43 protein-coding genes, 2 tRNA genes and 3 rRNA genes (2 of these 48 only partly in view) are annotated in these 57,671 nt (G+C 58.8%); 23 read left to right on the top strand and 25 right to left on the bottom strand.

Going from position 1 to position 57,671, the window contains the following annotated elements:
• The 13 genes from recB to ACA064_RS03860 form a co-directional block, all read right to left on the bottom strand.
• A protein-coding gene (gene recB / locus ACA064_RS03920; RefSeq protein WP_497672205.1) for an exodeoxyribonuclease V subunit beta crosses the window boundary here: on the bottom strand, nt 1-3,687 show its 5' portion. The gene continues 6 nt to the left of window position 1, outside the view; the window shows 3,687 of its 3,693 coding nt (coding positions 1-3,687); its start codon is at nt 3,685-3,687; the stop codon falls past the left edge of the window.
• Nucleotides 3,684-7,136, bottom strand: a complete 3,453-nt coding sequence (gene recC, locus ACA064_RS03915; protein WP_497672204.1) for an exodeoxyribonuclease V subunit gamma — start codon at nt 7,134-7,136, stop codon at nt 3,684-3,686. The genes recB and recC overlap by 4 nt, the downstream gene beginning before the upstream one ends.
• Nucleotides 7,137-7,317: 181 nt before the next feature.
• Nucleotides 7,318-7,433: ribosomal RNA gene (gene rrf / locus ACA064_RS03910) — 5S ribosomal RNA — on the bottom strand.
• Between the two features lie 160 nt (nt 7,434-7,593).
• Nucleotides 7,594-10,485 (bottom strand): 23S ribosomal RNA (locus tag ACA064_RS03905).
• A 227-nt stretch (nt 10,486-10,712) separates the two neighbouring features.
• Nucleotides 10,713-10,788, bottom strand: a tRNA-Ala gene (locus ACA064_RS03900).
• Between the two features lie 30 nt (nt 10,789-10,818).
• A tRNA-Ile gene (locus ACA064_RS03895) sits at nt 10,819-10,895 on the bottom strand.
• A 206-nt stretch (nt 10,896-11,101) separates the two neighbouring features.
• Nucleotides 11,102-12,640: ribosomal RNA gene (locus tag ACA064_RS03890) — 16S ribosomal RNA — on the bottom strand.
• The 16S, 23S and 5S rRNA genes sit together here with 2 tRNA genes alongside, the layout of an rRNA operon.
• A gap of 545 nt (nt 12,641-13,185) precedes the next feature.
• Nucleotides 13,186-13,806 (bottom strand): protein-methionine-sulfoxide reductase heme-binding subunit MsrQ, encoded by a 621-nt coding sequence (gene msrQ / locus ACA064_RS03885; protein ID WP_497672203.1) that lies wholly within the window; start codon nt 13,804-13,806, stop codon nt 13,186-13,188.
• Nucleotides 13,806-14,819 (bottom strand): protein-methionine-sulfoxide reductase catalytic subunit MsrP, encoded by a 1,014-nt coding sequence (gene msrP, locus ACA064_RS03880; RefSeq protein WP_497672202.1) that lies wholly within the window; start codon nt 14,817-14,819, stop codon nt 13,806-13,808. The genes msrQ and msrP overlap by 1 nt, the downstream gene beginning before the upstream one ends.
• A 63-nt stretch (nt 14,820-14,882) precedes the next feature.
• On the bottom strand, nt 14,883-15,740 hold the full coding sequence (gene pssA / locus ACA064_RS03875; RefSeq protein WP_150803358.1) for a CDP-diacylglycerol--serine O-phosphatidyltransferase: 858 nt from the start codon (nt 15,738-15,740) through the stop codon (nt 14,883-14,885).
• 145 nt (nt 15,741-15,885) lie between these two features.
• Nucleotides 15,886-16,902 (bottom strand): ketol-acid reductoisomerase, encoded by a 1,017-nt coding sequence (ilvC, locus tag ACA064_RS03870; protein WP_150643297.1) that lies wholly within the window; start codon nt 16,900-16,902, stop codon nt 15,886-15,888.
• A 49-nt stretch (nt 16,903-16,951) separates the two neighbouring features.
• Nucleotides 16,952-17,443: an acetolactate synthase small subunit gene (gene ilvN, locus ACA064_RS03865; RefSeq protein WP_150643298.1), complete on the bottom strand. Its 492-nt coding sequence runs from the start codon at nt 17,441-17,443 to the stop codon at nt 16,952-16,954.
• A gap of 2 nt (nt 17,444-17,445) precedes the next feature.
• On the bottom strand, nt 17,446-19,170 hold the full coding sequence (locus tag ACA064_RS03860) for an acetolactate synthase 3 large subunit (RefSeq protein ID WP_497672201.1): 1,725 nt from the start codon (nt 19,168-19,170) through the stop codon (nt 17,446-17,448).
• A gap of 400 nt (nt 19,171-19,570) precedes the next feature.
• Here ACA064_RS03860 and ACA064_RS03855 point away from each other — a divergent pair, with 400 nt between their 5' ends.
• Nucleotides 19,571-19,990, top strand: a complete 420-nt coding sequence (locus ACA064_RS03855; protein ID WP_497672200.1) for a DUF4124 domain-containing protein — start codon at nt 19,571-19,573, stop codon at nt 19,988-19,990.
• An 18-nt stretch (nt 19,991-20,008) separates the two neighbouring features.
• On the opposite strand, the gene ACA064_RS03850 is transcribed toward ACA064_RS03855, so the two are convergent.
• From ACA064_RS03850 to mrcB, 3 genes are read right to left on the bottom strand one after another with little or no spacing between them, the layout of a single operon-like run.
• Nucleotides 20,009-20,344: a YqcC family protein gene (locus tag ACA064_RS03850; RefSeq protein ID WP_497672199.1), complete on the bottom strand. Its 336-nt coding sequence runs from the start codon at nt 20,342-20,344 to the stop codon at nt 20,009-20,011.
• A complete protein-coding gene (locus tag ACA064_RS03845; RefSeq protein WP_497672198.1) occupies nt 20,344-21,075 on the bottom strand; it encodes a tetratricopeptide repeat protein in 732 nt (243 codons plus the stop codon). The genes ACA064_RS03850 and ACA064_RS03845 overlap by 1 nt, the downstream gene beginning before the upstream one ends.
• Before the next feature lie 16 nt (nt 21,076-21,091).
• On the bottom strand, nt 21,092-23,416 hold the full coding sequence (mrcB, locus tag ACA064_RS03840) for a penicillin-binding protein 1B (protein WP_497672197.1): 2,325 nt from the start codon (nt 23,414-23,416) through the stop codon (nt 21,092-21,094).
• Between the two features lie 116 nt (nt 23,417-23,532).
• Between mrcB and ACA064_RS03835 the strand changes: the two genes are divergently transcribed.
• From ACA064_RS03835 to ACA064_RS03825, 3 genes are all read left to right on the top strand, one after another.
• On the top strand, nt 23,533-25,089 hold the full coding sequence (locus ACA064_RS03835; RefSeq protein WP_497672196.1) for a bifunctional aminoglycoside phosphotransferase/ATP-binding protein: 1,557 nt from the start codon (nt 23,533-23,535) through the stop codon (nt 25,087-25,089).
• A gap of 91 nt (nt 25,090-25,180) precedes the next feature.
• Nucleotides 25,181-25,525, top strand: a complete 345-nt coding sequence (locus ACA064_RS03830; RefSeq protein WP_497672195.1) for a pentapeptide repeat-containing protein — start codon at nt 25,181-25,183, stop codon at nt 25,523-25,525.
• A 247-nt stretch (nt 25,526-25,772) separates the two neighbouring features.
• Nucleotides 25,773-26,054 carry a TfoX/Sxy family protein gene (locus ACA064_RS03825; RefSeq protein ID WP_497672194.1) on the top strand — a complete coding sequence of 94 codons (282 nt, stop codon included), beginning with the start codon at nt 25,773-25,775 and terminating at the stop codon, nt 26,052-26,054.
• A gap of 289 nt (nt 26,055-26,343) precedes the next feature.
• Here ACA064_RS03825 and deoC read toward each other — a convergent pair whose 3' ends face one another.
• The 5 genes from deoC to ACA064_RS03800 all read right to left on the bottom strand — a co-directional run bounded on the left by deoC (nt 26,344) and on the right by ACA064_RS03800 (nt 30,817).
• The gene (gene deoC, locus ACA064_RS03820) at nt 26,344-27,099 is read right to left on the bottom strand and encodes a deoxyribose-phosphate aldolase (RefSeq protein ID WP_497672193.1); all 756 of its coding nucleotides are present in this window, start codon (nt 27,097-27,099) and stop codon (nt 26,344-26,346) included.
• A 140-nt stretch (nt 27,100-27,239) separates the two neighbouring features.
• A complete protein-coding gene (locus ACA064_RS03815) occupies nt 27,240-28,106 on the bottom strand; it encodes a ChaN family lipoprotein (protein ID WP_497672192.1) in 867 nt (288 codons plus the stop codon).
• A gap of 22 nt (nt 28,107-28,128) precedes the next feature.
• Nucleotides 28,129-28,896 (bottom strand): heme ABC transporter ATP-binding protein, encoded by a 768-nt coding sequence (locus ACA064_RS03810; protein ID WP_497672191.1) that lies wholly within the window; start codon nt 28,894-28,896, stop codon nt 28,129-28,131.
• Complete coding sequence (locus ACA064_RS03805) at nt 28,896-29,879, bottom strand: FecCD family ABC transporter permease (RefSeq protein WP_497674165.1); 984 nt, start codon at nt 29,877-29,879, stop codon at nt 28,896-28,898. Before ACA064_RS03805 ends, ACA064_RS03810 begins: the two co-directional genes overlap by 1 nt.
• 50 nt (nt 29,880-29,929) lie before the next feature.
• Nucleotides 29,930-30,817 (bottom strand): heme/hemin ABC transporter substrate-binding protein, encoded by an 888-nt coding sequence (locus tag ACA064_RS03800; RefSeq protein WP_497672190.1) that lies wholly within the window; start codon nt 30,815-30,817, stop codon nt 29,930-29,932.
• 210 nt (nt 30,818-31,027) lie between these two features.
• Between ACA064_RS03800 and ACA064_RS03795 the strand changes: the two genes are divergently transcribed.
• The gene (locus ACA064_RS03795; RefSeq protein ID WP_497672189.1) at nt 31,028-31,345 is read left to right on the top strand and encodes a Rieske (2Fe-2S) protein; all 318 of its coding nucleotides are present in this window, start codon (nt 31,028-31,030) and stop codon (nt 31,343-31,345) included.
• A 15-nt stretch (nt 31,346-31,360) separates the two neighbouring features.
• Here ACA064_RS03795 and sfsA read toward each other — a convergent pair whose 3' ends face one another.
• Both sfsA and ACA064_RS03785 read right to left on the bottom strand, forming a co-directional pair.
• Nucleotides 31,361-32,074: a DNA/RNA nuclease SfsA gene (sfsA, locus tag ACA064_RS03790; RefSeq protein ID WP_497672188.1), complete on the bottom strand. Its 714-nt coding sequence runs from the start codon at nt 32,072-32,074 to the stop codon at nt 31,361-31,363.
• Nucleotides 32,074-33,246: a pyridoxal phosphate-dependent aminotransferase gene (locus ACA064_RS03785; protein WP_497672187.1), complete on the bottom strand. Its 1,173-nt coding sequence runs from the start codon at nt 33,244-33,246 to the stop codon at nt 32,074-32,076. The genes sfsA and ACA064_RS03785 overlap by 1 nt, the downstream gene beginning before the upstream one ends.
• 325 nt (nt 33,247-33,571) lie before the next feature.
• Between ACA064_RS03785 and dksA the strand changes: the two genes are divergently transcribed.
• The 16 genes from dksA (at nt 33,572) to ACA064_RS03705 (ending at nt 54,269) form a co-directional block, all read left to right on the top strand.
• Nucleotides 33,572-34,015 carry an RNA polymerase-binding protein DksA gene (dksA, locus tag ACA064_RS03780; protein ID WP_150643317.1) on the top strand — a complete coding sequence of 148 codons (444 nt, stop codon included), beginning with the start codon at nt 33,572-33,574 and terminating at the stop codon, nt 34,013-34,015.
• Nucleotides 34,016-34,113: 98 nt separating this feature from the next.
• The gene (gluQRS, locus tag ACA064_RS03775; protein ID WP_497672186.1) at nt 34,114-35,010 is read left to right on the top strand and encodes a tRNA glutamyl-Q(34) synthetase GluQRS; all 897 of its coding nucleotides are present in this window, start codon (nt 34,114-34,116) and stop codon (nt 35,008-35,010) included.
• Nucleotides 35,011-35,087: 77 nt separating this feature from the next.
• Complete coding sequence (locus ACA064_RS03770; protein WP_003176118.1) at nt 35,088-35,264, top strand: hypothetical protein; 177 nt, start codon at nt 35,088-35,090, stop codon at nt 35,262-35,264.
• A complete protein-coding gene (locus tag ACA064_RS03765) occupies nt 35,248-38,202 on the top strand; it encodes a sensor histidine kinase (protein WP_497672185.1) in 2,955 nt (984 codons plus the stop codon). The genes ACA064_RS03770 and ACA064_RS03765 overlap by 17 nt, the downstream gene beginning before the upstream one ends.
• A 22-nt stretch (nt 38,203-38,224) precedes the next feature.
• A complete protein-coding gene (locus ACA064_RS03760) occupies nt 38,225-39,658 on the top strand; it encodes a sigma-54-dependent transcriptional regulator (RefSeq protein ID WP_497672184.1) in 1,434 nt (477 codons plus the stop codon).
• A 731-nt stretch (nt 39,659-40,389) separates the two neighbouring features.
• The gene (locus ACA064_RS03755; RefSeq protein ID WP_497672183.1) at nt 40,390-41,799 is read left to right on the top strand and encodes a polynucleotide adenylyltransferase PcnB; all 1,410 of its coding nucleotides are present in this window, start codon (nt 40,390-40,392) and stop codon (nt 41,797-41,799) included.
• 4 nt (nt 41,800-41,803) lie between these two features.
• Complete coding sequence (folK, locus tag ACA064_RS03750) at nt 41,804-42,289, top strand: 2-amino-4-hydroxy-6-hydroxymethyldihydropteridine diphosphokinase (RefSeq protein WP_497672182.1); 486 nt, start codon at nt 41,804-41,806, stop codon at nt 42,287-42,289.
• Nucleotides 42,290-42,564: 275 nt separating this feature from the next.
• Complete coding sequence (gene panB, locus ACA064_RS03745; protein WP_497672181.1) at nt 42,565-43,365, top strand: 3-methyl-2-oxobutanoate hydroxymethyltransferase; 801 nt, start codon at nt 42,565-42,567, stop codon at nt 43,363-43,365.
• A complete protein-coding gene (gene panC, locus ACA064_RS03740) occupies nt 43,362-44,243 on the top strand; it encodes a pantoate--beta-alanine ligase (protein WP_497672180.1) in 882 nt (293 codons plus the stop codon). Before panB ends, panC begins: the two co-directional genes overlap by 4 nt.
• 107 nt (nt 44,244-44,350) lie before the next feature.
• Nucleotides 44,351-44,731, top strand: a complete 381-nt coding sequence (panD, locus tag ACA064_RS03735; protein ID WP_008153310.1) for an aspartate 1-decarboxylase — start codon at nt 44,351-44,353, stop codon at nt 44,729-44,731.
• A 244-nt stretch (nt 44,732-44,975) separates the two neighbouring features.
• Nucleotides 44,976-46,640, top strand: a complete 1,665-nt coding sequence (gene pgi, locus ACA064_RS03730; RefSeq protein WP_497672179.1) for a glucose-6-phosphate isomerase — start codon at nt 44,976-44,978, stop codon at nt 46,638-46,640.
• Nucleotides 46,641-46,861: 221 nt separating this feature from the next.
• A complete protein-coding gene (gene acs, locus ACA064_RS03725) occupies nt 46,862-48,799 on the top strand; it encodes an acetate--CoA ligase (protein WP_497672178.1) in 1,938 nt (645 codons plus the stop codon).
• A 38-nt stretch (nt 48,800-48,837) separates the two neighbouring features.
• Complete coding sequence (locus tag ACA064_RS03720) at nt 48,838-49,710, top strand: oxygenase MpaB family protein (protein ID WP_497672177.1); 873 nt, start codon at nt 48,838-48,840, stop codon at nt 49,708-49,710.
• Between the two features lie 230 nt (nt 49,711-49,940).
• On the top strand, nt 49,941-50,954 hold the full coding sequence (locus tag ACA064_RS03715) for a class I SAM-dependent rRNA methyltransferase (RefSeq protein WP_497672176.1): 1,014 nt from the start codon (nt 49,941-49,943) through the stop codon (nt 50,952-50,954).
• A gap of 97 nt (nt 50,955-51,051) precedes the next feature.
• Nucleotides 51,052-53,970, top strand: a complete 2,919-nt coding sequence (locus ACA064_RS03710; RefSeq protein WP_497672175.1) for a DUF748 domain-containing protein — start codon at nt 51,052-51,054, stop codon at nt 53,968-53,970.
• 2 nt (nt 53,971-53,972) lie between these two features.
• Nucleotides 53,973-54,269, top strand: a complete 297-nt coding sequence (locus ACA064_RS03705; protein ID WP_497672174.1) for a DUF2845 domain-containing protein — start codon at nt 53,973-53,975, stop codon at nt 54,267-54,269.
• 174 nt (nt 54,270-54,443) lie between these two features.
• Here the strand turns inward: ACA064_RS03705 and ACA064_RS03700 are convergent, their stop codons facing one another.
• Together ACA064_RS03700 and ACA064_RS03695 are read right to left on the bottom strand one after the other, a co-directional pair.
• A complete protein-coding gene (locus tag ACA064_RS03700) occupies nt 54,444-54,791 on the bottom strand; it encodes a BON domain-containing protein (RefSeq protein WP_497672173.1) in 348 nt (115 codons plus the stop codon).
• Nucleotides 54,792-55,096: 305 nt separating this feature from the next.
• Nucleotides 55,097-55,471 carry a pilin gene (locus tag ACA064_RS03695; RefSeq protein WP_497674164.1) on the bottom strand — a complete coding sequence of 125 codons (375 nt, stop codon included), beginning with the start codon at nt 55,469-55,471 and terminating at the stop codon, nt 55,097-55,099.
• A gap of 258 nt (nt 55,472-55,729) precedes the next feature.
• Between ACA064_RS03695 and pilB the strand changes: the two genes are divergently transcribed.
• On the top strand, nt 55,730-57,430 hold the full coding sequence (gene pilB, locus ACA064_RS03690; RefSeq protein WP_497672172.1) for a type IV-A pilus assembly ATPase PilB: 1,701 nt from the start codon (nt 55,730-55,732) through the stop codon (nt 57,428-57,430).
• Between the two features lie 3 nt (nt 57,431-57,433).
• Nucleotides 57,434-57,671 carry the beginning of a type II secretion system F family protein gene (locus ACA064_RS03685; RefSeq protein WP_497672171.1) on the top strand. It continues 980 nt past the right edge of the window, so only the first 238 of its 1,218 coding nucleotides appear in the window; it begins with the start codon at nt 57,434-57,436; its stop codon lies beyond the right edge, outside the window.

Here is a 57,671-nt window from a genome sequence, read left to right as displayed (position 1 = left end):
CAGTACTCCCTGTTCCCAGGCGGGTTCGGCCTTGGGTTGTTCCGGTTTGCCCTGGAATAGTCGGTCCAGACGTTCGATCAACTCCCGAGGCGGACGGCTGAAATACACGCCGCGGCTCGCGGCCTGGGTGCCACGTAAAAACAGATAAAGCGCCCCACCCATGTGCCGTTCGTAGTCGTAATCGGTCAGCCGCGCCTTGAGCTGGCGATGCAAGGCCAGCAGGTACAACACGTATTGCAGGTCGTAGCGGTTGTCGAGAATCGACTGTTCCATCGCCTGCTCGGTGTAGACCGAATCATCGACACCCAGCCAGTTGGATTTGTAATCGGCGACGTAGTAACGCCCCTGATGCTCGAACGTCAGGTCGATAAAGCCTTTGAACATGCCATTGAGCAACACCGGTTCGGCCGCCACCCGGGCCACGCCGTTATGGGTGTATTGGCGCACCAGTTCATCGAGTTTGAGCACGTCGACTTTATGGCTGGCGAACCAGAATTCCATCTCGACCCGGTACTGTGTCAATTGCTCGAACACCACGGGCGGCTGTCCGGCACCGATCGATAATGGCGCTTGCAGCAGGTGCTGCAGCCAGTCGCTCAAGGTGCCGATCCAGCCTTCCCAACCACGGCGGTTGCAGCGCCGGCCGATGGCGTCTTCGATACTTTGTCGATCCGCGGCAAAACCTTCGTCACCCGCCCACTCCAGCAGTCCGTGAAGAAAGGTCCCCGGGTTCGGTCCACGGGGGAAATGGTGGATATCGCCACCGCTGGCAATCACTTCCCGAGGAGCATCCGGATCGAGTCGCTCATCGTCGAAGAGCTTCTGCGCTTGCGGGCTTTCCGGCGCTTCGTCGCTGCCGGCGCTCATGCGCTCGCCAATACGCAGGGCGCTATAGGAGGCGATCCACCAGTTCTCCGCAGCCTTGCGTTTGGGGATCAGCGGCGCGAGCAAACGTGCTTCGTTGCGCGGCGGATGGAAGCATTCATCGGTGGCTAGCGGCATTTCACGGTAGCTCAGTGCCGGGCAGCCTTCCTGCAAGTCTTCCAGCCAGCGGCTCAAGCCAGCCGACTCGGTCAACGGCGCGCCACCACCCAGCAGATAACCCAGCGCCGAGAGGTGCAGGACCGAACTGTTGTTATTGCCGCGCTTGAGGTCTGTGACACCCAACCACAAAGCGTGTTGCGCACGAGTCAATGCCACGTAGAGCAAGCGCAGGTCTTCGGCCAGACGCTCTTCATCCGCCTGGGCAATCAGCTCGGTGGTCGGTTTCAACGACACCTGTGCCTTGCCTGCGGCGTCGTGGTAATGCAGCGGCAGGCGACTGCCATCCACCGGTTTGGCCGAGCAGATAAACGGCAGAAACACCAAGGGGTATTCCAGGCCTTTGGACTTGTGGATGGTTACCACTTTGACCAGTTGCTCGTCACTTTCCAGCCGCAGAATCTGTTCCTCGCCGGCCTGCCCGGACAGCGCCAGATGCTCGGCCAGATGCCGGATCAAGGCTTGTTCGCCATCGAGTTCGGCGGCGGCCTGCTGCAGCAATTCGGACAGGTGCAGCAGATTGGTCAGCACCCGCTCGCCATCGCTGCGAACAATCAAAGCCTGAGGCAACTGGAAGTCATGCAGCAGACGGCGCAGCATCGGCAGCACCCCCTGGCTGCGCCAGATTGCCCGATAACCGCGGAACTGCATGACCCGTGCTTCCCTGGCCAGTTCGTCCTGATTCAAGCGTTCCAGTTCGGCCAGCGGCAGGTTCAGCGTGATACAGGCCAATGCTGCACGTAACGGCCGTTCGACATCCGGCTCGGCGCAGGCCTTGAGCCATGCCAGTACGTCATGAGCTTCCTGGGCAGCGAACACTGAATCCTTGTCCGACAGGTAAACGCTGCGTACACCTCGGGCGGACAGCTCGGCGCGTACCGCCTGGGCTTCTTTGCCATCGCGCACCAGAATCGCGATATCGGCCGGAAGCAGCCCCCGCAATTCATCACCGTCTCGAACAAACCCCGCTCGCCCCTGCTGACCGCCATTGAGCAGCGCGACGATTTCGCTGGCACAGGCGGCGGCCAGTTGCTGCCGGTAAACCACACCGGACACTGGCTGTTCAGCGGACAATTGCCAGATGTTCAACGCAGGCGGCTGCTGGCCATCGATCTGCAAGACTTCTTTGCGTCCCTGAGAGGCCACGGGCAGAAAGGGTACCGGGTTGTCGCCGCTGGTTTCCCTGAATAGAAACGCTCCACGCCCGAGTGAACGGGACTCGGCGCGCTCGAACACGTGGTTCACCGCGGTGACCATTCCATGGCTGGAGCGGAAGTTGGTGCCCAAGGTATGCAAGCGGCCAGTGGTGGCCTGGCGCGCGCGCAGGTAGGTGTAGATATCGGCGCCGCGGAAGGCGTAGATCGCCTGCTTCGGGTCACCGATCAAGAACAGTCCGCATTCGGGATTGTTATCTTCGATGCGGTAAATGCTCTCGAAAATCCGGTACTGCACCGGGTCGGTGTCCTGGAACTCATCGATCAACGCGACCGGGAATTGCTCGCGAATCAAGGTCGCCAGGCGCTCGCCGCCGTCGGCTTGCAGTGCCGCGTCGAGGCGCAGCAGCATGTCGTCGAAGCCCATCTCGGCGCGCCGGCGCTTCTCTTCTTCAAAGCGTGCACCGACCCACTGCGCAGCATGTTGCAGGACCGCGGCATCCGGGGTCGGCAAGGCATCCAGGCTGGCTTTGAGCCCGGGCATCGCGTCCAGTCCTGGATGGCTCGGTGCCTGGCCTTTCCAGGCCTCGGCCATGCCGTCCGGCGTCAATCGACTAAAACCGGTACCGATATCCAGTTGCTCCTGGGATTCATCCGCGGCCCAGGCGCTGATTTTTTCGAACCAGGGCTCGAAGTAGCGGGCCTGCATCTTTCGTCCATCGACGACCTTGTTGGCGACCGCTTGCAGGCAGATCTCGCGCAGCTCGGCCGCCCATTGCAGCCAGGGCGTCTTGAGTTGCACCAATGCTTCGCGTCGCTCTTGCAGGCATTCGGCAATCAGCTCGGCGGGGGCTTTCCCATGTGAGTTGTCGCGCTCGCTGGCAAACAAGGCGCGGACTCGAGGTAACAAAGCGGCAGGACCGCCCCAGTTGGCACGCACCCAGTTCAGTGCATCACCCTGCATCGGGTAGCAAAACAGCCGCCAGTAATCGCGCAGCACTTCACCGAGCAAGTCGCTGTGGTCGGTTTCCAGGGTCTGGGTAAACAGGCTGCCACTGTCGAAGGCATGTTCGCGCAACATGCGCTGACACCAACTGTGGATCGTCGAGACGGCCGCCTCGTCCATCCATTGCGCCGCGATGTCCAGGCGATTGGCACAGCCTGGCCATTGCTCCGGGCGGTATTCCTCGCGCAACTGGTTGATCAGGTCATCCGGTGCCGGCGTTTCATCGCGGAAAAACCGCGCCGCTTCGGCCAGACGAGTGCGGATACGCTCACGCAGCTCCTTGGTCGCGGCATCGGTGAAGGTCACCACCAGAATCTGCGGCGGCAGCAACTCGCGGCCGAAGCCGGCGGGCTCGCCCCCGTGGCCGAGCACCAGGCGTAGATAGAGTGCAGAAATGGTGAAGGTCTTGCCGGTCCCGGCGCTGGCTTCGATCAGCTGGCTGCCACGCAGGGGGAACGCCAATGCCAGAGGTGTCTTGGTGGTCATGCGCGAGCCTCCTCAGTAGCCAATGATCGCCACGGAGCTTCAAGCAGCGGGCGATAAAGCGCGTCGCACCAGTTGGCGAAGGCTTCGTCAGCGACCAGAGCGCTGTAATCGGCGAATTGCCGGGCCAGGGCCGGGCTTTCGCGACGCTCGCCATCGGTGGTTTGACCGTCGCCCTCATAGGCTTTGCGCGCGGCCGCTTCGGCTTTGAGTGGATCAGTCTGCCCCAGCCAGGCGAAGGCGGTTTTTACCGCAACCGGTATTGGCTGACGCATGCCGAATTGCCAGGCCTGCAACAGATCGCCCAAGATTTTCAGTGCTGCGTTCTTCTCCAGCGCAGGCAACAACAAGGTGTCGTCACTGGCCACCAGCGCCGTGGTCATCGACAACCCGCTGGCACAGGCCGCCAGATGATTAACCCAGGGGCGGGTCAGTCGATGCCATTTGCGGGTCTTGATCGAACCAATACTGTTGGGGATGGTGGTGACAGCCAATAGTCCGCCATCGCTGCGTTGATGCAGCCCACTGAGCCAGCCTTCAAGACCGATCCCGTGCAGTTCGAGACTCACTGGCAAGGCACTGTTGAGGGGTGTCGGCCATAACGCCAACAGCTGCTGATAGCGCTGCAGCAAATCTGGCAAAGGCTCGATCAGTTCCTGTTGCAGGCGTTCACCAAACCCGGCCATCGGTAACAGACCGCAACCCTGCAGGCGTTTTGCCTGGGCTGCCAACGCCTGATCCGGCTGATCCCCATGGCCAAGCGCGGCTTCCAGCAAGCTGTCGCTCAGGCTATAGCGTTGCAACGCATCAAGGACAAAGGGTTCCTCATCCGCCAGCGGCACCTCGGCGGCTTCGAAAAACACCTTGAGCCGCTGACTGAAGAAATGTCGCACCGGGTTTCGATGGAAGTCCTGCAGCAAGCCCAGGCTCAGCGGCTCCTCCTGGTGGTAGGCCGCGAGCGCTGGAAGTTCGCTGGTATCTGCCGATGGCTGATGCAGCAACTGCCACTCTCGAGCGTAACTGAACAACTCGTCGCCTTCATGGAAGTAGCGTGCACTGAAGGGTTGCAGTGGATGCTCCTGGGTCATTGCCTCAAGCAGCGATTCATCGCTATTGGACAGCCGCCAGCCGCTGGCCAGATGATCGCGCAATTGGCCGATCAACACCGATGCCGGACGCTCGCTGTTGTCGCGAATGCTGCGCCCGACCCAACTGATATACAGCTGATCCCGCGCCGAGAGCAAAGCCTCGAGCAGCAGGTAGCGATCATCCTCGCGCCGCGAACGGTCGCCGGGACGGTAATCGCTGCCCATCAGATCGAAGTCCAGCGGCGGCTGCGCACGCGGGTAGTCGCCGTCGTTCATGCCAAGCAGGCAGACCAGTTTGAAAGGAATCGCGCGCATCGGCATCAAGGTGCAGAAATTCACCGCACCGGCCAAAAAGCGCTGCGAGAGCCGGCCCTGGTCGAGACCGGCCAGCCAGGCCTCGCGGACCACGGTCAGCGGTAACTCATCTTGCAAACCAACCGACTCGCAGGTATCCAGCCAGCTTTCGCGCAACTCTTCGAGCTGGGCCAGGAGGTAGTCGTCATGTTCATTACTGGCCAGGAAAAATAGCTGCACCAGTGCTTGCAGACGTTCACCCCATTTTTTCGGTGACGCGGGTTGGGTGAGCTCTTGGTGGGCAATATGCAGCGCATCGAGTAAAGCCACCAGCGGGCCGATCAACGCGGCGTCAAGACCGCCGATTTCATCGTAAGGTTCGATGCCGTCACACGCAGCGCCGCTGCCTACCGCATAACCAAGCAGCATCCGGCGCAGGCCGAAACGCCAGCTGTTCTGCTCCAGTTCATCCGGCAGACCAAGCCCGGCGCGTTGTTCGGCGTTCATGCCCCAGCGAATACCGGCGCCTTCAATCCAGCGATGCAAGGTCGGCAGGTCGCGTTCCTCTATGCCGAAACGAGCGCGTAAGGCTGGTACATCCAGCAGGTCGAGAATCTCGCTGACCGGGAAACGACTGTCTGGCAGCTTGAGCAGATGTTCCACGGCGATCAGCAGCGGGTCGCGACCGCGCTGGCCCTGGTCGGCAAGCGTGAAGGGAATGAAGCGTCGGTCATCTCGCTCGAGCTGGCCGAATACCGCACGGATATGCGGCGCATAACTGTCGATATCCGGAACCATCACGATCACATCGCGAGGGTTCAATAGTGGATTGGCGCTGAAGCGCTCGAGGAGTTGGTCGTGAAGGATTTCCACTTCACGCTGGGCGCTGTGGGCAATGTGAAAACGGATCGACTGGTCCTGTGCAGGATCTATCGCGGGCCAGAGCTCACGGGTCTCATTCAGTGGACGTAACTCGAGGATATCGTCCTGCAACTGGTTGAGCATATTCTGCGGCTGGTTTTCGCTGAACAGATCGATTCGCCCATCGCGAAAGGCCGAACTATAGCTGTTGGGGTCGTCATAACTGTCGAGCAAATTGATGTAGTCACGCCCCTGTTTACCCCAGGCAGCCAGCAACGGATGAGCATGTTGATGCAGGGTTTGCGGGTCGAGCACCAAGGGCATGCCGGGCTTGCGCGCCTGGCGCTTGTATTGATGCCGTAACAGGTCTTTATCGGCGACGATGTCCGTCCAATGGTGCCGACATGGGTTATGTACGCACAGCAGAACCTGACTGAAACGCGCCAATCCGGCGAGCGCTTCAAGGGCTTGAGCAGGCAGTGAAGAAATACCGAAAACGATCACTCGGGAGGGCAAACCTTTTGGTGCCGCGTCCAGGCTGTTGATGCGCTCGATGAAGCGTTGATGGACTCCGGCACGGCTTTGCGCCATGCCTTCTGCACCGACATCCAGCAGCAGTGCACGCCACAATTCGGCCTGCCAGCAGTTGGCGGGTGTCAGTGCCGTGGCTTCGCCCCTGACATTACGTAGTTGATGGCGACCGGCTGCCCAGTCTTCCAGCCAGTCGGCTCGATACACCTGGTATTGGTCAAACAGATCCGCCAGGCGCTCGGCCAGTTGGTAGCGCTTGCGCAGGTCGGTGTCGTGAGTGAGGAAGCGTTGCAGGGGCTCGAAGTGCGGCTGATCGATCAGCTCGGGCAACAAACGCATCAGCCGCCAGGTTAGTGGGGCTTTATCCAGCAGGGATTTGGCCGGAATCTCATCACGGCCCAGCACCATACGATAGAGCTGCCACATAAAGCTGCCCGGCAGTTGCACATCAATCGCGGCTGCTATGCCGCAGCCGCCCGTATCCCCCGCTTCCGGGTCTTCAGCCAATGCCAGCTTCAGCCACTGGGCGATACCGTTGCTTTGCACCAGGGCGATTTCATTTTCCAGGGGGGCCAGCGGATAACGCCGCATTACGTTGATCACCAGACTGCGCAGTTCTTCCAGGCTGTTGCTTTGAACCACCATAAAAGCAGCATTGAGTGACGTCGCGTCCGGCATAGCGGCTTCCTTGAAGAATGCAAAAGCGAGGGAGGGACATTGAAGCAGCTTCAAGCTTCAAGCTTCAAGCCGCAAGCGAAGTTCGCGTCGGGTACAAAACCGCTTCTCGCTTGCTGCTGCTTTTCCAGCCACAAAAACAAAACCCCTACCTGCATACGCAGATAGGGGTTTTGGAATTTAATCTTGACGATGACCTACTCTCACATGGGGAAACCCCACACTACCATCGGCGATGCATCGTTTCACTGCTGAGTTCGGGATGGGATCAGGTGGTTCCAATGCTCTATGGTCGTCAAGAAATTCGGTAGCCGGGTCGTGGGCCTTTTCAGGTTCACGCTCCAGCGAATGGGTATGTGATAGCTTGGTGTTTTGTGAGTATCTCGAACTTTCGGTTCGTTTCGTCTTCACACACCGCAATCTGGTGCCCTTTCAGGCCAACAAATTGCTTGGGTGTTATATGGTCAAGCCTCACGGGCAATTAGTATTGGTTAGCTCAACGCCTCACAGCGCTTACACACCCAACCTATCAACGTCGTAGTCTTCGACGGCCCTTCAGGGGACTCAAGGTCCCAGTGAGATCTCATCTTGAGGCTAGTTTCCCGCTTAGATGCTTTCAGCGGTTATCTATTCCGAACATAGCTACCCGGCAATGCCACTGGCGTGACAACCGGAACACCAGAGGTTCGTCCACTCCGGTCCTCTCGTACTAGGAGCAGCCCCTCTCAAATCTCAAACGTCCACGGCAGATAGGGACCGAACTGTCTCACGACGTTCTAAACCCAGCTCGCGTACCACTTTAAATGGCGAACAGCCATACCCTTGGGACCGGCTTCAGCCCCAGGATGTGATGAGCCGACATCGAGGTGCCAAACACCGCCGTCGATATGAACTCTTGGGCGGTATCAGCCTGTTATCCCCGGAGTACCTTTTATCCGTTGAGCGATGGCCCTTCCATACAGAACCACCGGATCACTAAGACCTACTTTCGTACCTGCTCGACGTGTCTGTCTCGCAGTCAAGCGCGCTTTTGCCTTTATACTCTACGACCGATTTCCGACCGGTCTGAGCGCACCTTCGTACTCCTCCGTTACTCTTTAGGAGGAGACCGCCCCAGTCAAACTACCCACCATACACTGTCCTCGATCCGGATAACGGACCTGAGTTAGAACCTCAAAGTTGCCAGGGTGGTATTTCAAGGTTGGCTCCACGCGAACTGGCGTCCACGCTTCAAAGCCTCCCACCTATCCTACACAAGCAAATTCAAAGTCCAGTGCAAAGCTATAGTAAAGGTTCACGGGGTCTTTCCGTCTAGCCGCGGATACACTGCATCTTCACAGCGATTTCAATTTCACTGAGTCTCGGGTGGAGACAGCGCCGCCATCGTTACGCCATTCGTGCAGGTCGGAACTTACCCGACAAGGAATTTCGCTACCTTAGGACCGTTATAGTTACGGCCGCCGTTTACCGGGGCTTCGATCAAGAGCTTCGCGTTAGCTAACCCCATCAATTAACCTTCCGGCACCGGGCAGGCGTCACACCCTATACGTCCACTTTCGTGTTTGCAGAGTGCTGTGTTTTTAATAAACAGTCGCAGCGGCCTGGTATCTTCGACCGGCATGGGCTTACGCAGTAAATGCTTCACCCTCACCGGCGCACCTTCTCCCGAAGTTACGGTGCCATTTTGCCTAGTTCCTTCACCCGAGTTCTCTCAAGCGCCTTGGTATTCTCTACCCAACCACCTGTGTCGGTTTGGGGTACGGTTCCTGGTTACCTGAAGCTTAGAAGCTTTTCTTGGAAGCATGGCATCAACCACTTCGTGTTCTAAAAGAACACTCGTCATCAGCTCTCGGCCTTAGACTCCCGGATTTACCTAAGAGTCCAGCCTACCACCTTAAACTTGGACAACCAACGCCAAGCTGGCCTAGCCTTCTCCGTCCCTCCATCGCAATAACCAGAAGTACAGGAATATTAACCTGTTTTCCATCGACTACGCTTTTCAGCCTCGCCTTAGGGACCGACTAACCCTGCGTCGATTAACGTTGCGCAGGAAACCTTGGTCTTTCGGCGTGGGTGTTTTTCACACCCATTATCGTTACTCATGTCAGCATTCGCACTTCTGATACCTCCAGCAAGCTTCTCAACTCACCTTCACAGGCTTACAGAACGCTCCTCTACCGCATCACCTAAGTGATACCCGTAGCTTCGGTGTATGGTTTGAGCCCCGTTAAATCTTCCGCGCAGGCCGACTCGACTAGTGAGCTATTACGCTTTCTTTAAAGGGTGGCTGCTTCTAAGCCAACCTCCTAGCTGTCTAAGCCTTCCCACATCGTTTCCCACTTAACCATAACTTTGGGACCTTAGCTGACGGTCTGGGTTGTTTCCCTTTTCACGACGGACGTTAGCACCCGCCGTGTGTCTCCCATGCTCGGCACTTGTAGGTATTCGGAGTTTGCATCGGTTTGGTAAGTCGGGATGACCCCCTAGCCGAAACAGTGCTCTACCCCCTACAGTGATACATGAGGCGCTACCTAAATAGCTTTCGAGGAGAACCAGCTATCTCCGAGCTTGATTAGCCTTTCACTCCGATCCACAGGTCATCCGCTAACTTTTCAACGGTAGTCGGTTCGGTCCTCCAGTTAGTGTTACCCAACCTTCAACCTGCCCATGGATAGATCGCCCGGTTTCGGGTCTATTCCCAGCGACTAGACGCCCTATTAAGACTCGCTTTCGCTACGCCTCCCCTATTCGGTTAAGCTCGCCACTGAAAATAAGTCGCTGACCCATTATACAAAAGGTACGCAGTCACCCAACAAAGTGGGCTCCCACTGCTTGTACGCATACGGTTTCAGGATCTATTTCACTCCCCTCTCCGGGGTTCTTTTCGCCTTTCCCTCACGGTACTAGTTCACTATCGGTCAGTCAGTAGTATTTAGCCTTGGAGGATGGTCCCCCCATATTCAGACAAGGTTTCTCGTGCCCCGTCCTACTCGATTTCATGACCAGGAGATTTTCGCGTACAGGGCTATCACCCACTATGGCCGCACTTTCCAGAGCGTTCCGCTAATCTCAAAGCCACTTAAGGGCTAGTCCCCGTTCGCTCGCCACTACTAAGGGAATCTCGGTTGATTTCTTTTCCTCAGGGTACTTAGATGTTTCAGTTCCCCTGGTTCGCTTCTTACGCCTATGTATTCAGCGTAAGATACCTAACTTATGTTAGGTGGGTTCCCCCATTCAGACATCTCCGGATCAAAGTCTGTTTGCCGACTCCCCGAAGCTTTTCGCAGGCTACCACGTCTTTCATCGCCTCTGACTGCCAAGGCATCCACCGTATGCGCTTCTTCACTTGACCATATAACCCCAAGCAATCTGGTTATACTGTGAAGACGACATTCGCCGAAAATTCGCAATTTAACTCACAAATTTTACCTTAGCCTGTAACAACACCAGTGAAAGTGTTGTCCAGTCTATCTTTCTATCACATACCCAAATTTTTAAAGAACGATCTAATCAAAGACTAGAAATCAATATTCACATTGGAATATTCATTTCTAAACTCTAACGGTACGAAGCAGTAAGTGGTGGAGCCAAACGGGATCGAACCGTTGACCTCCTGCGTGCAAGGCAGGCGCTCTCCCAGCTGAGCTATGGCCCCGTATTTCTACAGGCGTGTCCCACACAAAATTGGTGGGTCTGGGCAGATTCGAACTGCCGACCTCACCCTTATCAGGGGTGCGCTCTAACCAACTGAGCTACAGACCCAATTTCGAGCTACAAGGCCGACCTCACCCTGCTCTTTACCACAAAGCATGGGGTGCGCTCTAACCAACTAAGCTACAGACCCAATTTTGATGCTTTCGCAATCAAACTTGAAGCTTGTAGCTTAAAGCTTGAAGCTGCTTCTATCGTCTTCTTCAATGAATCAAGCAATTCGTGTGGGAACTTATGGAGCAGCTGATGTCGTCGATTAAGGAGGTGATCCAGCCGCAGGTTCCCCTACGGCTACCTTGTTACGACTTCACCCCAGTCATGAATCACACCGTGGTAACCGTCCTCCCGAAGGTTAGACTAGCTACTTCTGGTGCAACCCACTCCCATGGTGTGACGGGCGGTGTGTACAAGGCCCGGGAACGTATTCACCGCGACATTCTGATTCGCGATTACTAGCGATTCCGACTTCACGCAGTCGAGTTGCAGACTGCGATCCGGACTACGATCGGTTTTCTGGGATTAGCTCCACCTCGCGGCTTGGCAACCCTCTGTACCGACCATTGTAGCACGTGTGTAGCCCAGGCCGTAAGGGCCATGATGACTTGACGTCATCCCCACCTTCCTCCGGTTTGTCACCGGCAGTCTCCTTAGAGTGCCCACCATTACGTGCTGGTAACTAAGGACAAGGGTTGCGCTCGTTACGGGACTTAACCCAACATCTCACGACACGAGCTGACGACAGCCATGCAGCACCTGTCTCAATGTTCCCGAAGGCACTCCGCCATCTCTGGCAGATTCATTGGATGTCAAGGCCTGGTAAGGTTCTTCGCGTTGCTTCGAATTAAACCACATGCTCCACCGCTTGTGCGGGCCCCCGTCAATTCATTTGAGTTTTAACCTTGCGGCCGTACTCCCCAGGCGGTCAACTTAATGCGTTAGCTGCGCCACTAAGAGCTCAAGGCTCCCAACGGCTAGTTGACATCGTTTACGGCGTGGACTACCAGGGTATCTAATCCTGTTTGCTCCCCACGCTTTCGCACCTCAGTGTCAGTATCAGTCCAGGTGGTCGCCTTCGCCACTGGTGTTCCTTCCTATATCTACGCATTTCACCGCTACACAGGAAATTCCACCACCCTCTACCATACTCTAGCTCGACAGTTTTGAATGCAGTTCCCAGGTTGAGCCCGGGGATTTCACATCCAACTTAACGAACCACCTACGCGCGCTTTACGCCCAGTAATTCCGATTAACGCTTGCACCCTCTGTATTACCGCGGCTGCTGGCACAGAGTTAGCCGGTGCTTATTCTGTCGGTAACGTCAAGACCATCACGTATTAGGTAACGGCCCTTCCTCCCAACTTAAAGTGCTTTACAATCCGAAGACCTTCTTCACACACGCGGCATGGCTGGATCAGGCTTTCGCCCATTGTCCAATATTCCCCACTGCTGCCTCCCGTAGGAGTCTGGACCGTGTCTCAGTTCCAGTGTGACTGATCATCCTCTCAGACCAGTTACGGATCGTCGCCTTGGTGAGCCATTACCCCACCAACTAGCTAATCCGACCTAGGCTCATCTGATAGCGCAAGGCCCGAAGGTCCCCTGCTTTCTCCCGTAGGACGTATGCGGTATTAGCGTCCGTTTCCGAACGTTATCCCCCACTACCAGGCAGATTCCTAGGCATTACTCACCCGTCCGCCGCTCGCCACCAGGTACAAGTACCCGTGCTGCCGCTCGACTTGCATGTGTTAGGCCTGCCGCCAGCGTTCAATCTGAGCCATGATCAAACTCTTCAGTTCAAACATCTTTGGGTTTTTAGAAAACCCTAAATTTAGCTCAGCAATCGTTGGTTACATCTTTGATTTCTCGCGGAGTAACTTGTGATGCTGATAATCTTGTTGACTATCAGTCTGACTCCACAAGCACCCACACGAATTGCTTGATTCAGTTGTTAAAGAGCGGTTGGTTAAGATCTTTCGTCTCAACCGAGGCGCGCATTCTACGCTTTCCTCTGCTGCTGTCAAGCGGTTATTTTCAGAAGTTTTCAAAGTTTCCTTTGTAACTTCAACCACTTGGCGCTTCCGATCACTCGTTAGCGGGAGGCGAATTCTACAGCGTTACTCGCTGCTGTCAACACCTGTTTTACACCGCTTTCGACCGAGTGGATCGAACCGTTGATAACGTCAAACCAGCCGACCTTACCAACTCCTTCTGGGCTTCGATGAACTGAAGCAACTCGCTGCCGAAAACTGCGTAACTCTTTGTTTACCAAGGAGTTTTCCGTTTCGACTGCGCCGGAAGTGGGGCGAATTATAGACTTCCAGGATCTGCCGTCAAGGACTAATTACACCTTTGTTGCAGAAGATGTCCTTTTGGCTGTTAAACGGGGGATTCGGCGCATCACAGACGGAATACGCAACACTAATAGCAGCGCTCCTATAGAAGCATAGATCACCCACTCCTTCAGATCCGCTCGAACTATCCACAGCATATGCAGCAGCCCAAGCCCCAGGATCACATAAGCCAGGTGATGCAACTTCTTCCAGCCAGCACCGAGGCGTCGCTGACTGTAACGATTGGAGGTAACCGACAATGCCAGTAAACCAAGGAATCCAAGACTGCCGACGATGATGTAAGGCCGCTTGCGCAACTCGACACCCAGCTGCGACCAATCAAGACCGAGGATAAACACCAGGTAGGCCGCCAGATGCATGACCACATAAGCAAAGCACCACAGACCCAACTGTCGGCGCACGACAATCCACCCCGCCCAACCGGTCAGCCGTTGTAGAGGCGTCATGCTCAGAGTGATCAACAACAGGGTCAGCGTACCCAATCCCAGGCGATCGACCAGCACCTTCCCCGGATCCGGCCCCAGGGCGAAGATCCAGGCTTGATACAACCAGAGCAGCGGCCACACCGCCGCCACTATAAAGACGCCAATGCGCCACAACGGATAACGCATCAATAGTTCTTCCGCAGATCCAGGCCGCTATATAAAGAAGCCACCTCATCGGAGTAGCCGTTGAACATCTGCGTCTCGCGCACATTGGGGCTGAACAGTCCGCTCGGCAGGCGCCGTTCACGTGCCTGAGTCCAGCGCGGGTGATCCACCTCAGGATTGACGTTGGCGTAGAAACCATACTCATCCGCAGCAATGCTCTGCCAGGTGGTTTTCGGCTGTTCGCTGACCAGACTGATGCGCACGATGGATTTGACGCTCTTGAAGCCGTACTTCCACGGCACCACCAGACGCAACGGCGCGCCGTTTTGATTAGGCAGCTCGCGGCCGTACATACCCACGGCGAGAATTGCCAATGGGTTCATCGCCTCATCCAGACGCAACCCTTCTACATAAGGCCAGTCAATCAGGGCAAAACCGGAACGCTGGCCCGGCATGCTCTGAGGATCGAGAAGGGTTTCGAATCGAACGAATCTGGCCTTGGAGGTCGGCTCGACCTGCTTGAGCAACGCCGAGATGGGAAAGCCGATCCAGGGGATCACCATCGACCAGGCCTCGACGCAGCGCAGACGGTAGATCCGCTCCTCCAACTGATAGGGTTTCATGAAGTCTTCGAGGGCATAACGCCCGGGCTTGCCGACCTCACCATCGACCACCACGCTCCATGGCTCGGTTTTCAGCGTACCGGCGTTTTGTGCCGGGTCACCTTTATCCGTTCCGAACTCATAGAAGTTGTTGTAGTGGGTCGCGTCCTTGAATGGGGTGATCGCCTCCCCCTTGACCGTGACAGCCTGCCATTGGGTAGCCGGTAGCTTCTCGGTAAACCAGGCCGGCGCCTTGCCCGGCTCGACATCTGCATAACGTGCGACAGTATCGGCATGTGCCCAGCGCGGCAGACCGCTAACCGCCAGCGCAGTCATGGCGCCGCCCAGCACACTGCGACGAGAGTAGTAGAGGGATTGCGGCGTGACATCCGATTCTTGGCAGTCGGATGGCTTGGGCAACTTGATTAACATGACAACTCCGCAGCATTGGAGGACTGATGCACCAATAGACTGCGGAGTATGAGGGATATTACATCACTCGACTTTTTTGTGACGGCGCAGACGCAACAGGTACTGCACCGGGCCGGAAGCTGCATAGGCGAGGAACACCAGCAGCAGAATGCGCGGCGGATCACTGAAGACCACGGCGAACACCAGCACCACCGCGAGAATCGCGACAAATGGCACCCGCCCTTTCAGGTCCAGCTCCTTGAAGCTGTTGTACTTGATGTTGCTGACCATCAGCATGCCGGCAGCAGCCACCATCAGCGCCACCAGGAAGGACATCTTGGAACCCTGAATGCCGTAGTCGCTGAACGCCCAGACAATCCCGGCCACTACACCTGCCGCGGCCGGACTGGCCAGACCGATGAAATAACGCTTGTCTGCGGTACCCACCTGAGTATTGAAACGCGCCAGACGCAACGCCGCGCCCGCCACATAGATGAAAGCGACCATCCAGCCTACTTTGCCCATATCCCCCAACGCCCAGCCAAATGCCAGTAACGCTGGTGCGACACCAAAAGCGACCATATCGGACAACGAGTCATATTCAGCGCCGAAGGCGCTCTGGGTATTGGTCATCCGGGCAACACGACCATCCAGCCCGTCGAGCACCATGGCAACGAAGATCGCGATCGCAGCAAAAGCGAAATACTTACTCGCGCTTACCGCGTCACCGGCACTCAAGGCACTTTGAGCGCTCATGGAACTGATGATGGAGTAGAACCCCGCAAACAGGTTCGCGGTGGTAAACAGATTCGGCAGAAGATAGATACCACGATGCCGGACTTTACGGCCTTCTGCGTCATGCCCTTCTTCGACATGCTCATCGATCGGTAGCAGGCTTTCGGCGTCAGAGGCCTTGTTTGGCTCTTCGGGACGTTCGCTCATGGACATTACCTTGCAACGGTGTGGAAAATTTCGACAGGTGTCTGCGACGAGGGTTCGCGCGCAAACGATCCAGCTTTATACCAGAACCTGTCTGCCCAAACGAAAAAACGCGGCCTAAGCCGCGTTTTCTCTTCAAGGCCGGAACTTAGTTCTTGGCTTTGTCGACGATTTTGTTGGCACCGATCCACGGCATCATAGAGCGCAGTTGCTCGCCGATGATTTCGATACCGTGAGCGGCGTTGTTGCGACGCTTGGCGGTCATCGATGGGTAGCCGGTAGCACCTTCGCTGATGAACATCTTGGCGTACTCACCGTCCTGAATGCGTTTCAGGGCGTTGCGCATGGCCTGACGGGATTCGGCGTTGATCACTTCCGGGCCGGTCACGTACTCGCCGTATTCAGCGTTGTTGGAGATCGAGTAGTTCATGTTGGCGATACCGCCTTCGTACATGAGGTCAACGATCAGTTTCAGTTCGTGCAGGCACTCGAAGTAAGCCATTTCTGGCGCGTAGCCAGCTTCAACCAGAGTTTCGAAACCGGCTTTGACCAGTTCAACGGTACCGCCACACAGAACAGCCTGCTCGCCGAACAGGTCGGTTTCGGTTTCGTCCTTGAAAGTGGTTTCGATGATGCCGGTACGACCGCCACCAACGCCGGCAGCGTAGGACAGCGCAACGTTTTTGGCGTTGCCGGAAGCATCCTGATAGATAGCGATCAGGTCAGGGATGCCGCCGCCTTTGACGAACTCGGAACGCACGGTGTGGCCTGGAGCTTTCGGCGCGATCATGATCACGTCGAGGTCAGCGCGTGGCACTACCTGGTTGTAGTGGATCGCGAAGCCGTGGGAGAAGGCCAGGGTTGCGCCCTTCTTGATGTTCGGCTCGATTTCGTCTTTGTACAGAGCGGACTGGAACTCGTCCGGGGTCAGGATCATGACCAGGTCGGCAGCGGCAACAGCGCTGGCAACGTCAGTCACTTTCAGGCCGTGAGCTTCGGCTTTGGCAACGGTAGCCGAACCTTTACGCAGACCAACAGTGACGTCAACGCCGGAATCTTTCAGGTTGCAAGCTTGTGCGTGGCCTTGGGAGCCGTAACCGATGATGGCTACTTTTTTGCCCTGGATGATCGACAGGTCGCAGTCTTTTTCGTAATAAACTTTCATGAAATTTCCCCTATATATCCAGGCCGTTCAGGCCATTCGCTAATTTGGTTTAGATGCTCAGCACTTTGTCGCCACGGGCAATCCCGGTGACGCCACTGCGTACGGTTTCCAGTATCGCGGCCGTGCCGATAGACTGAATGAAGCTGTCGAGTTTGTCGCTGGTACCGGTCAGTTGAACGGTATACACGCTGGCGCTGACATCGACGATCTGTCCACGATAAATATCGGTAGTGCGCTTGATCTCGGCGCGCTGGGCGCCGGTGGCCTTGACCTTGACCAGCATCAGTTCGCGCTCGATGTGAGCACTTTCCGACAGGTCGACCAGCTTGACCACTTCGATCAGCTTGTTCAGGTTCTTGGTGATCTGCTCGATTACTTCATCGTGCCCCACGGTGGTCAGCGTCAGACGCGACAAGGTCGGGTCTTCGGTCGGCGCCACGGTCAGGCTTTCGATGTTGTAGTTACGCTGCGAAAACAGGCCAACAACGCGAGACAAGGCGCCCGGTTCGTTTTCCAGAAGCAAGGAAATAATGTGCCGCATGATTAAGTACGCTCCGTCTTGCTCAGCCACATATCGCGCATGGAGCCGTCTTTGATCTGCATCGGGTAGACGTGCTCGCTGGTGTCGACCGAAATATCGAGCACCACCAGGCGATCTTTCATGGCAAACGCTTCCTCCATCTTCGACTTCAAATCTTTCGAGTCGGTGATGCGCACGCCGACGTGACCATAGGCCTCCGCCAACTTGACGAAGTCAGGCAGCGACTCCATGTAGGAATGCGAGTGACGGCTGCCATAGCTCATGTCTTGCCACTGGCGAACCATACCCAGAACACCGTTGTTCAGGATGACGATTTTCACCGGCAAGCCATATTGCAGACAGGTGGACAGTTCCTGAATGTTCATCTGGATACTCCCCTCGCCCGTCACGCAGACGACGTCGGCATCCGGGAAGCTCAACTTGATGCCCATGGCCGCCGGAAAACCGAAGCCCATGGTGCCCAGGCCGCCGGAGTTGATCCAGCGGTTCGGCTTGTCGAACTTGTAGTACTGCGCCGCGAACATCTGGTGCTGACCCACGTCGGACGTGATGTAGGCATCGCCCTTGGTCACTTCGCTGAGGGTTTCGATCACGGTCTGCGGCTTGATGATGCTGCCGTCGCCCTTATCGTAAGGGAACAGGCCACGATCACCGCGCCACTCCTCGACTTGCTTCCACCAGCTGGCAACGGACTCCTTGTTCGGGGTCTCGCCGATTTCCTTGAGGGTCGCGACCATTTCGGTCAGCACACTCTCGACCGGACCGACGATAGGCACGTCAGCCTTGATGGTCTTGGAGATCGAAGCGGGGTCGATGTCGATGTGAATGATCTTGGCATTCGGACAGAACTTGGCCGGGCCGTTGATCACCCGATCATCGAAACGCGCACCGACCGCAAGGATCACGTCGGCATGGTGCATGGCGAGGTTGGCGGTGTAGCTGCCGTGCATGCCGAGCATGCCGATGAACTGCCGATCAGTGCCAGGGTATGAACCCAGGCCCATCAACGTATTGGTCACTGGCAGGTTGAGCATTTGCGCCAGTTCGGTCAGCGCTGCGGAACCGCCACCCAGAACCACCCCTCCGCCTGCATAAAGCACCGGACGCTTGGCCGCCAGCAGCATTTCCGCGGCTTTGCGGATTTGCCCGGAGTGCCCGCGAACAGCCGGGCTGTAGGAACGCAGCTTGGCTTTTTTCGGGAAGATGTATTCGAACTTCTCGGCCGGGTTGGTCATGTCTTTCGGGATATCGACCACGACCGGGCCAGGACGACCGGATTGCGCCAGGTAGAACGCTTTCTTCATGACTTCCGGGATTTCCGACGCATGCTTGATCATGAAGCTGTGTTTCACGATCGGCCGGGAGATACCGATCATGTCGGTTTCCTGGAATGCATCGGTGCCCACCATGGTGCTAGGCACCTGGCCGGAAATGATCACCATCGGAATGGAGTCCATGTAGGCCGTGGCAATACCGGTGATGGCGTTGGTCGCGCCCGGGCCGGAGGTCACCAGTACCACACCGGCTTTACCGGTGGCACGAGCGTAGCCGTCAGCCATATGAGTCGCGGCCTGCTCGTGACGAACCAGGATGTGGGTTACTTCCGGTTCTTTGAACAGCGCATCGTAAACATGAAGAAGAGCACCACCTGGGTACCCGTAGATATATTTGACGCCTTCGTCACGCAAAAAGCGGACGAGCATCTCACCGCCAGATAAAAGCTCCACGTTGTTCACCTCTAAAACGCCAGAATACCGTCCACTCAAAAGGGAACGGGTCTTAATAGGTTTACTGCTTAGCAGAGCATGAGCGACGGTGGTCGCCGACTACGTCAGCACTGACTGAGCAAGTATTGGGAGCTCCCCAAGTGTTGCGGGGGTTTCCCACCCAGCGCGAGGTAACGCGTTGCGGGTGTAACAGGTCGGCGCGGATGTGCACCTCATGATCTACTGAGCGGGTCTGCTTCTGGCAGTCCCTCTACAGCGGACTTTGGATTCTTCTGTTTCGCCCCCTCCAAGTCAAGTCGTCAAATGCTTTATTCGAACTAAGCGCATGAGAAAGCAAGAAAAAACCTCTAAACAGCATCTGTGTTAGCTTCAATTGCGCAACCCATGACAAGGAAATGGCATGCGAACGTTTTTCTTCACAGCGAGCCTGCTGATTGGCCTGAGCCCTTTGTGCATGGCCGCTCAGATCTACAAATGGGTCGACGCTCAAGGCGTTACCCACTTCGATGCACAACCGCCCCAAGGCCAGGAAGCGACCACAGTGACGCCCTCCCCGCCCGCCGGCAAACCGACCGCAACGCCGCGCAGCAGCGCCATCGGCGATCAACAGGCCATCGACAACAAAGTGAAAAAGCAGGTTGCCGAGCAGCAAGACCGGTTAAAGACGTTCTGTGAGCAGGCCCGAACCAATCTGGCTCAACTGCAGAACAATCCGCGACTACGGGAGGAAGTCGACGGTGGGATGCGCCGCCTGACCGACGAACAACGTCAGGATCGCATCATCGAAGCACAGAAACAGATTGCGGATAACTGCCAGTAGGTTCTGGCAGTCTCCGATTCAGCGGGAGGAGGCGATCAGCAGATCGAATTCCTTGAGCAGGATCTGCAGCTGCCGATCCTTGCCCTGGACATTCCGGGCAGCGAAGACCATTTCGGCCATCTCCTGAATACCCGAGACATTGGGCAGCGGTAGATCGTTTTCCAGTATCGCTTTCATCCGCGGCAGAAAGATCCATTGCAGCCATTGCTCGAAGTCCAGGGTATCGATCGAGAATGGTTCGACGCTGTTTAGAGCTTCTGCCGATGGCGAGACTTCATCCCACCAACCCTGCACCCGCAGCTCACGTTCGATCAACAACAGCTGCTCGGCGATCTTCGGAAAGCGTGCATCCATCAGAGACTTACCTTGGCCTTCTGCCTGGCCAGGGCGGCGCCCGCCGAATCACCCTGCTTCTCACGCGCCTGAGCGATCAAGCCCCACAGGCTCGCCTGAAGGGCCGGGCGACCATTGGCGAAGCTCAGCCCGCGACGAGCGAACTGCTCGGCTTGCGCCGCATCACCCTGGGCCATGCGCACCTGCGCCAGACGGTAGAGCACTTGTGGTTCGCGCGGGGCGACACGCTGGGCGCGCTCCAGGCTGGAGGAAGCGCCGTTCAGATCGCCGCTGGCTTGTTGCTGCTGCGCCGTGGTGAGCAAGGCCAGTACCGGACCGTCCAGTTGTTCGTCGGCCGACAGCCCGCCGGAGTTCGCCGAAGGAATCCCGCTCGGCGTCGACGGCATGTTGTAGGTGCCCTGATTGATCGGCGCCGACTGAACCGGCGCAGAATCCATCGGCCCGGGAGTGATCGGCCCCGGGGTAATCGGTGCAGTGCTGATCGGTGCCGAAGCGGCTGCAGCGCCACCCGGAATCATCACCATTACGCCTTCGCCTTGCGGGATGGCTTGAGTCTGGGCTTGCGTCGGACGCTGTGCGGTCGTCTGACGGGAGCCGGCATTGGCCTGGATCCGCTCGCTGTTGGAAACGGCACTGCCGGAGTCCACCACCGGGATCGATCCGCGCTGCACGCTGGCGCAACCATTGAGCAAAGCCAGAGCTGTAATAGCTGGTATCCACCACTTGTTCACTTAAAACCCTCTTCGCTTAATTCATCCAGCCTTTGACCCAATCCATCACCGCATCGGCGGGTGCAGGGCTTTCGCCTGCACACGCGGCACCGGGTGGTGGTTCACTGCCGCGAATATACGGCATCTGCACCGCGCCTGGACAACTCGCTTCGGAACCTTGCCCGGTACGGGAGTCGACCCAGGCCTGAACCACATTATCCGGCTGTGGCATATCCAGCGGCAACGGATCCGCCTTGCGCATGAAGCTGGTCCAGACCTGCAGGGCGCCCGTGGCACCGGTGAACGGTGTCTTGCCGTTGTCATCGCGACCCATCCAGACCACCGCCAGCAGATCCTGGCTGAAACCGGCGAACCAGCTGTCCCGCGAATCGTTACTGGTGCCGGTCTTGCCCGCCAGTGCCAGGGTTTTCGGCAAGGAGTTGTAGACCGAACTACCGGTACCTTCACGCATTACCCGCTGCATCGCGCTCTGGATCAGGAAGATCGAACCTGGATCAAAGCGCTGCTGGATCTGGAAGGGATAACGCTTGAGCGGTTCGCCTTCGGCGGTCAGCACGCTACGAATCCCGCGCATCGGCGTATTGAATCCACCGTTGGCCAGCGTCTGGTACATGGTCGCCACTTCCATCGGGCTCAAGCCGCCAGCCCCCAGCAACATCGACGGGAAGGCCGGGAATTCACGGTCAACGCCCAGCCGCGCGAGCGTCTTGAGGACATTCGGCACGCCGACTGCCAGGCCAAGCCGGGCGGTCGACAGGTTGTAGGAGTGCGCCAGCCCCTGATACAGGAACACTGTGCCGTGGGAGCGACGATCATAGTTCTGTGGCTTCCAGACCTGCCCATCGGCACCTTTCACCGAAAAAGACTCATCGGAGAGCCAGCTGGTCAAGGTGTACTGGCTCGGCTTCTCAAGCGCGGTCAGGTAAACCGCCGGTTTGATCAGGGAGCCGATCGGACGCACTGCATCCAGCGCACGGTTGAAACCGGCAAAACCAGCCTGACGACTGCCGATCATGGCCTGGACTTCCCCGGTTTCCGGATTGGTCACCACCATCGCGGCTTCGACCTCATCCGAGCCCTTGCGCCCGGCCAGACGCTTGAAGGTATCGTTGACCGAAGCCTCGGCCTTCATCTGCAGGATCGGATCGAAACTGGTGAAAATCCGCAGCCCCTCTTCGGTCAAGTCTTCGTCGCGGTAATCTTCGCGCAGTTGGCGTTTGACCAGGTCAATGAAACCCGGGTACGAAGTGTCGGCCAGACTGCCGCGCTTGGTCACGCCCAGTGGCATTTTCTTGGCCGCCGCCACCTGCTCGGCGGTCGCGACACCCTGTTCTTGCAACACATCGAGCACCAGGTTACGCCGTTCAAGCGCGCGCTCCGGGTTACGCCGCGGGTTGTAGGAAGACGGCCCCTTGACCATGCCCACCAACAACGCCACCTGATGCAGCTTGAGTTCAGACAGCGGCTGACTGAAGAAGAACTGGCTGGCCAAACCGAAACCGTGCACCGCACGCTGGCCGTCCTGACCGACGAAGACTTCGTTGAGATAAGCCTCGAGGATTTCGCGCTTGTCGTAATGCAGTTCAAGCAGCAAGGCCATCATCGCCTCGGTCAACTTGCGGGTCAGGCTGCGCTCGTTGGTCAGGTAGAAGTTCTTGACCAACTGCTGGGTCAAGGTACTGCCGCCCTGGCGCATGTGCCCCGACGAGGTGTTGATCCACACAGCCCGGGCGATGGACTTGGGCGAGACGCCGAAGTGATGATAGAAATCCCGGTCCTCCACCGCGACCAGCGTCTCGAGCAGGTATGGCGGCACCTGATCGATCTTGATCAGGATGCGATCCTCGAGGTTTTTCGGGTAAAGACCGCCGATCAACAGTGGTTCAAGGCGCACCACCGCGACTTTCGACCCGTTGGCCCCCGAGAGTCCGGCCACATAGTCGCCGGAGAAACGCACGCGCACCGGCTGAGCCTGCTCCATGCCTTCATAGAACTGGAAGCCGCGGGTATTCAAGTCGACCGTATTGCCACTGACCGCGGCTGCACCCGGACCATTGGCGACACTTTCGCGCCGGTAACCGAGCGCATCGAGCTCGATAAGAAAATCTTCCTTGCTGAGCTTTTGTCCGACGAACAGCTCCAGCGGTCGGGCATAAACCTTGGCCGGAATGGTCCAGCGCTTGCCGGAGAACTTCTCCTGGACCACTGCGTCGAGATAAACCGCAAAGCCTGCGAGCACCACCAAGGCGACCAGACTGAGCTTCAGGGCCCAGCCCAGCCAAGGGCGCAGGCCAGCAGACGGGGGTTTGGAACGGGAACGGGGGGATCGGGTACGAGTCATGGCGGCGGATTATACGCACTTTATTCATACTCAACAGGAGCTCTACGAGGTTTGCACGACAGCCGCATGCGGCCATAATGACGCCCTTGAAATTTCCCGAATCTGAAGGATCGCCTGTGAGCCAGTCCCTGATCGCCGCCCTGCAAAACCCGGCCCTCTACCCCCATCCTGTAGAGGGTTTCCAGGTCATCGAGACGCATATCTCCTGGGTGCTGCTGACGGGCCCCTACGCCTATAAATTGAAGAAGCCAGTCAATTTCGGCTTCCTCGACTTCACTGCCCTGGAAGCTCGCGAACACTTCTGCGGCGAAGAACTGCGCCTGAACCAGCGCCTGACCCATGATCTGTATCTGGAAGTGTTGCCGATCACCGGCAGCGCCGATGCACCGCAATTGGGTGGCAGTGGTCCGGTCATCGACTACGCGCTGAAAATGCGCCAGTTCCCGCAAAGCCAGTTGCTCAGCACCTTGCAAGCCAATGGCGAACTGACTACCGCGCACATCGACCAGATGGCCAAACAAATCGCCCGCTTCCACCTCAGTGCGCCTGTGGTCCCGGCAGACCACGAAGCCGGCACCCCGGACAGCGTCATGGCGCCGGTACGGCAGAACTTCGAACAAATCCGCCCGTTCCTCAGCGACAAGGCCGACTTGCTGCAACTCGAGGCTCTGCAAGCCTGGGCTGAAAGCAGCTTCGAGCGCCTCAAGCCGCTGTTCGCCCAGCGCAAGGCCGAGGGGTTTATCCGCGAGTGTCACGGCGACATTCACTTGGGCAACGCCACGGTGATCGACGGTGAAGTAGTGATCTTTGACTGCATCGAGTTCAATGAACCCTTCCGCTTCACTGACGTTTACGCCGATACCGGATTCCTCGCGATGGACCTGGAAGATCGCGGCCTTAAAAGCCTCGCGCGCCGTTTCATCAGCCAGTACCTGGAGCTGACCGGTGATTACCGCGGGCTTGAGCTGCTGAACTTCTACAAAGCCTATCGCGCGCTGGTTCGCGCCAAGGTCAGCCTGTTCAGCATGCCTGCCGAAGCCGATCCGGTACTGCGTGCAACCACCCTGCGCCAGTACCGCAACTATGCCAACCTGGCAGAAAGCTACAGCACCATCCCGTCGCGCTTTCTGGCGATCACCCACGGTGTTTCGGCCGTCGGCAAGAGTTATGTGGCCACGCGCCTGGTGGAAGCGCTGGGTGCGATCCGCCTGCGCTCCGATGTCGAACGCAAACGCCTGTTCGGCGAGCAACAGGTGCCGAATGATCCGCAAGTCGGGATCTACAGCGCCGAGTCGAGCGTTGCCACCTACGCCCACCTGCATGAGATTGCCGCGGTCATTCTGCGCGCCGGCTTCCCGGTGGTGATCGACGCCACCTACCTCAAGCGCGAACAGCGCGATGGCGCCGCGAAAATCGCCGAAGCCACCGGCGCGCCGTTCCTGATCCTTGACTGCAACGCACCGCAAGCGGTGATCGAGAGCTGGCTGGCGCGACGTCAGGCGGACAAGAACGATCCGTCCGACGCGACCATGGCGGTTATCGAAGCTCAGCAAGCCACTCGTGAGGCGCTGACGCCAGCAGAAATCCTCTGCAGCAAACGCGTCCAGACCAATGAAAGCGGTACCCTGGATACCGTGGTTGCACAAATTCGCCAGCGCATGCCCGGCCTGTAAGCAACTATCGGGGTCGTGGAACCGATAACGGTTTCGCGACCTCGAGATAGTGGCACTACACTGGCGTCATATATCCAACAGGTGACGTCCCATGAGCCAGCCAAAATTCCTCGACACCCCGCTTTTCGCGCTGCTGCACAAAGACGACATTGTCGGCTTCAATAACGAGAGACCAAAGGACGCGTCTGTCGATATGCGCGGCGGTGATTTCCGCAGCCTCGACCTGCGTGAACTGAATGCCGAAGGCATCGACTTCACGGATGCCTACTTCCGCTCGGCTGACCTGCGCGGCCTGGACTTACGTAATAGCTGCATGGAAGGCGCCAGCCTGGCGCATGCGCAGATCTCGGGAGCTTACTTCCCGCCAGAACTGACTGCGGATGAGATTCTGATGTCGGTCAATTTCGGTACACGCTTGCGCTACCGTACCAAGTAACAAGTTCGCCGCCCCCGAGTCCGGCACCGCCACTGCGCGCTGGGCTGGGCGTCGTGCGCCGTGCAGTCATCCAGCCTGCCTGTTGGCGATCCCCCTCCTACTGAGCTCACAGCGCTTTCCATAGCTCTCTGGGCTCACGGCTTAGAAGCTTTTTCGACGAAACCGACCAAACAACCACGTTTTTCCTACTGACCGCTACACTCCTTGAAACTCGCCCACGCTTGTTCGGCTGTCGCAAGGAGGCTTGATGAATGATGAACTGCAACACCTGAAAAACCTTGGCAAGACGTCGGCGCAATGGCTGCATGCCGTGGGCATCCATAGCGCCTCGGACTTGCGTCGCCTGGGGGCGGTGGATGCGTATCGTGCGGTGCGAACCAGAGGGTTTCGCGCATCGAAAGTGTTGTTGTATGCCATTGAAGGTGCGTTGATGGACGTGCACTGGAACGACATACCGGCAGAGCGCAAAGATGCCTTGAATAAACAATTGGAAGCCATATCGTCACGCCATAAAACTGAGCGGACGTGATTGTCATGCATTGATACGGACTCGCCCCCCTGTTTACCGGGCAATCCGAAAGAATATCCAGCTCGATTCAGCAAAATGAGTAATCAGCTGTTGACTTAGAAATGAGAATCGTTATGATTATCACATCTGGTCGCGAGATCAGTCGATAACCTGGAAGACCAGTGGTTCGGACTCTCAGATTATCTCCTCATCAGGCTAATCACGGTTATTTGACCCGGCTTTTTGCCGGGTCTTTTTTTTGCCTGTCGAAAAGTCGCCGAAGCCTTTGCCAAACGCCAGATCAACGCTATCAGGCAGGTCGTTGCCCCAGGCAGGCGAGCAATTCATCCAGCAAGCCCGAGGCACCTATACGCATATGCCTGGCGCTTACCCAGCCAGCCCCCATGCGCTGCCGGACGAGGCCGATATACAGGCCGGCATCCACCAGCGTGCGAATCCCCCCGGAAACCTTTAGACCGGTCTCGACTCGCTGCTCGGCAATGGCTTCCAGCATGATTCGCGCGGCTTGCTCCGTGGCATTGATCGCAACCTTGCCGGTACTGGTCTTGATGAAGTCCGCGCCCGCGGCAATCGAGTCCAGGCTGGCCCGGCGAATCAGCTGCGGATCGCGCAGCTCACCGGTTTCCAGAATCACTTTGAGCAGCACCGGTCCTGAACAGACAGTGCGACAGGCGGCCAGCAACTCCCGGCCGATGTCGCGATCCCCTGCCAGCAACCCATGAAAGGGGTAAACCACATCTACCTCATCCGCTCCCGCAGCTATAGCCTGCTCGACCTGGGTGACGGTCGAAGCGATATTGCTACCGCCATAAGGGAAGTTGGCAACGGTTGCCACCCGGACCTGCGCCCCTCCCAGGCTGTTCAGGGTCTTGCGTGCCAGGCTGACAAACCGTGGATAGACGCAGACCGCCGCCACCGGACCAAAAGGTGTCAGCGCGCGCAGGCAAAGACTGACGATAGCCGCGTCATCATCATCGGCATTCAACGAGGTCAGATCGAGCAAGCTGATTGCCAGGCGAGCCAGCTGTTTATCCGGTTGATCCATAGATCCCTCCACCTTCAATCGTGAAATTGCCGGTCGGCATAGTGGATAAACAATAAAGCAGCCAGTCGAATAATTGCCTGACTTTGGAGCAGCCGGGACGCTAACTACGCGATTGACAGAAACTTCCGATACGCCAGCAGCTATTTACGCATCTGAGCGCAATAGTCCTGCTCTGGCCTGACCGCGGTGTACCAGACGTAATCCGCCGCGCCTGGCGCAACCTCGGCACCCTGCTCGGCCAGCATCAGCACCTGTGTGCCGCCCGACGCCCCGAGATCAAGCAGGTGCACCGGCACGCCGACATCCTTGCGCGCGTGATAAGCGCCGGCAAACAACAGCGAAGGAGACGGTGCCGCCAGCAGGCGCTCAGCCATCCGCCGGTCACGTTGCTGCTGGACCGCCAGCATGGCGGGCATTTGCGATTCCGGTAGCAGGCCACAATGGGATTCGCGGACTTGCTCCAGCAGTTCGAGCCTGACCGAATCCGAGTTCGAACGAGTACCGCTCAACACTGGCGCCTGGGTATAAATCTTCCGTATTTCAGCGCTGTTCAGGTTGGCCGCCAGCAACGGATAAGGCTGCGCCAGGGCAAAGCGCACGATAGGCCCATACAACTTCCAGTCCCAGCCGGATTGCCATGCCAGGGTTTCAGGCAAGTCATCGGGCCAACCCGTGATTTTCAGCTGAATGCGGACCTGATCGACGCGCGATTGCTGGTCTGGCGTCAGCATCTCCAACAGCAGGCTGCCTTGGCCACGGCGCTCAGACAACGCCTGCAACAACCATAATTGCAGCCGGTGGTGATCAGGATTGTCGTGCCGCTCGCCGACTATGACCCGTGGCGCCTTGGCTAGGCGCTCGACCAGTTCGTCGGCAGTCAGCAACTGCCCGCTGCCGAGCTCGCGAATCATTCCGGCGCTATCTTTGGAGCTGCTTGCGACCGGCACCACCGTCGTGGTTTGACAAGCACCGAGCAGTATCAAAGCCAGTAGCAGAATCGCGCGCATGGGTTCCTTCCAGAAAATGGGCTTAACGGGCAATGATCAAGGGGTGCCCACGCTCCGGATGGGGCTGCACCAGCACCTCCAGGCCGAACACCGCTTTCAGCGGTTCCGGTTGCAACACCATTGCCGGACTGTCCAGCGCATAGGGGCGTCCGTCCTCAAGCAGCAACAGACGATCACAATAACGTGCTGCCAGGTTCAGATCATGCAGGATCACCAAAACTGCCGCACCACGACCGGCAAACTCACGGATCGCCTGCAAGGTGGTGTGCTGATGCAGCGGGTCGAGCATCGAAGTCGGTTCGTCGAGCAACAGGGTCTGCCCGACCTGCCCCGGCCACAGCTGCGCAAGGACCCGCGCCAGGTGCACTCGTTGCCGCTCGCCTCCGGACAACGCCAGGTAACTGCGACCGCTCAGATGTCCGGCGTCAGCGGCCTCCAGGGCGGCGGCGATAATTTCCTCGTCGCGGACTCGGCCGCTTTGATGGGGCAAGCGCCCCATACCGACCACTTCCTCGACCCGAAAGGCAAAATCCAGGGTCGAAGTCTGTGGCAATACCGCCAGGCGTTGCGCCCTTTGCACCCCTTGCCAGTGTCCCAACTCCCGGTCCTCAAGCCAGACCTTGCCCTGACTTGCAGGCAATTCACCGCACAACGCGCCGAGCAAGGTGCTCTTGCCCGCACCGTTGGGCCCGAGTACGCCGAGCACTTCGCCCGGCATGAGTTGTAGATTGATATCCGCCAGTACCGTCTTTTTGCCACGGCGAACCTGCAGGTTTTCCGCTCGCAGCATCAGGCGCGCCCTCGCAACAGCAAATACAGAAAGAATGGTGCGCCGATAAACGCGGTGACTATGCCGATCGGTAACTCGGCAGGGGCCAGGGCCAGACGCGCCAGCAGATCGGCAAACAGCAGCAGGCTTGCCCCGGCCAACACCGAGGCTGGCAACAAGACCCGGTGATCCGGCCCGGCCAGCAGTCGCAGCAGATGCGGCACCACCAAACCGACAAAACCGATCATCCCGGCCGCCGCAACGGCCGCCCCAACCCCGAGCGCTGTGCAGAACACCAATTCACGCTTGAGCCTTTCGACTTCGATCCCCAGGTGGTTGGCTTCCGACTCCCCCAGCAACAGCGCATTCAGCGCCTGGGCTCGCCGCGGCAACCACAGTGCGACCGCTGCACTCACCAGCAACAACGGCCAGAGCCTGGAATAACTGGCGCCATTCAGGCTGCCCAGGTTCCAGAAGGTCAGGGTACGCAAAGTGGCGTCATCCGCCAGATAGGTGAACAGGCCGACTGCCGAACCGGCCAGCGCGGTCAAGGCGATGCCCGCCAGCAACATGGTCGCCACGCTGGTTTGGCCATTGCGTCGACCGAGGCGATAGACCAGCGCCGTCACCCCCAACCCACCGAGAAAGGCACAGAGTGAAAGCAAGTAAGGCCCCAGCGCCTCAGGCAGGCCGCCAAACAGCGAACCACCGACGATGGCGATCGCCGCGCCCAATGCCGCGCCGCTGGAGACGCCGACCAACCCCGGGTCGGCCAGTGGATTGCGAAACAAACCTTGCATCGCCACGCCGGACAACGCCAGGACGCCACCCACCGCCATGCCCAGCAAGGTACGCGGCAGACGGATCTGGCCGAGAATCAACTCGGCCTGCTCCAACCCGTCCGCGGCAATTGGCAGCCCCAGCAAACGCAACGCGGCGCGCAAGGTGTCGAGCAACGGCAGGCTGACCGGCCCCAGGGCCAATGACAGCCAGATCGCCAGCAGACACAAGAGGCTCAGCCCGACAAACAGTGTTCGTGGTTTAACCAGAGTGGTCATGGGGCAGTGTCAGCCTTGGCCGCTTCGGCAGGATAAAAACCGCTCGAGAGCTTCACCAGGCTGGCCGGCAAACGTGGCCCGAGCCCGCCCACCAGTAAGGTCGGATCGAGCTCGAACACTCGCCCGCCCTTGGCTGCACGGGTTGAAGCGAGGATCGGATTTTCCCGGAACAACGCAGCACGGGCCGCCTCGCCGGACAGACTGCGGTCGGCGAAGACCAGCATGTCGGGATTGAGACCGGCCAGTGACTCGACCGAAAAAGGTTTGTAGCCGCTATGGGTCGCCAGATTCTGACCACCGGCCTGCTGCAGCAGCCAGTCGGCCGCGGTGTCTTTTCCGGCAACCAGGGGTTTGCCGCCAGCATTTCCCACCAGTAACAACACGCTCGGTGCTGTTTGCCGGGTCTGCGCCTGGCTGACCCAGGCCTTGTGCCGCAAGAGTTGTTGCTGATAGTCCTGGAACAGTTGCGTGGCTTTGTCTTCGCTGCCCAACAGCTTGCCCAGATGCTGCAAGTTGCCCTGCAAGGCCGACAGCTGCGGCTGTGCCGAGAACAATTCGACCTGCACGCCGGCGCTGCGAATCAGCGACAGCGTCGGTGGAGGGCCCATTTCTTCGGTTCCCACGAGAATCTGCGGGCGCAAACTCAAAATACCTTCAGCCGACAGTTGCCGCTGATAGCCGATGCTGGGCAGTGCCTTGAGGGACTCCGGGTGCTGGCTCGTAGTATCCACGCCGACCAGCTTCGACTCGCCGCCCAATGCACTGACCCATTCCGACAACGCGCCACCGGCACTGACCCAGCGTTGCGGCAAGTCGGCCGCAGCGGCCCCCTGACTGACCAATAGTCCGACACAGAACGCAATAGCGCTGGTACTCAGGCGCATAAAAGGTTTTCCTTTGAGGGCGGCACTATGGATCACGCAACAATCTGAAATCCGCAAGAGAGCATAATCCGTAAGCGCGTGGACCACGGGCGAAGCGGCCATTTGATAATTGTTTGCATTTGCACGTCAAGCACGGACATGTTTCGTCCCATGCCCTGCGAGCACAGCATGACAGCCCTGGCGCAGAGCCTGCGCCACCTGAGGATAGCCATGAAGTTTCTTTGCACCCACGCCGAGCTGGTCGATGCCAGCAGTCGCGGTTTTGATATCGACGGCCAGAAGCTGTTTGCCGTGCGCCGCGAAGGCGAGGTCTACGTCTATATCAATCGCTGCCCGCACCGTGGCGTTGCGCTGGAATGGCAGCCCGATCAGTTTCTCGACCGCAGCGCCAGCATGATCCAGTGCGCCACCCACGGCGCACTGTTCCTGATCGAAACCGGCGAATGCGTCGCCGGTCCCTGTGCCGGGCAGTCCCTGACCGCCCTGACCTGCAAGGAAGACAGCCAAGGCATCTGGGTTCAGCTTTAGTGGCCTGTGTGGTCACTAGCCGTTCAGAATGACTTCCAGGCGTCGGTCGATGCAGACCTCTTCAGCGGTCAAGCGCACGCCATAAGCCAACACCTCGACTCCGGACGCAACCGCCTCATGCAGCGCCGCGGCATAGACCGGATCGATCTCCGTCGCCGGACGCACCGCTTCGATTCCCGTCAGGTTGACGCAATACAGCTGTACCGCGCGAATGCCGTCTCGCGCCAGGCAAGCCAGTTCACGCAGGTGTTTGGCTCCGCGCTGGGTCACCGCATCAGGAAACGCAGCTATCGCCAAGCCATCAAAGCCCAGGGTGACACTTTTCACTTCGACAAAGGCCGGGCCCTCCGGGTAATCCAGGCGGAAATCGATCCGGCTGTTTTCCTGCCCGTAAGCGACTTCACGCTTGAGCCCGGTAAAACCATTGAGCTCAGTGATCAACCCGGCGTGCAATGCTTCCTCGATCAAACCGTTGGCCCGCGCCGTGTTAACACATGCCAGGCGACCCTGCGGGGTTTCGCTGATCTCCCAGGTGCCGGGTAATTTGCGCTTGGGGTCGTTGGAGCGACTGAACCAGACCTGCCCGCCTTCGACCATGCAGTTGAACATCGACCCGGTATTGGGGCAGTGAATTGTCAGCAACTCGCCGTCAACGGTTTCGATATCCGCCAAAAATCTTTTATAGCGACGCAGCAAGCGACCTTCTTCGAGTAGAGGATGAAAGCGCATCAGCCCTGCCAGCTCCGCAAACCGCGAGCAATCCGCTCGACGGCTTCCTGCAAACGATCCAGGTTTTGGGTGTAGGCAAACCGCACATGATGGCCGGCCTGATACCGACCGAAATCCAGCCCCGGGGTAATCGCCACGTGCTCGGTTTCGAGGAAATGCCGACAGAAAGCGAAGGCATCTCCGCCAAATGCGCTGATATCGGCGTACAAATAGAACGCGCCTTCCGGCTCCACCGCAATGCCGAACCCCAATTCGCGCAAGGCCGGCAGCAGAAAATCACGCCGACGGCCGAATTCGGCGCGACGCTCTTCGAGAATGCTCAGGGTATCGGGCTCGAAGCAGGCCAGCGCGGCGTGCTGGGCCATGCTTGGGGCGCTGATATAGAGATTCTGCGCGAGTTTTTCCAGCTCACCGACCGCGGCGGGTGGCGCCACCAGCCAACCCAGGCGCCAGCCGGTCATGCCGAAGTATTTCGAGAAACTGTTGAGGACAAACGCCTCGTTATCGACTTCCAGCACGCTGGCCGCATCAGTGCCGTAGGTCAGGCCGTGGTAGATCTCGTCCACCACCAGGTGACCATGGTGTGCCTTGATCGCGGCGGACAGCCCGGCCAGTTGGTCGCGAGTCAGAATTGTCCCGGTCGGGTTGGCTGGAGAAGCCACCAGCGCGCCGACACTGTCCTGATCCCAGTGTCTATCGACCAGTTCCGGGGTGAGCTGATAACGCACCTCCGGACCGACCGGCACCAGTTGTGCCGCGCCTTCCACCAGGCGCAGGAAGTGTCGGTTGCACGGGTACCCCGGATCCGCCAACAGCCAGTGCTTGCCCGGATCGACCAGTAAACTGCTGGCCAGCAGCAACGCTCCAGAGCCACCGGGGGTGATCAGAATTCGCTCAGGATCGATGTCCAGGCCATAACGCTGCTGGTAGAAACCCGAGATGGCGCTGCGTAATTCCGGGATTCCACGGGCGGCGGTGTAACGGGTCTTCCCGGCGGTCAGCGCGGCCTGGCCGGCCTTGATGATCGGCTCGGCCGTGGTGAAGTCCGGCTCGCCGATTTCCAGGTGAATCACATCGTGTCCGGCCGCTTGCAGCTCGTTGGCGCGCGCCAGCAACGCCATGACGTGGAAAGGTTCGATAGCGCGGCTGCGCGCACTGTAGGGCTGAGCCATTAGCCTTCCTTCTGGGTGAGCAAAACCCGATTCTACCCAACCGAGGGAACGAGCGAGAGCCTAAAACGGTCTGTTTTATCAGATAGCCGGAACATCCCATGCGTTTGGCCCGGGATTGACTAAAATCAATATTTAATCAGGCCTCCAGACCCACCAGACAAGGCTTTGCAAGCTTTTGCAAGCACCGCGGACCGCTAGCTCGTCAACAGGGAGTAGCGCGGTCCGATTTGATCTGGTAAGTTCGCCCGCTTGCAGCCGCAGGGCCGGCAGGTGCCGGTGATGGAGCAATCCTGCGCAATGGATTACAAGAGTAGAGGCGGTCCACATGCCCACCCAAGCAAAGCAACAGAGCAGCCAACTGATTAGCGGCTTCGAACCCTACGTTCCGACCAAGGGCGAGGAGTACATGGGCGAGCCCATGCGCAAGCACTTCACCAAAATCCTGAACAAGTGGAAACAGGATTTAATGCAGGAAGTCGACCGCACTGTTGATCATATGAAAGACGAAGCGGCCAACTTCCCTGACCCGGCCGACCGTGCCAGTCAGGAAGAAGAGTTCAGCCTTGAACTGCGCGCCCGTGATCGCGAGCGCAAGCTGATCAAGAAAATCGACAAGACCCTGCAGCTGATCGAAGATGAAGAATATGGCTGGTGCGAGTCCTGTGGCGTAGAGATCGGTATTCGCCGACTGGAAGCACGCCCTACCGCCGACATGTGCGTTGATTGCAAAACCCTGGCGGAAATCAAGGAAAAGCAGGTCGGCAAGTAACAGCCGGGCTGAACGAAAAACGGAGCGTGCGAACGCTCCGTTTTTTGTTTCCGGCTTTTGATCTCCAATAACCTCCGGATTTCCAGTAGCTCCGTCCCATGACTGCCATCACCTCATCCGCGTATATAGGGCGCTTCGCCCCCACTCCCAGTGGTTATCTGCACTTCGGGTCGCTGGTCGCCGCCGTGGCCTCGTACCTTGACGCCCGCTCCGTGGGCGGACGCTGGTTGATGCGCATGGAAGACCTCGACCCGCCACGGGAAGAGCCCGGCGCCCAGGCCGCGATCCTCAACGCCCTGGAAAGTTACGGTTTTGAATGGGACGGCGAGATGGTCCGCCAGAGTGATCGTCACGACGCCTATGCCCAGATGCTCGACCGCCTGCTCAATCAAGGCCTGGCTTACGCCTGTACCTGCTCACGCAAAACGCTTGAGCCCTATCACGGCATTTATCCCGGATTCTGTCGCAACGCTGGCCACGCCCGCGAAGGCGCCGCAATCCGCCTGCGAGTGCCTGAGCTGCAATACCACTTCGAAGACCGGGTACAGGGCGAATTCCGTCAGCACCTGGGTCGCGACGTGGGTGATTTCGTCATCCGCCGCCGCGACGGGCTGTACGCCTATCAACTGGCGGTGGTACTCGATGACGCCTGGCAAGGCGTCACTGATATAGTCCGCGGCGCCGACCTGCTGGACTCCACGCCGCGCCAGCTCTACCTGCAGGAATTGCTCGGTTTTCCACAACCGCGTTACCTGCACGTGCCGCTGATTACCCAACCGAACGGTCACAAGCTGGGCAAATCCTACCGTTCGCCGCCGCTGACCGACGATGAGGCCACGCCGTTGTTACTGCGCGCGCTGCGTGCCTTGGGCCAGAATCCGCTGAGCGAACTGGACGACGCGAGCCCCCGGGAAGTGCTGAACTGGGGCATCCGCCACTGGGATGCGCTACAGATACCGCGCACACTGACGCTGCCCGAAGCGCAAATACGCTGACGCTACTTGCAGCTTGGCGCCCATCCGTTACCATCGCCGCACGTTTTCGGGCACGCGCACTATAAAGAGAGGCCAGGATGTACATCTATCGTTTGGTCCTGCTCCTGGTAGTCGGGATCTATCTGTTCTCCCCGGCCATCATGGATTGGTGGATCGACGCCACTGGCGCCTGGTACCGCCCTTATCTGCTCTGGCTGATTCTGATTGTCGTGACCTTCATTCTGCAGAGCCAAAAAGATGCCGATGAGCTTTAGCCTGACCCAGATGATCCTGATCAGCGCCGCCTACCTGGCGGTGCTGTTCGGTGTGGCCTGGATCAGTGAGCGCGGGATGATCCCGCGCTCGATCATTCGCCACCCGCTGACCTACACCCTGTCGCTGGGCGTGTATGCCAGCGCCTGGGCGTTTTACGGTACGGTGGGCCTGGCCTATCAATACGGTTACGGCTTTCTCTCCAGTTACCTCGGGGTTTCCGGGGCGTTCCTGCTGGCGCCGGTGCTGCTCTATCCGATCCTGAAAATCACCCGCACCTACCAGCTATCGTCGCTGGCCGATCTGTTCGCGTTCCGCTTCCGCAGTACCTGGGCCGGTGCGCTGACGACGATTTTCATGCTGATCGGGGTCTTGCCGCTGCTGGCGTTGCAGATTCAGGCAGTTGCCGATTCCATTGGCATCCTCACCCGCGAACCGGTGCAGCATCGCGTGGCCCTGAGCTTTTGCGCACTGATTACCCTGTTCACCATCTTCTTCGGCTCCCGGCATATTGCCACCCGGGAAAAGCACGAAGGGCTGGTATTCGCGATCGCCTTTGAGTCGGTGATCAAACTGATCGCCATCGGCGGCGTCGGTCTGTATGCCTTGTACGGCGTGTTCGATGGCCCGCAACAACTCGAACTGTGGCTGCTGCAGAACCAGACCGCCCTCGCCGCCCTGCACACTCCGCTGCAAGAAGGCCCATGGCGCACGCTGCTGCTGGTGTTCTTCGCCTCGGCGATCGTCATGCCGCACATGTACCACATGACCTTCACCGAAAACCTCAATCCGCGCTCGCTGGTGAGTGCCAGCTGGGGCTTGCCGCTGTTCCTGCTATTGATGAGCCTGGCGGTGCCGCTGATCCTCTGGGCCGGCCTGAAACTGGGCGCAACCACCAACCCGGAATACTTCACCTTGGGTATCGGTATCGCCGCCAACAGCAAGCCACTGGCGCTTTTGGCCTATGTCGGCGGGTTGTCGGCAGCGAGCGGGCTGATCATCGTCACCACCCTGGCGCTGTCCGGGATGGCCCTGAACCATCTGGTGCTGCCGCTCTACCAGCCGCCGGCCGAAGGCAACATCTACCGCTGGCTGAAGTGGACCCGCCGGGCGCTGATCGTCGCGATCATCATGGCCGGCTACGGCTTTTACCTGTTGCTGGGCGCGGAGCAGGATCTGGCTAACCTCGGCATCGTCGCTTTCGTCGCCACGTTGCAATTCCTTCCAGGCGTGTTGTCGGTGCTGTACTGGCCGACCGCCAACCGCCGCGGCTTCATCGCCGGTTTGCTGGCGGGGATTCTGGTGTGGCTGGTGACCATGCTGTTGCCGCTGGTCGGCAACCTGCAGGGCTTCTACATTCCACTGCTGAACATGATCTACGTGCTGGATGACACCAGCTGGCACATGGCGGCCATCGCTTCGCTGGCGGCAAACGTGCTGATGTTCACCCTGATCTCGCTGTTCACCAACGCCAGTCCCGAAGAGGCCAGCGCCGCCGAAGCCTGCGCGGTGGATAACGTTCGTCGCCCGCAACGCCGGGAACTGCATGCTGCCTCACCTCAGGAGTTCGCCACGCAACTGGCCAAGCCCCTGGGCGCCAAGGCGGCGCAGAAAGAAGTCGAACAGGCCTTGCGCGATCTTTATCTGCCCTTCGATGAGCGCCGCCCCTATGCCTTGCGCCGGCTGCGCGATCGCATCGAGGCCAACCTCTCGGGCCTGATGGGACCCAGCGTGGCTCAAGACATGGTCGAAACCTTCCTGCCGTACAAGGCCGGTGGCGAGAACTATGTCACCGAGGATATCCACTTCATCGAAAGCCGCCTCGAGGACTACCACTCGCGCCTGACCGGCCTGGCCGCCGAACTCGATGCCCTGCGCCGTTATCACCGGCAAACCCTGCAGGAATTGCCGATGGGCGTCTGCTCGCTGGCCAAGGATCAGGAAATCCTCATGTGGAACAAAGCCATGGAGGAACTGACCGGCATCGCCGCCCAGCGCGTGGTCGGTTCGCGCCTGAGCACCCTTGGCGATCCGTGGCGGGAGTTACTGCAAGGCTTTATCAACCTCCCGGACGAGCACCTGCACAAACAACACCTGGCCCTCGACGGTCAGACCCGCTGGCTGAACCTGCACAAAGCCGCCATCGACGAGCCGTTGGCCCCCGGTAACAGCGGCCTGGTGCTGCTGGTAGAAGACCTGACCGAAACCCAGATGCTCGAAGACAAGCTGGTACACTCCGAGCGGCTGGCGAGCATCGGCCGCCTGGCGGCCGGCGTAGCCCATGAAATCGGCAACCCGATCACCGGCATCGCCTGCCTTGCGCAAAACCTGCGTGAAGAGCGCGAAGAAGACAGCGAACTGACCGAAATCAGCGGGCAGATCCTCGAACAGACCAAGCGCATCTCGCGCATCGTTCAGTCACTGATGAGCTTCGCCCACGCCGGCAGTCATCAAAACAGTGACGAGCCGGTGTGCCTGGCCGAAGTGGCGCAGGATGCCATTGGTTTACTGGCACTGAACCGACGCAACTTCGAAGTGCAGTTCTACAACCTGTGCGACCCCGAACACTGGGTCGACGGCGACCCGCAGCGGCTCGCCCAGGTCCTGATCAACCTGCTGTCCAATGCCCGCGATGCCTCACCGCCCGGCAGTGCAGTACGGGTCAAGAGCGAAGCCGGTGAACACACGGTCGATCTGATCGTCGAAGACGAAGGCAGCGGTATCCCACAGAACATCATGGACCGATTGTTCGAACCTTTCTTCACCACCAAGGATCCTGGCGAAGGCACCGGTCTGGGCCTTGCACTGGTCTATTCCATCGTTGAAGAGCATTATGGGCAAATCACCATCGACAGCCCGGCTGACACACAAAGCCAGCGCGGCACCCGTATCCGGGTGACCTTACCGCGTCATGTCGAAGCGACGTCCGCTGTGAACTGAGACCGTCGAGAGTATCGAATCAATGCCGCACATTTTGATCGTCGAAGACGAAACAATTATCCGCTCCGCCTTGCGCCGTCTGCTGGAACGTAACCAGTACCAGGTCAGCGAAGCCGGTTCCGTGCAGGAAGCACAAGAGCGTTTCAGCATTCCCACGTTCGACCTGATCGTCAGTGACCTGCGCCTGCCTGGCGCACCGGGTACCGAGCTGATCAAGCTCGGCCAGGGCACTCCGGTGCTGATCATGACCAGTTACGCCAGCCTGCGCTCGGCCGTCGACTCGATGAAGATGGGCGCGGTGGATTACATCGCCAAGCCTTTCGATCACGACGAAATGCTGCAGGCCGTCGCACGCATCCTGCGTGACCGGCAAGTGGCGCAGAGCACACCGAGTGAACCTGCTGTCGGCAAGGGCAATGGCGCCGCGAAAAACGCTGTCGACAACAGCAACGGCGAGATTGGCATTATCGGCTCCTGCCCGCCGATGCTGGATATGTACAGCAAGATCCGCAAAGTCGCGCCAACCGATTCCAATGTGCTGATCCAGGGTGAGTCCGGTACCGGCAAGGAACTGGTGGCCCGCGCCCTGCACAATCTGTCGAAACGCGCCAAGGCGCCGATGATTTCGGTGAACTGCGCGGCCATTCCGGAAAGCCTGATCGAGTCCGAACTGTTCGGCCATGAAAAAGGCGCCTTCACCGGTGCCAGCGCCGGTCGCGCCGGCTTGGTCGAAGCCGCGGATGGCGGCACCTTGTTCCTCGATGAAATCGGCGAGCTGCCACTGGAAGCCCAGGCCCGCTTGCTGCGCGTGTTGCAAGAAGGTGAAATCCGTCGCGTCGGCTCGGTGCAGTCGCAGAAGGTCGATGTTCGCCTGATCGCCGCGACTCACCGCGATCTCAAGAGCCTGGCCAAGATCGGCCAGTTCCGTGAAGATCTGTATTACCGCCTTCACGTGATCGCCCTGAAACTGCCGGCGTTGCGTGAACGTGGCGCCGACGTCAACGAAATCGCCACCGCTTTCCTCGCCCGGCAAAGTGCCCGGGTCAACCGCACGGACCTGAGGTTCGCCGCGGACGCCGAGCAGGCGATTCGTCATTACTCCTGGCCGGGTAACGTGCGCGAACTGGAAAACGCCGTGGAACGCGCGGTCATCCTGTGCGAGAGCCCGGAGATTTCCGCCGAACTGCTGGGGATCGATATCGAACTGAGTGATCTGGAAGACGATGACTTCATCGGCCTGGCGCCGCAACAGGGCAGCGCCAACAACACCAGCCACGAGCCTACCGAAGACCTGTCGCTGGAAGACTACTTCCAGCATTTCGTTCTCGAGCATCAGGATCACATGACCGAGACCGAGCTGGCCCGCAAACTCGGGGTCAGCCGCAAATGCCTGTGGGAACGTCGCCAGCGCCTGGGTATTCCACGACGCAAGACCGGGGTTACCAGCGAGAGCTGATGCGCGCGGGTAACACCCGCACAGGTGAAGAAACTGTTACCTCAGATTTTTCACGTAACAGAAGCCGGGGTTTACGGTAACGAAGCCCCGGCTTTTTTATGCCCGAAAAAACCTCCTTCTACCGCCAACCCCCCGGCTTTACAGGCTTTCGCAAAAGTTGGCACGACACCTGCTATATGCTTAGTACAAAAACAATAACAAGCAATGCAACAAACAATAAAAATAAGACGAAACGGCTCACGCACAATAAAAACAACACGGCGGAGGCGCAGCTAACTGATTCTTTTGGAGAGGCGTTGTATTTGGGGCTTGCCCCGCGACCAGGCCGAGAACAACAAAAAACTGTCCTAAGACAGAGCCTGAACTGGTTGGATCACATAGATCATGCAGCACAGCGACCAAAGCAATCCGTTTGCTCTTGGCTCCCGATTGGGAGGGTCACGAAGGTAAGAACGCGTGACGAGGGCACTCAACAAAAACAAAAAGCCCGACACCAATAATAAAAATAGAGCATGCAACTACTTCTTGGGGAGCTTCGGCTCCCCTTGTGGTTTCCGCGATTCAAGAATCCCCACTGCGGACTTCCACCTCAAGGCTTTGCCCTCGTAGCCTGCGGCTTGCAACTCAAAACTGCTCTGTCCTACACCATCCCCCGACTAAATGCTAGAATCCCCGCCCATCATGCGGTCATTCTTCGTTATGGCCGAACATTCCTTCAAACAGTGCATCCCATGCTGAAGAAGCTGTTCCAGTCATTCCGTTCTCCCTTGCGTCGTACGCAACACATCCGCAGCACGCCTGAAGTGCTCAACAGCAGCCAGCATTCGCTGCAGCGCGCTCAATTCAGCCGTTATGCGGTCAACATCGTCGAACGCCTGCAGAACGCCGGTTACCAGGCTTACCTGGTCGGCGGTTGCGTGCGCGACATGCTGCTCAACATCACGCCCAAAGACTTCGACGTCGCCACCAGCGCCACGCCGGAACAGGTCCGCGCCGAATTTCGCAATGCGCGGATCATCGGCCGCCGGTTCAAACTGGTGCATATCCACTTTGGTCGCGAAATCATCGAAGTCGCCACCTTCCGCGCCAATCACCCGCAGAACGATGAAGAGGAAGACAGCAACCAGTCCTCACGCAACGAAAGCGGGCGCATTCTGCGGGACAATGTCTATGGCACGCTGGAAGAAGACGCCCAACGTCGCGACTTCACCATCAATGCCCTGTATTACGATCCGGTCAGTGAGCGCATCCTCGACTACGCCAATGGCGTACACGACATCCGCAACCGCCTGATCCGCCTGATTGGCGATCCACAGCAGCGCTATCAGGAAGACCCGGTACGGATGCTGCGGGCCGTGCGTTTCGCCGCCAAGCTGGATTTCGGCATCGAGAAGCACAGCGCCACGCCGATTCGCGATCTGGCGCCGATGCTGCGCGAGATCCCTTCGGCACGACTGTTCGAGGAAGTGCTCAAGCTATTCCTCTCCGGCCATGCCGCAGACACCTTCGAAATGCTGGTGGACCTGCAGCTGTTCGATCCGTTGTTCCCGGCCAGTGCCGAGGCACTGGAGCACAACCCGACCTACACCCACACCCTGATCAGCGAAGCCTTGGTCAACACTGACCTGCGCATCAAGCAGAACAAACCGGTCACCCCGGCGTTCCTCTTCGCTGCCCTGCTCTGGCCTGCCCTGCCGGCTCGCGTACTGCGCCTGCAGGACCGCGGCATGCCGCCGATTCCAGCGATGCAGGAAGCTGCTCACGAGTTGATCAGCGAGCAGTGCCAGCGCATCGCGATCCCGAAACGCTTCACCCTGCCGATCCGTGAGATCTGGGACATGCAGGAACGCCTGCCGCGACGCAGCGGCAAACGTGCCGATCTGCTGCTGGATAACCCGCGTTTCCGTGCCGGTTACGATTTCCTGCTGCTACGCGAAAGCGCTGGCGAACAGACCGACGGCCTGGGCGAGTGGTGGACCGATTATCAGGACGCTAACGATAGCGAGCGTCGCGACATGATTCGCGACCTCAGTGGCAAGGACGAAGGCGCCAGCGGTGCCCCACGCAAGCGTCGCCGCAGTGGCGGCAGCAAGCGTAAACGCACTACCGCGGTCGGCACTCCGAGCGCTTCGGGCGAGTAACCGGATGGAACGTATCTACATCGGCATGGGCAGCAATCTGGCGGCCCCAGCGGATCAATTGCGCAATGCAGTCGATGCATTGGCGCAGTTACCGCAGACCGCGCTGATTGGCATATCGGCTTTCTACCAAAGCGACTCCCTGCTTCCCGGCCAACCGCGCTACACCAACGCCGTGGCCGCGCTGGACAGCAGCCTCGCGCCCCTGGAGCTGCTCGATGCGTTGCAAGCCATCGAAAACGATCAAGGCCGCGAGCGCAATGAACGCTGGGGGCCGCGCACCCTGGACCTGGATATCCTGCTGTTCGGCGACCGATTGATTGACGAACCGCGCCTCAAAGTCCCCCACTACCACATGCAGGCCCGGGCCTTTGTGCTCTATCCCTTGGCCGAACTGGCCCCGTCGGGTCTGCAACTGGCTGATGGCCGCCTGCTCAGTGCCTTGCTCGCCGACTGTCCGTTTGTCGGGCTGGAACGTCTGGCACAGGTTTAACTGTCGCGCCTCCTGTGGGAATGCAGCAACACAGGAACCGTGCTGAATCGCATCAGTTACATGGGTAACACTGCCTGCGTAACAATGCGGTAACACACACAATTGACTTCCAGAGTTCTCCTCACGACTATAGGCATCCCGCTGCCGCCAACCCGGCATTAAAGGGCGCCATCCAGGCCTTATAAGCACGACAAAAGACCGTGCGCCTGTATAAACGAAACATCACGCGCGTTACTCGCAGTAGTTTTCACAGCGCCTGAATGAGGACACTTTTCATGCCAGACATTACCCTGACCACCTTGCAGAGCCTCAAGCTCAAAGGTGAAAAGATCGCCATGCTGACCTGCTATGACGCGACCTTTGCTCACGCCTGCTGCGAGGCGGGTGTCGACGTGCTGCTGGTGGGTGACTCCCTCGGCATGGTGTTGCAAGGACATGACAGCACACTGCCAGTTTCCACCGCTGACATGGCCTACCACGTTGCCGCCGTCAAACGCGGTACCACCGGAGCGCTGATCCTCGCCGACCTGCCATTCATGGCCTATGCAACCACCGAACAGGCGATGCACAACAGTGCCCTGCTGATGCAGGCTGGCGCGCATATGGTCAAAGTCGAGGGCGCGCTGTGGCTGGCGGATTCGATCCGGCTGCTGGCCGAACGTGGCGTGCCGGTCTGCGCACACATGGGGCTGACGCCGCAGTCGGTGAACATCCTCGGCGGCTATAAAGTCCAGGGTCGCAATGAAAACCAGGCGCGGCAGATGCGCGCAGACGCCATCGCCCTGGAACAGGCAGGCGCCGCCATGCTGCTGCTTGAATGCGTACCGAGCGAGCTGGCCGCTGAAATCACCCAGGCGGTGGGCATTCCGGTGATCGGGATTGGCGCCGGTAGCGCCACCGACGGTCAGGTGCTGGTGCTGCACGACATGCTCGGTCTGTCACTGACCGGTCGCGCGCCAAAGTTCGTGAAGAACTTCATGGCCGGGCAGGACAGCATTCAAACGGCCTTGAGCGCCTACGTCACTGAAGTCAAAGCGGTAACTTTCCCTGGCCCTGAACACGGATTCTCTGCATGAACACTGTCAAGACCGTGCGCGAACTGCGCGCCGCCGTAGCTCGCGCCCGCAGTGAAGGCAAACGGATCGGCTTCGTGCCGACCATGGGCAACCTGCACAGTGGCCATGCGGCGCTGGTGACCAAGGCGGCCCAGCGGGTGGACTTCGTGGTGGCGAGCATTTTCGTCAATCCGCTGCAATTCGGTGCCGGCGAAGACCTCGACAGGTATCCACGGACCCTCGCCGCGGACCAGGAAACATTGCTCCAGGCTGGTTGCCACCTGCTGTTTGCCCCGACTGTCGATGAAATGTACCCGGACGGCATGACCGGCCAGACTCGCGTCAGCGTTCCGCAATTGTCCGAAGGCCTGTGCGGCGCCAGCCGTCCCGGTCACTTCGAAGGCGTGGCGACGGTGGTCACCAAGCTGTTCAACATGGTCCAGCCAGACCTGGCGATCTTCGGCCAGAAAGACTTCCAGCAACTGGCGGTCATTCGCGCCCTGGTCCACGACCTGAACCTGCCGATCCAGATTATTGGCGAACCGACCGTACGCGCCGCCGACGGCCTGGCACTGTCCTCGCGCAATGGATTCCTCAATGAAGAGCAACGCGCCATCGCACCGGAGCTGTATCGCAGCCTGAGCCAGATTGCCAAAGCCATTGAACAGGGCGAGCGCGATTACCCCAAGCTGCTGTCGGCGCAGAAACAACAGCTCGAAGGCGTCGGTTTCCGACCCGATTATCTGGAAATCCGCCAGGCAATCAGCCTGCGTCCAGCCACCGCGGATGATCGCGACCTGGTGATCCTCGTCGCGGCCTTTTTGGGCACCACACGGTTGATCGACAACCTGCATGTGAACCTCAACGCTGCGGTTCAAACGGCAAAATCAAAAGATTAAACAGCAAGATCAAACAATAACGGCAAGATCAAAAGATCGCAGCCTGCGGCAGCTCCTACGTGCCTGTGGGCGCTGCCCGCCGTCCGGATTTGACCAAGGAAACTTTCATGCACGCCATCATGCTCAAAGCCAAGCTGCATCGCGCCGAAGTCACCCACGCTGTGCTCGACTACGAAGGCTCTTGCGCCATTGATGGCGAATGGCTGGACTTGTCCGGGATCCGTGAGTACGAACAGATCCAGATCTACAACATCGACAACGGCGAGCGCTTCACCACTTACGCGATCCGTGGCGAAGAAGGTTCGAGGATGATCTCGGTCAACGGCGCGGCCGCGCACAAGGCCAAGGTCGGTGACCGGGTGATCATTTGCGCCTACGCCCACTACAGCGAAGCCGAATTGCTCAATTTCAAGCCGCGCATGCTCTACATGGCACCAGGCAATGAGCTGAGCCATACCAGCAATGCCATCCCGGTGCAGGTCGCCTGATCGACCGCACATCTGCGCGCACTGAAAGCAGGTTGTCATGTCCACCGGTCGCGATGTTATAAAAAAGTACCAGTCGCAGGGCAGACAAAGCCGAGACAGATCAAGACGCGGGGGTTACTGTATTCGCCCTGCGCTTATTGATTAGTGTTAACGCAGGTGACTGGACATCGTCTTGTGATCGAGCAAGACATTCCAGGCTTTTCAGTGTCCAAAAGGCAGTTCTAGTAAAAGGAAAATCGCAGCGATGGCGTACTACCGCACTCCACACGACGTTACCGCTCTGCCCGCCTGGCAAGCGTTGAATGAACACCGCGAAGCCATGCAAGATTTCAGCATGCGTGAAGCCTTCAATGCCGACCCTCAGCGCTTCAATGAATTCACCTTGAGCAGCTGCGGGCTTTTTCTCGATTATTCGAAAAACCTGATCAACAAAGAAACCCGCGACCTGCTGGTTGGCCTGGGCAACGAAGCCGGCCTGCAGGAGGCGATCAAAGCACTGTTCGCCGGCGAACTGGTCAACTCCTCGGAGGGTCGCCCGGCCCTGCACACCGCACTGCGCCGCCCGGTGGGCGACAAGTTGTCGGTAAACGGCGTCAACGTGATGCCGGAAGTGCACAAAGTCCTGAACCAGATCACCGAGCTGGTCGGCCGTATCCACGACGGTCTGTGGCGTGGTTACACCGAGAAGCCGATCACTGACGTGGTCAACATCGGTATCGGTGGTTCGTTCCTCGGTCCGGAGCTGGTCTCCGAAGCGCTGTTGTCGTACGCCCAGAAAGGCGTGCGCTGCCATTACCTGGCGAACATCGACGGCAGTGAGTTCCACGAACTGTCGCTGAAAATTCGCGCCGAGACCACGCTGTTCATTGTGTCCTCGAAGTCTTTCAACACCCTGGAAACCCTGAAAAACGCTCAGGCCGCTCGCGCCTGGTACCTGGCCCAGGGCGGCTCCGAAGCCGAGCTGTATCGCCACTTCATCGCGGTCTCGAGCAACAATGCCGCCGCCGTGGCTTTCGGTATCCGCGAAGAGAACATCTTCCCGATGTGGGACTGGGTCGGCGGGCGTTACTCGCTGTGGTCGGCCATCGGTTTGCCGATTGCCCTGGCCATCGGCATGTCGAACTTCAAGGAACTGCTGTCCGGTGCCTACACCATGGACCAGCATTTCCAGAGCGCGCCTTTCGAGCAGAACATGCCGGTACTGCTGGCGTTGCTCGGCGTCTGGTACGGCAACTTCTGGGGCGCGCAAAGCCACGCGATCCTGCCGTACGACCACTACCTGCGCAACATCACCAAGCACTTGCAGCAGCTGGATATGGAATCCAACGGCAAGAGCGTGCGCCAGGACGGCACACCGGTGACCACCGACACTGGCCCGGTGATCTGGGGCGGCGTCGGTTGCAACGGCCAGCACGCCTACCACCAGTTGCTGCATCAGGGCACCCAACTGATTCCGGCCGACTTCATCGTGCCTATCGTCAGCTACAACCCGGTAGCCGACCATCACCAATGGCTGTACGCCAACTGTCTGTCGCAAAGCCAGGCGCTGATGCTCGGCAAGACTCGCGCCGAAGCTGAAGCCGAATTGCGCGACAAAGGCCTGGCCGAAGACGAAGTGCAAAAGATTGCACCGCACAAGGTGATCCAGGGCAACCGTCCGAGCAACACCCTGGTGGTCGAACGCATCAGCCCGCGGCGCCTCGGCGCACTGGTGGCGATGTACGAACACAAAGTCTTCGTGCAGAGCGTGATCTGGGGTATCAACGCCTTCGACCAGTGGGGCGTGGAGCTGGGCAAGGAACTCGGCAAGGGCGTCTACAACCGCCTGACCGGCAGCGAGGAAACACCGGCTGATGATGCGTCCACCCAAGGCCTGATCAACTACTTCCGTGGTCGTCACCGCGGGTGATACGCTGAAGGGGCGGTTTGCCCGCCCCTGCAGCTTAAAAGCTTCTGACTGTTCCACGGCACCGGGTTAACCGCAAAATCGGTGGCGTGCTCGGCTCCTGTAGGAGCTGGCGAAGCCTGCGATCTTTTGATTGTAAAGATCAAAAGATCGCAGCCTTCGGCAGCTCCTACGAGGGTCGCGTAGCTCCCCTCTTGTCGCAAAAACAAGAATAAGGAACCGTCATGATCGATATCAGCCAATTTCCTGAAGCCGATGCCGTCCGCCGGGCTGCACAACTGAGTCAGGACGACTACCAGCGGCTATACCGCCAATCCATCGAGCAACCCGATATCTTCTGGGCCGAACAGGCCACGCGTTTTCTCGACTGGTCGACACCGTGGCAAAGCGTGCAACAGGCGGACCTGAAAACCGGTGCGGCGAGCTGGTTTGCCGGCGGTCAGTTGAACGTCAGCTACAACTGCATCGATCGCCATCTGGAAAAACGCGGTGATCAGGTGGCAATCATCTGGGAAGGTGACGACCCGGTCGAATCGGCGCAGATCACCTACAAAAAACTCCATCACAACGTCTGCCGGCTGGCCAATGTGCTGAAAAGTCGCGGCGTGAAAAAAGGCGACCGGGTCTGTATCTACATGCCGATGATCCCCGAAGCCGCTTATGCCATGCTCGCCTGCACGCGGATTGGTGCGGTGCACTCGGTAGTCTTTGGCGGCTTTTCCCCGGACTCCCTGCGCGACCGGATCCTCGACGCCGACTGCCGCACAGTGATCACCGCCGATGAAGGCGTACGCGGCGGTAAATTCATCCCGCTCAAGCAGAACGTCGACAAAGCGCTGCTCAGTTGCCCGGACGTCAGCACCGTGCTGGTGGTCGAGCGCACTCAGGGTGAAGTCAATTGGGTCGAAGGCCGTGACCTCTGGTATCACCAGGCTCTGCGCGGCGCGGGCGATGACTGCCCGCCCGAGCCGATGGACGCCGAAGACCCGCTGTTCATTCTTTACACCTCTGGCAGCACCGGCAAACCCAAAGGCGTGCTGCACAGCACCGGCGGCTATTTGCTGCAAGCGGCGATGACCTTCAAGTACGTGCTCGACTACCGGGACGGCGAAGTCTTCTGGTGCACCGCCGATGTCGGCTGGGTCACCGGCCACAGCTACATCGTCTACGGTCCCCTGGCCAATGGCGCGACCACGCTGATTTTCGAAGGAGTGCCGAGCTACCCGAGCAGCTCACGGTTCTGGGAAGTGATCGACAAGCACCACGTCAACATTTTCTACACCGCACCGACCGCCTTGCGCGCCCTGATGCGCGAAGGTCCGGTGCCTTTGCAGGCAACTTCGCGCAGCAGTCTGCGGCTGCTGGGCACTGTCGGCGAGCCGATCAACCCGGAAGCCTGGGACTGGTATTTCAATGCCGTCGGCGAACAACGCTGCCCGATCGTCGATACCTGGTGGCAGACCGAGACCGGCGGCATCATGCTCAGCCCGCTGGTCAGCGCCAGCCGGGTCAAGCCCGGCTGCGCCACCCAACCGATGTTCGGCGTACAGCCGGTGCTGCTGGACGATCAGGGCAAGGAAATCAGCGGTGCCGGCAGTGGCATACTGGCGATCAAGGCCAGCTGGCCAGCGCAGATCCGTAGCGTTTACGGCGACCCGAAACGCATGCTCGAAACCTATTTCAAGCCCTACCCCGGTTACTACTTCACCGGCGACGGTGCCCGTCGCGATGAAGATGGCGACTACTGGATCACCGGGCGTATCGATGACGTGATCAACGTATCCGGACATCGCATCGGCACCGCTGAGGTCGAAAGCGCGCTGGTGCTCCACGATAGCATTGCCGAGGCCGCGGTGGTCGGTTACCCCCATGACGTTAAAGGCCAGGGGATCTACGCCTTTGTCACGCCAATGAACGGCACCGAGCCGAACGAGGCCCTGAAGAAAGAACTGCTGGCCCATGTCAGCAAGGAGATCGGCAGTTTTGCCAAACCGGACCTGATCCAGTGGGCGCCGGCCTTGCCGAAAACCCGTTCGGGCAAGATCATGCGGCGGATTCTGCGCAAGATCGCCTGCAATGAACTGGACAGCCTGGGCGATACCTCGACCCTGGCCGATCCGAGCGTGGTCGAGGGGCTGATCGACAAACGCCTGAACCAATAACCCTGCGCGGCCAAGGCCGCGCCTTCACCTGAGCGGTCATGGAATTCATTCGTCGTCGTATCGAAACACAAGTCATGAGCCTGACCGGCTTGTCCCTGGGCAAGCTCGATCTGGAAAACCCCAAGGGCGACCCTGGCCTGTTCGGCCCGGATTCGGTCAGCTGGCAGGTGCATGGCGACTTCAGCAGTATGTTGATCGGTGGCATCAGCGCCTTGATGCTGCAGGCCCTGCATCCCCTGGCACTGGCCGGGGTCTGGGATCACTCGAACTTCCGCGAGGACATGCTCGGTCGCCTGCGCCGCACCGGGCAATTCATTTCCGGCACCACCTTCGGCTCGCGGCAGGATGCCGAGTGGCTGATCGACAAGGTTCGCACCATCCACCTGCAAGTGGTCGGCACCGCGCCCGATGGCCGGCCTTACGCCGCCAGCGATCCGGATCTGCTGACCTGGGTGCATGTGGCCGAGGTCAGCAACTTCCTCGCAGCTTATCTGCGTTACCGCAACCCGAATCTGTCGCTGGCCGATCAGGACCGCTATTACGCGGAAATCGCCCTGGTCGCCGAACGTCTTGGCGCCCGAAACGTGCCGCGTTCTCGAGAGGAGATCGCCGACTACCTTGAACGTATCCGCCCACAGCTGTTGTGTGACCAACGCAGCCGCGAAGTGCTGCGCCTGTTGCTGGACGCCCCTTCACCCAGCCAGTTGGCCAGGCCCTTCGGCGCGCTGATGATGCGGGCCGGTATCGACCTGTTGCCGGACTGGGCCAGCGCCATGCTCGGTGTCAGCCAGGGGCCGATGCAACGCAAGCTGATCCGTGCCGGCGTCAAACGCAGTGCCCCGCTGCTGCGCTGGGCGGTGCGCAACGGCTCGGTGCATCGCGCCAGACGGCGCATGGGCTTGCTGACCTGAGACCGGCTCTGTGAACGACTCGTAACTTGTAGGAGCGAGCTTGCTCGCGATGGACTCAAGGACGACGCGTTTATTCAGAAAACACGCGTTATCGTTAACCTCCATCGCGAGCAAGCTCGCTCCTACAAGTACAGGTACAGCGAAGGCGGCTGCCAGAACACCATTGCCCTCCAGCCGGTCGCCCTTAGCTGTTAAACTCTCGCGCCAAATTCCCCTGCAAGGCGCCCAGCATGTCTTCCTTGAATCAGGCGCTGCGCGCCGCCCTCGATCATCGCCAAGACCTGCTGGCCGAGTTGCATCAGCAAGGCACCGACTGCTATCGGCTGTTCCATGGCAGCCAGGAAGGCGCCGCCGGCCTGACCATCGACCGTTACGGCCCGCAACTGCTGGTGCAAAGCTTTCATCAGTCGCTGGAGCGCGACGCACTGCTGCAACTGCACGAAACCGTCAATCAACACCTCGGTTTGCATAGCCTGCTGGTCTACAACGACCGCTCCAAGGGCAACTCGCGCATCGATCGCGACGACCCGGTCTATCGTGCCGAAGACGCTGCGCTGGAGGATCTGGTCGGCCACGAATGGGGCCTGAACTACCGGGTCCGTGGCCGCCACGCCGGGCAGGATCCGCTGCTGTTTCTCGACCTGCGCAATGCCCGCGGCTGGGTCAAGGACCACAGCGCAGGGAAAAGCGTGCTGAACCTGTTCGCCTACACCTGTGGTGTTGGCTTGAGTGCCGCCGCCGGCGGCGCCAGTGAAGTGTGCAACCTGGACTTTGCCGAGGGTAATCTGGCGGTCGGCCGTGAGAACGGGCAGCTCAATCCACAACTGCCGAAGATGCAGTTCATCCAGTCCGACTATTTTGCCGCGATCCGTCAGTTGGCCGGTTTGCCGATCATTCAGCGTCGCCACAAATTGCCGAGCTATCCACGCCTGGAACAGCGCCAGTACGACCTGGTCCTGCTCGACCCACCCGCCTGGGCAAAAAGCGCTTTCGGCACCGTTGACCTGCTGCGCGACTATCAAAGCCTGCTTAAACCGGCCCTGCTGAGCACCGCCGAAAATGGCGTGCTGATCTGCTGTAACAACCTGGCAAAGGTCGCCATGGACGACTGGCGCGAACAGGTTTTGCGCTGCGCCGAAAAAGCCGGTCGACCGGTGCGCGACTGCCAGGTACTGTCCCCAGGCAGCGATTTCCCGTCCATGGATCAGCAACCACCACTGAAAACCTTGATCCTGCAACTCTGATCCAGACAAGTCTTACACGAATAAAGGCAGTTACTTCGGAACCGGAATCGCGTGCCATACTCCAACGCACTTCCGATCCAGATAGATGACGCCTCACATGCCCAAAGGATTGTTCCGCGCCATTGGCGCCTTGTTGACTGCTCTCGCCCTTTATAGCTTGTTGGGGTTTCTGATTTTGCCGGGCATTGCCTTGCGGATTGCCAATCAACAATTAGCCAACTACGCGACAGTACCGGCACGCATCGAGCGGATCGAGCTCAACCCGTTCAGCCTTGAACTGAACCTTTGGGGGCTGAAAATCGGAGAGCCGGGCAAGGAGCAAGTGGCCTTCGAGCGACTTTACGCCAACCTGCAGCTCGACAGCCTGTGGACCCGTGCCCTGCATCTGGCCGATGTCGAATTGATCAACCCCAAGAGCGAGATCCTCTTCGCCAAGGACGGCAAGCTCAATCTGGTCCAGCTGTTCAAGCTGCCGGCAAGCGAGCCGACCCCGCCCGATCCGGACAGCAAGCCGTTTCCACTGCGCATCGAACGGATCAAGCTGGCCGGCGGCTATGTGCATTTTCAGGATGTACGCCCCAGCGAGCCGATCGAGTTTCTCTACGACAAGCTCGACTTCGAGCTGAAAAACCTCAGTACGTTGCCCGACGATAACGCCGATATGACCCTGGTCGCCGTCGGCCCCCAAGGTGGACAGATCGACTGGACCGGTAACTTCAGCCTGGTGCCGATTGCCTCCGAAGGTAAGCTCAAAGTCACCAACGGCCAGATGAAAGCCTGGTGGCCCTACGTACGTGATGCCGTGCCGCTGGTGCTTGAAAACGGCGTGCTGAACCTGAGTACCGATTACAAACTCAGCCTCTCCAAAGAAACCGAACTGCTCCTGAGCAACGCCTCGCTGAGCGTCGCGCCCTTCGCCATCAAGGCCCCGGATGGTCGGCCGCTGGCGCGCCTCGCACGGCTGGACATCAGCGAGGCCACGGTCGATCTGGCCAAACAACAAGTGGTAGTCGGCAAGATCCGCAGCCAGAAACTGGAAACCTGGGCCGCTCGCGAAGCCGATGGCCAGCTCGACTGGCAGAAGCTATTCGCCAGCCAACCGGCCAAACCCGCAGCGGAACCTGCACCCGCCACTGCCTCTCCCAAGCCTGAGCCGACAGCACCGAGCAAGCCATGGCAGGTGTTGCTCAAGGATGTGCAACTACGTGACTACCAAGTTCATTTGGCCGACCGTCGGGCACAACCTGCGGTGGAGCTGGAACTTGGCCCGCTGAACCTGGACCTGCAAAACTTCGACAGCCTCAATAAGTCACCCTTCACCCTCAAGCTCGATAGCGGGCTGGGCAAGCAAGGCAAGCTCCAGGCCAGTGGCGAAGTCAACCTGAACCCGGTCAGCGCCAAGCTGCAGGTGCAGACCAAAGACATCGACCTGCGCGTCGCCCAGTCCTATATCAGTCCGTTCGTTCGACTGGAACTGCGCAGCGGCATGCTCGGCAGTGATCTGGCGGTCGATCTGAAAAGCACCGAACCGCTGGCGTTCAACGTCACCGGCCGGGCCCAGGTCGATCAACTGCACACCCTGGACACCTTGAAGACCCGCGACTTCCTCAAGTGGCAGCAACTGGTGCTCGAAGGGTTGAACTACCAACATGGCGACAGCCTGTCGATCACCAAGGTCAACCTGTTCCAGCCCTACGTGCGCTTCATGATCAACGAGGACCGAACCACCAACATCGATGACCTGCTGATCCCCCAGCCAGCGGACAGCGATGCCAAAAGCGCCGCCAAACCCGCCGCCAGCAAGGAGAAACCGCTGGGTATCCATGTCGGTGCAATTGCCATCAACGATGGCTCGGCCAACTTTGCCGACTTCAGCCTGACGCCCAACTTTGCCACCGCCGTTCAACAGCTCAACGGCCAGATCGGTACCATCGACAGCCGTCAGGCGAAACCGGCCAGTGTCGATATCAAAGGCAAGGTCGACCGCTACGCCCCGGTCACCATCAAAGGCAGCGTGAACCCGTTCGACCCGATGGCGGCGCTGGATATCGCCACCAGCTTCAAACGCGTCGAGCTGACCACACTGACGCCCTACTCCGGCAAGTTCGCCGGTTACCGCATTCGCAAGGGCCGGCTCAATCTCGACCTGCACTACCAGATCATCAAAGGCCAGTTGAAAGCCGAGAACAAAGTGGTGGTCGAGCAACTGCAACTGGGTGAAAAAGTCGACAGTCCGGATGCGGTGAGCCTGCCGCTGAAACTGGCCATCGCCTTGCTCAAGGACTCTGATGGCAAGATTTCCATCGAGTTGCCCGTCAGCGGCGACCTGAACAACCCACAGTTCAGCGTGATGCCAATCATCTGGCAGACCCTGCGCAATCTGCTCGTGCGTGCCGCTCAAGCGCCGTTCAAGTTCATTGGTGGTCTGGCCGGTGGAGGCGGTTCCGAGGACCTCGGCACAGTGGCATTCGCCCCGGGTTCAAGTGACCTGAGCAAGGAATCCGAAGCAGCGCTGATTAAACTGTCCAGCGCGCTCAAGGAACGTCCGGCACTGCGTCTGGAAATCGAAGGCACAGCCGCGCAAAGCAGCGATGGCCCATTGCTCGCCGAACAACGCCTGGAACGCGAATACCAGTACAACTACTACAAGATGCTCCAGCGACGCGGAGATAAAGTCCCGGCCCAGGCTTCGCTGCTGGAAGTGCCGGAAGGCGAAAAAAGCCCGTTGCTCGAAGGCATCTACCGTACCCGCCTGAAGACCCAGCCGCCAGCCGAGTGGGTGCAACTGGACAAAGCAGAACGCACCGCCAAACTGCGCGAAGGGGTGATCAAGTTCTGGAGCGAGAGTGACGTTCTCCTGCGTCAACTGGGCCAGGATCGCGCCAGCAGCATCAAGGATTACCTGGTGGATAAAGGCCAGTTGGCCGATGACCGCGTGTACTTCATCGACGCCAGCCTTGGTCAGGCGCAAAGCGATGGCCGGGTGATCACGCCGATGCACCTGGACGCGGAGTGATCATGGGCGCCCGATCGCTGATCGGCCTGGCATTGGCGCTTACCGCCAGCCAGGCGCTGGCAGCCGATACCCTGCGCTGTGGCAGTCAATTGATCAGTGTGGGAGACCGTTCCAGCGAGGTGCTGCAGAAATGTGGCGAGCCGGTTTCCCGCGATCTTCTGGGCTACAAGCGCAGCGCCAACAAGCGCGAGGAGTTTCAAGTCGAGGAGTGGGTATACGGGCCCAACAACGGCATGTATCAGTATCTGCGCTTTGAGGGCAATCGACTGGTGCGGATCGATAGCAACCGTGGCAACTGACATCTCACCAGCATTTCCTGCCACCAAAATAGAACAGGCCCCGACACGAGTGCCGAGGCCTGTAATGACCACATCCCTGTGGTCTTCGCATGAACTCTGTTTGAAGGGAGGACAGGCGTATTACTGGATCGCCTGCCACCCCTCTTCTCCCGGTTCAGGCGAGAAGCTTGAAGCTTATTCGGCTTTCAGGCCGTCAGCCGAAACCGCTTTAACCCCTTTGATTTTCTTGGTGATGGCGACTGCCGTGGCTTTCTGTGCGTCAGTGACCGCAACAGTTGAGGACAGCGATACCACACCTTTGTTGGTCTCGACTTTGATATCGGTACCAGGAATGCCTTTTTCGGTGACCAGGTCAGCTTTCACTTTGGTAGTGATCCAGGTGTCGGTAGTAGCTTCCGTGGCCTGGGTGACTTCGCCTGCCGCGAGGACCATTGGCGCCTGAGTGGTCTGGGCAAATGCCACGTTGGCCATGGTCAGGGTCAGAGCGGTAGCAGTTGCGGCAGCGATTGCGAACTTCTTCATACGAGTAACTCCTGTTCATCTAGAAATTCTGCACCGTGTCACTGGGCAGGGTTACTGGATATATTGCAGGCGCTGTGCCAACTACCGATCACAAAATAAATACTTATAAATCAATAGCTTATTGAAATCGCAAAATTCCGGAATCGTGCAGATTGCATGACCAGGACGTAATCTGCATGCAAGTTGCGGGTTTTTAGGGAACCCTAACATCCTGAATTACTGACATTTTCCTGTGAATCCTGTGGATCGGAAGGCCATCTCGATAAAAAACAGCTCCAGCTGCCCATTAATAGGTAAAAAAAACCTTACGCCCTTGTGGTACAACCTTTCGGCGCGTATTCAGAAGTTACCGTGGTAAAGCAACTCCAGACGGCTGCGCTGCTACGTTCAAGGGTGATCGTGCCAGTCACTCCAGGCGGAGCATTCTGAATTGTGCAGCTGATACTCCCCACCCCATCAGCCGGTGTCCCTGCCACTACGACAATGCAATTGGCTGAAGGCGTTATAGCGCCAACTGATGCCAAAGTCGGCGCAGTGCCTTCATTCAGACTGCCCTCAAACCCGGTTTTAAGTGCAGAGATCTCTGCCAAACCGGCGGTAACCTTGGCTTTGGCCTGGAACCTGGCGAAAGACGCTATGGCAAACGTGGCCAAAATCCCAATGATCGCGACCACGATCAAAAGCTCGATCAAGGTAAACCCTTTTTGACTATTAATAGACAAGCTCCTCGCATCAAGTGAAGTCTTACGGCCTTATACAGGTTAAAGCGTAGCGAATGCCAAACCCTTTGGCCCTTCCTATGGGCGCGCAAAGCTGCTGGCGTATCGCCCTCATCGAAAATCGCACAAACTGACATTTTTTAGTTACCCGACCTCCCCGATTAGGCTCCTTCGGCGGACTAGGCTATAAGTCTTCGACTGTTTGCGTTTGGTACCTGTATGAATGACATCGCCCTTTCCGGTCTGGCCAAGCAATTGGTGCTGGCCGAACTTCTCACCGACAAAGGCGCGCAACAAGCGTCTCAGCAGGCCCAGCGCAATCAAGTGTCGCTGGTGACCTACCTGGTGCAGAATAAACTGGTCAAAAGCCGGCTGGTGGCACAAATCGCCTCTGAACATTTTGGTATGCCCTTCCTTGACCTGAGTTCCCTCGATAAGGAATCCCAGCCTCGCGGGCTGATCAGCGAGAAGCTGATGCGGCAACACCAGGCCCTGCCCCTGTGGCGGCGCGGCAACAAATTGTTTATCGGTGTTTCCGACCCGAATAATTATCAAGCCATCAACGATATCCAGTTCAGCACCGGACTGAGCACCGAAGCGATCCTGGTCGAAGACGACAAGCTCAGCGATGCGATCGACAAGTTCTTCGATTCCCAGTCCAGCGGCATGGAGGATCTGGCCGATGTCGATCTGGGTGGCGTGGACATCGAGTCGATCGACGATAAAAAACACGACGCCATTGCCGGGCAAGACGCTGACGATGCACCCGTGGTGCGCTTCGTCCACAAGATGCTGCTGGACGCCATCAAGGGTGGCTCTTCGGACTTGCATTTCGAACCCTACGAAAAACTCTACCGGGTCCGTCTGCGCACCGATGGCATTTTGCGCGAGGTTGCCAGACCGCCGATCCACCTCGCTGGGAGGATCGCCGCGCGTCTGAAGGTTATGGCCAGCCTGGATATCTCCGAACGCCGCAAGCCCCAGGACGGGCGGATCAAGATGCGCATCTCGAAGACCAAGTCCATCGACTTCCGGGTCAACACCTTGCCGACACTATGGGGAGAGAAGGTCGTCATGCGAATTCTCGACCCGTCGAATGCGCAGATGGGCATTGATGCCCTCGGTTATGAGCCCGACCAGAAAGAGTTGTACATGGCGGCGCTCAAGCAGCCTCAGGGATTGATTCTGGTGACCGGGCCGACCGGCTCCGGCAAAACCATTTCGCTGTACACCGGCCTGAATATCCTCAATACCGTGGACATCAATATCTCCACCGTCGAAGACCCGGTGGAAATCAACATGGAAGGCATCAACCAGGTCAACGTCAATCCCCGGCAGGGGCTGGATTTCGCCCAGGCCTTGCGCTCGTTCCTGCGCCAGGACCCGGACGTGATCATGGTCGGCGAAATCCGCGACCTGGAGACCGCCGAGATCGCCATCAAGGCCGCGCAGACCGGGCACATGGTGCTGTCGACCCTGCACACCAACAGCGCCGCGGAAACCCTGACCCGCCTGCACAACATGGGCATTCCCGGGTTCAACATCGCCACCTCGGTCAATCTGATCATCGCCCAGCGCCTGGCGCGCAAGCTGTGCGGTCAGTGCAAAAAGGAAATCGTGGTTCCCCACGAGACTCAGCTCAAGGAAGGCTTCGCCGAGGAACATATCGGCACATTCAAGATCTATGAACCGGTCGGCTGTGACCTCTGTAACAGCGGTTACAAGGGGCGAGTCGGGATCTATGAAGTGGTGAAGAACACCCGGGAGCTGCAAAGCCTGATCATGGCTGAAGGCAACTCACTGGAGATCGACGCCCAGATGCGCAAGGACGGTTTCAACGACTTGCGTACTTCCGGCCTGCTCAAGGTCATGCAGGGCACCACCAGCCTTGAGGAAATCAACCGGGTCACCAAGGACTAATCAATGGCGGTCAAAGCAGTAAAAGTCAGTGTTTACACTTGGGAAGGCACCGACAGAAAAGGCAGCAAAATGACCGGTGAATTGACCGGTCATAACCCGGCACTGATCAAGGCGCAGTTGCGCAAGCAAGGTATTACTCCGGGCAAGGTTCGGAAAAAAACCGCCTCGATCTTTAGCGCCGGCAAACGCATCAAACCCCTCGACATCGCTCTGTTCACCCGTCAAATGGCAACCATGATGA

This window comes from Pseudomonas sp. LBUM1658 (assembly GCF_059716055.1).
The sequence above is the reverse complement of the archived record's forward strand: the minus strand, read 5'-3'. Positions and strand labels throughout refer to the sequence as shown.

What these genes read in the sequence shown, in the direction of transcription:
- recC (WP_497672204.1), bottom strand. Translation starts at nt 7,136, where the DNA reads ATGCCGGACGCGACGTCACTCAATGCTGCTTTTATGGTGGTTCAAAGC.
- msrQ (WP_497672203.1), bottom strand. Translation starts at nt 13,806, where the DNA reads ATGCGTTATCCGTTGTGGCGCATTGGCGTCTTTATAGTGGCGGCGGTG.
- msrP (WP_497672202.1), bottom strand. Translation starts at nt 14,819, where the DNA reads ATGTTAATCAAGTTGCCCAAGCCATCCGACTGCCAAGAATCGGATGTC.
- pssA (WP_150803358.1), bottom strand. Translation starts at nt 15,740, where the DNA reads ATGAGCGAACGTCCCGAAGAGCCAAACAAGGCCTCTGACGCCGAAAGC.
- ilvC (WP_150643297.1), bottom strand. Translation starts at nt 16,902, where the DNA reads ATGAAAGTTTATTACGAAAAAGACTGCGACCTGTCGATCATCCAGGGC.
- ilvN (WP_150643298.1), bottom strand. Translation starts at nt 17,443, where the DNA reads ATGCGGCACATTATTTCCTTGCTTCTGGAAAACGAACCGGGCGCCTTG.
- ACA064_RS03855 (WP_497672200.1), top strand. Translation starts at nt 19,571, where the DNA reads ATGCGAACGTTTTTCTTCACAGCGAGCCTGCTGATTGGCCTGAGCCCT.
- ACA064_RS03850 (WP_497672199.1), bottom strand. Translation starts at nt 20,344, where the DNA reads ATGGATGCACGCTTTCCGAAGATCGCCGAGCAGCTGTTGTTGATCGAA.
- mrcB (WP_497672197.1), bottom strand. Translation starts at nt 23,416, where the DNA reads ATGACTCGTACCCGATCCCCCCGTTCCCGTTCCAAACCCCCGTCTGCT.
- ACA064_RS03830 (WP_497672195.1), top strand. Translation starts at nt 25,181, where the DNA reads ATGAGCCAGCCAAAATTCCTCGACACCCCGCTTTTCGCGCTGCTGCAC.
- ACA064_RS03825 (WP_497672194.1), top strand. Translation starts at nt 25,773, where the DNA reads ATGAATGATGAACTGCAACACCTGAAAAACCTTGGCAAGACGTCGGCG.
- deoC (WP_497672193.1), bottom strand. Translation starts at nt 27,099, where the DNA reads ATGGATCAACCGGATAAACAGCTGGCTCGCCTGGCAATCAGCTTGCTC.
- ACA064_RS03815 (WP_497672192.1), bottom strand. Translation starts at nt 28,106, where the DNA reads ATGCGCGCGATTCTGCTACTGGCTTTGATACTGCTCGGTGCTTGTCAA.
- ACA064_RS03810 (WP_497672191.1), bottom strand. Translation starts at nt 28,896, where the DNA reads ATGCTGCGAGCGGAAAACCTGCAGGTTCGCCGTGGCAAAAAGACGGTA.
- ACA064_RS03800 (WP_497672190.1), bottom strand. Translation starts at nt 30,817, where the DNA reads ATGCGCCTGAGTACCAGCGCTATTGCGTTCTGTGTCGGACTATTGGTC.
- ACA064_RS03795 (WP_497672189.1), top strand. Translation starts at nt 31,028, where the DNA reads ATGAAGTTTCTTTGCACCCACGCCGAGCTGGTCGATGCCAGCAGTCGC.
- sfsA (WP_497672188.1), bottom strand. Translation starts at nt 32,074, where the DNA reads ATGCGCTTTCATCCTCTACTCGAAGAAGGTCGCTTGCTGCGTCGCTAT.
- ACA064_RS03785 (WP_497672187.1), bottom strand. Translation starts at nt 33,246, where the DNA reads ATGGCTCAGCCCTACAGTGCGCGCAGCCGCGCTATCGAACCTTTCCAC.
- dksA (WP_150643317.1), top strand. Translation starts at nt 33,572, where the DNA reads ATGCCCACCCAAGCAAAGCAACAGAGCAGCCAACTGATTAGCGGCTTC.
- gluQRS (WP_497672186.1), top strand. Translation starts at nt 34,114, where the DNA reads ATGACTGCCATCACCTCATCCGCGTATATAGGGCGCTTCGCCCCCACT.
- ACA064_RS03770 (WP_003176118.1), top strand. Translation starts at nt 35,088, where the DNA reads ATGTACATCTATCGTTTGGTCCTGCTCCTGGTAGTCGGGATCTATCTG.
- ACA064_RS03765 (WP_497672185.1), top strand. Translation starts at nt 35,248, where the DNA reads ATGCCGATGAGCTTTAGCCTGACCCAGATGATCCTGATCAGCGCCGCC.
- ACA064_RS03760 (WP_497672184.1), top strand. Translation starts at nt 38,225, where the DNA reads ATGCCGCACATTTTGATCGTCGAAGACGAAACAATTATCCGCTCCGCC.
- ACA064_RS03755 (WP_497672183.1), top strand. Translation starts at nt 40,390, where the DNA reads ATGCTGAAGAAGCTGTTCCAGTCATTCCGTTCTCCCTTGCGTCGTACG.
- folK (WP_497672182.1), top strand. Translation starts at nt 41,804, where the DNA reads ATGGAACGTATCTACATCGGCATGGGCAGCAATCTGGCGGCCCCAGCG.
- panB (WP_497672181.1), top strand. Translation starts at nt 42,565, where the DNA reads ATGCCAGACATTACCCTGACCACCTTGCAGAGCCTCAAGCTCAAAGGT.
- panC (WP_497672180.1), top strand. Translation starts at nt 43,362, where the DNA reads ATGAACACTGTCAAGACCGTGCGCGAACTGCGCGCCGCCGTAGCTCGC.
- panD (WP_008153310.1), top strand. Translation starts at nt 44,351, where the DNA reads ATGCACGCCATCATGCTCAAAGCCAAGCTGCATCGCGCCGAAGTCACC.
- pgi (WP_497672179.1), top strand. Translation starts at nt 44,976, where the DNA reads ATGGCGTACTACCGCACTCCACACGACGTTACCGCTCTGCCCGCCTGG.
- acs (WP_497672178.1), top strand. Translation starts at nt 46,862, where the DNA reads ATGATCGATATCAGCCAATTTCCTGAAGCCGATGCCGTCCGCCGGGCT.
- ACA064_RS03720 (WP_497672177.1), top strand. Translation starts at nt 48,838, where the DNA reads ATGGAATTCATTCGTCGTCGTATCGAAACACAAGTCATGAGCCTGACC.
- ACA064_RS03715 (WP_497672176.1), top strand. Translation starts at nt 49,941, where the DNA reads ATGTCTTCCTTGAATCAGGCGCTGCGCGCCGCCCTCGATCATCGCCAA.
- ACA064_RS03710 (WP_497672175.1), top strand. Translation starts at nt 51,052, where the DNA reads ATGCCCAAAGGATTGTTCCGCGCCATTGGCGCCTTGTTGACTGCTCTC.
- ACA064_RS03705 (WP_497672174.1), top strand. Translation starts at nt 53,973, where the DNA reads ATGGGCGCCCGATCGCTGATCGGCCTGGCATTGGCGCTTACCGCCAGC.
- ACA064_RS03700 (WP_497672173.1), bottom strand. Translation starts at nt 54,791, where the DNA reads ATGAAGAAGTTCGCAATCGCTGCCGCAACTGCTACCGCTCTGACCCTG.
- pilB (WP_497672172.1), top strand. Translation starts at nt 55,730, where the DNA reads ATGAATGACATCGCCCTTTCCGGTCTGGCCAAGCAATTGGTGCTGGCC.